This is a genomic window from Pseudomonas sp. NY8896 (assembly GCF_039634505.1).
This window is the reverse complement of sequence record NZ_CP132350.1, coordinates 2,233,187-2,288,645: the sequence shown is the minus strand read 5'-3', so window position 1 is coordinate 2,288,645 and position 55,459 is coordinate 2,233,187. Positions and strand designations below refer to the sequence as shown.

Below are 55,459 nucleotides of genomic sequence, written 5' to 3'. Positions count from 1 at the left end.
GGATCGAGCCGCGTTGCACGCCAATCTTCTTGCCTTTGAGTTCATCCAGGCTGTCGCTGACAGTGGTGCCGTCCTTCATGACCAGGCGCGCCGGGGTCAGGTAGTAGCGCTTGGTGAAGTCAACCGATTTCTTGCGGTCATCGGTGATCGACATGGACGACAGGATGGCGTCGATCTTGCGCACTTTCAGCGCCGGGATCAGGCCGTCGAACTCCTGCTCGACCCAGGTGCACTTGGCTTTCATCTCTTCGCACAGGGCGTTGCCGATGTCGTAGTCAAAACCTGCGATGCTGCCGTCAGGTTGCTTGAAGGCGAAGGGTGGGTAGGCGGCTTCGATGCCGATTTTCAGCGGTTTTTCATCGGCCTGCGACACCAGGGAAAACACAGACAGCGCCAGGGCGCCAAGCAGTGCGAGCTTCTTCATCAGGTAACTCCATCGGTACGGGGCAATACAAGGCAGGTAACGGCTGCCCGATATGCGAATGAGTACAACGCGAGCCGCGCAGGGTTCGACCAAGGCCGCATACCACGAGCGAGTGAGTGGCATTTTAACGACAGCCCGGTAGTCGATATTTCTTCAAAGCGACAACTACTTACAGAAGCGCCTGAAACCGCTGCGGGCGATGTTGACAGCCGTTGCAAATTATGCAAAAGCGCAAGAAATAGAACCTTTAGACCTAGCAATTCCTGGGCCTATTATTGGCAAAGCCTTGTACTACGGCAAGTGTAGCGTGCTGTGTTGCACAAAATGGCTACTGGAATGCACCGAAATGGCCCGGATTTGTTTCCTGGCGCCCCGAACCTGTGCGGAAACGGTGACAGAAGAGTTACCGATGAATGTCGGGTAACAGTAAAGCAAAAACCCCGCCGGTTGCCCGGGCGGGGTTCTCTGATGCGTGCACACCCCCTGCAGGAGTGGCCCGCGCTCTGCCTCGATATCAGGCAGAAGCCAGGTTCATCGCCTTATGAGTGTCGATCAGGTGCTGCACCACGCCAGGGTCGGCCAAGGTCGAGATATCGCCCAGGGCATCGTACTCACCGGTGGCGATCTTGCGCAGGATCCGACGCATGATCTTGCCCGAGCGAGTCTTCGGTAACCCAGGCGCCCACTGGATCACATCCGGCGAAGCGATCGGGCCGATTTCCTTGCGCACCCAGTTCTTCAGCTCCAGACGCAATTGCTCGCTGGCCTCGATACCGGCATTGAGGGTGACATAGACATAGATGCCCTGCCCCTTGATGTCGTGCGGCACGCCAACCACTGCGGCCTCGGCAACCTTCGTATGCGCGACCATCGCACTTTCGATCTCGGCAGTGCCCATGCGGTGGCCGGAGACGTTGAGCACGTCGTCCACACGGCCGGTGATCCAGTAGTAGCCATCCTCGTCACGGCGCGCACCGTCGCCGGTGAAGTACATGCCACGGAAGGTCTTGAAGTAGGTGTCGACGAAGCGGTCGTGGTCGCCGTACAGCGAACGCGACTGGCCCGGCCAGGAGTCCAGAATTACCAGGTTACCTTCGGTGGCACCTTCGATCAGGTTGCCCAGGTTATCGACCAATGCCGGCACCACACCAAAGAACGGACGGGTTGCCGACCCCGGTTTCAAGCCGGTGGCGCCAGGCAGCGGGCTGATCAAAATGCCGCCGGTTTCAGTCTGCCACCAGGTGTCGACGATCGGGCAACGCTCCTTGCCTACGGTCTTGTAGTACCAGTTCCAGGCTTCTGGGTTGATCGGCTCACCCACCGAACCCAGAAGGCGCAGGCTGGAGCCGTCTGCTCCCTCTACAGCCGCTTGCCCTTCGGCCATCATGGCGCGGATGGCAGTTGGCGCGGTGTAGAGGATGTTGACCTTGTGTTTGTCGACGATCTTCGACACGCGGGTGATGTCCGGGTAGTTAGGCACGCCCTCGAACAGCAAGGTAGTGGCGCCGTTGGCCAGCGGGCCGTAGACGATGTAGCTGTGGCCGGTGACCCAACCGACGTCGGCGGTGCACCAGTACACCTCGCCCGGGCGGTAGTCGAAAACGCGCTCATGGGTCAGTGCCGCGTACACCAGGTAACCGCCGGTGGTGTGCAGCACGCCCTTCGGTTTGCCGGTGGAGCCGGAGGTATAAAGGATGAACAGCGCTTCTTCGGCACCCATCTCTTTCGGCGCGCAGTGGCTGGAGGCCACTTTCATCAGGTCTTCGTACCAGATGTCGCGGTGTTGGTGCCAGGCAATGTCGCCACCGGTGCGCTTGCACACGATGATTTTCTGCACACTGCTGGTTTCAGGGTTGGTCAGTGCCAGGTCGACGTTAGCCTTGAGCGGGGTACGACGGCCGCCACGCACGCCTTCATCGGCGGTGATCACCACCTTGGACTTGCAGTCGATGATACGGCCGGCCAGCGCCTCGGGCGAGAAACCGCCAAACACCACCGAATGAATCGCACCGATACGGGCACAGGCCAGCATGGCAACCACAGCCTCGGGGATCATTGGCATATAGATGGTGACTACGTCACCCCGGTGCACGTCCTGGCCGCGCAGGGCGTTGGCGAACTTGCAGACCTGCTCGTGCAGTTCGCGGTAGGTGATGTTGCGGTGTTCGGAAGGGTCGTCGCCTTCCCAGATGATGGCCAACTGGTCGCCGCGCTCTTCAAGGTGGCGGTCCAGGCAGTTGGAGGAAACGTTCAGAGTGCCGTCGGCGAACCATTTGATATCGACATGGTGGTCGTCGAAGGAGGTCTGCTTGACCTTGGTGAACGGCTTGATCCAGTCGATGCGCTGGGCCTGCTCGCGCCAGAAGCCGTCCGGGTTGATCACCGACTGCTGGTACATGGCCTTGTAGGTGGCCTCGTCGGTCAGGGTAGTGGCCGCAACCTCGGGACGAACGGGATACAGTGGAGCCGCACTCATCTGTGTTACCTCGGTGTAATAGTTGTTTTTGTATGGAACCGTTTGTAACTGTACCAGAGCGACAAAAGCCATTCGACGTTGGTAGTAATTTGGTACGCCCGTTCCGGCAGAGCGCTCTGGCGCGGGCATTACAGCCCAGGCAGAGAGGAAAAGAGGGGCTTTGCCACAGGATTGTTACAGATTCTGTCAAAACACTTTATCAAAAGACCCACTGTTTCAGCTTTGGCCACAGCCATAAAATTCACCTCGCCAGCAACGGCAAGGCGATTAACAACTGGTAACAGCCCCCACGAAGGCAAGCGTTGATCTCCATCTCATCCCGATAGTTAAAACTAGCAGTACTCGCGGCGCCATAAGCGCCGCGTGCCCCCTCACGACCTTAGACAGGTAAATAGAAAATGAAAGCTTTACTGGTATTGGTACTTGGCAGTCTTTGCGGCGCGGCGATGGCCGGCGAAGCTAAAGATGCCGAGCAGATTCCGGTCGAACAGTACAGTTACTCGCAACACCTGGACATTGCCCGTGTCATCTCCATGAGCGAAGTGCCCAATGTGTGCGAAGTCGTGCCAGCCCGTATGACCTACGAGGACTCCAAGGGCCAGAAGCACATTCTCGAATACCGCGTGATGGGGAACGGCTGCTCTAACGGCTGATACCTTCCGAATCAGGGGCCCTGCGGGCCCCTTTCGCGGCACAAGGCCGCTCCCACAGGTATTGTGCTCTACCGAAGAGCAGCACATTACCTGTGGGAGCGGCCTTGTGTCGCGAAAGGACTGCGAAGCAGTCCCAGGTTCTTTGGCCAATAACTAATCCGTCGACTTGTTAAGCGCGTAATCTCTCAACTTGTTGGCAATTGTCGTGTGCGAAACACCCAATCTTTTCCCTAACGCCCGACTACTCGAAAATTCCCCCATCAAACTTTCCAGTACCGCTTTCTCAAAGCGCCCGACAATCTGCGAAAGATCCCCTTCCAATGAAAACTCGCCCAACGGCTGCCGCGCGCCATAATCCGGCAGGCGTATATGCTCGCTTTTGACCACGCCGCCTTCGCATAAAGAAACCGCTTGGAACAATACGTTTTCCAATTGCCTTACATTGCCCGGCCAATGGTATTGCCCAAGTTTTTCCATTGCCGCCGGCGCCAGGCGCGGCATGGCGCAGCCGATCTGTCGGCTGGCCTGATCGAGAAAGTGCTGCACCAGCCCCTCCAGCCCATCCATGCATTCACGCAAAGGCGGAATGTGCAGCGACAATACGTTAAGGCGGTGATAAAGGTCCTGGCGAAACTCGCCACGGGCACACAGTTCGGACAAATCCACTTGGGTCGCGCAAATCACCCGCACATCCAGGTACACCTCTTCATCGCTGCCGACCCGGCGAAAACAGCCGTCCTGCAGAAAGCGCAGCAGCTTCACCTGCAAGCGCGGGCTCATCTCCCCTACCCCATCAAGGAACAGCGTGCCACCTGCGGTCAGCTCCAACAGCCCAAGCTTGCCTTCGGCCCGCGCTCCTTCGAATGCTCCAGGGCCGTAACCGAACAGCTCGGTCTCGGCCATCGACTCGGGCAACCCAGCGCAGTTGAGCGCCATCAGCGGCGACTGCCCACGCGGGCTGGCCAGATGGCAGGCGCGCGCCAGCAGCTCCTTGCCAGTACCGGTTTCGCCCTCGATCAGCAACGGCGCATCCAGCGGCGCCATGCGCCGCGCTTCACGCACCACCGCAGCCATCACCCGTGAGCTCTGGAAGATGCTGTCGAAACCGCGTAGCTCCTGCTTGCGCACATTGTAGATACGCTCGCCGATGCGATCAGCCCGATGCAGGGTAAGTACCGCGCCAGCCAGCGCCTCGCTCTCGTCGTGCTCGGACTGCAGCGGTGCGATATCGGCCAGGAACACATCACCCTTGACCTTGATACGCAGGCCATTGATGCGTGACTTGTTGGCCCTTACCAGCTCCGGCAGGTCGAAGTCTTCTACATAGCGCGCCAGCGGCATGCCCGGCACTTCGTCTACCCGCACCCCTAGCAACTGTGCGGCGGAACGGTTGGCGGCAACGATGCTGCCTCCCATGTCGATCGATAGCACCGGGAAATCCAGCGCCCCGAGCAGCGCATTCAGCTCCATGTGCCGGCGCTCACTGGGCATCAGGCCCACGCGCTTCACGCCAAATACCCCGGCTATGGCCTCGAACTTCGGTCGCAAGGCTTGGAACTGCAGATTGATCAGGTTCGGGCAGTGCAGGTAGATGGCGTTGCCATGGTCACCGCCCACCTCGCCGCGCAGTACGTTGATGCCGTACTCGACCAGCAGGTTGAGGATGTCGCGCAGGATGCCAATGCGGTTCTGGCAATGCACTTTGATACGCATGAGGGCTCTCGAAGCGCCAATGTTTTTCAACACCGCGCGGAAAAGTCGTAAAGATAAGCTGACAAAAACTGCGTAAACATCAGCCAGATGCCTCGGATTTTCCGACACCCGCGCAACTTTGTAAAATTATCGTTACGAAAAACCCGTTTGCGACGCTTCGCGGCAGCGGTCAGCCCCCGTGCAAAATCGCCGGTGAAGGGATATTTCTTGGGTATGTCCTGCACATAACAAGAAAAGCCCTCACCAGGAGAGCCTCATGAAACAGACGCAATACGTGGCACGCGAGCCCGATGCGCATGGTTTTATCGATTACCCGCAGCAAGAGCATGCGGTGTGGAACACCTTGATCACCCGCCAGCTGAAAGTGATCGAAGGCCGCGCATGCCAGGAATACCTGGACGGCATCGACCAGCTCAAGCTGCCCCATGACCGCATTCCGCAGTTGGGCGAGGTCAACAAGGTGCTGGGCGCCACCACCGGTTGGCAGGTTGCCCGGGTGCCGGCGCTGATCCCCTTCCAAACCTTCTTCGAGCTGCTGGCCAGCAAGCGCTTCCCGGTCGCCACGTTCATCCGCACCCCGGAAGAGCTGGACTACCTGCAAGAGCCCGATATCTTCCACGAGATCTTCGGCCACTGCCCGCTGCTGACCAACCCCTGGTTCGCCGAATTCACTCACACCTACGGCAAGCTCGGCCTGGCTGCGACCAAGGAACAACGCGTGTACCTGGCGCGCCTGTACTGGATGACCATCGAGTTTGGCCTGATGGAAACCCCGCAGGGCCGCAAGATCTATGGCGGCGGCATCCTCTCGTCGCCTAAAGAGACCGTCTACAGTCTGTCTGGCGAGCCCGAGCACCAGGCCTTCGACCCGATCGAGGCCATGCGTACGCCGTACCGCATCGACATCCTGCAGCCGCTGTATTTCGTGCTGCCGAACATGAAGCGCCTGTTCGACCTGGCCCATGAAGACATCATGGGCATGGTCCACGAAGCCATGAAGCTGGGCCTGCACGCACCGAAATTTCCACCCAAGGTCGCTGCCTGAGCGACCTTGCCGATAACAACTCGAACCGGAAAACACCTCATGAATGCCTTGAACCAAGCCCATTGCGAAGCCTGCCGCGCCGATGCGCCGAAAGTCACCGACGAAGAGCTGGCAGAGCTGATTCGCGAAATCCCGGACTGGAATATCGAAGTACGCGACGGCCATATGGAGCTGGAGCGCGTGTTCCTGTTCAAGAACTTCAAGCACGCCCTGGCATTCACCAATGCCGTGGGCGAAATCGCCGAAGCCGAAGGCCACCACCCAGGGCTGCTGACCGAGTGGGGCAAAGTTACCGTGACCTGGTGGAGCCACTCGATCAAAGGCCTGCACCGCAACGACTTCATCATGTGTGCACGCACTGACAAGGTCGCCGAGGTGGCCGAAGGCCGCAAGTGACACCCTTACCCCGTAAGCCTGACTACGACGCACGCGCCGTGGTCAGGTTCACACACGCTGGCTCCCCACATCTGTCAAACCCAATCGCCCCATACCCTATCCCTCTCGGAATCAGCTGCTGAAACGATTGCCGCACTTCTTTGAAACTAGGCGCTCTTCAAATCCCAGAGACAGAGAAGATGCTCCTATCATCGTACAGCTCCGAATTGAAAACCGCGCTTGGCGCTTCGCAGAAAGCCTGCGCCAGCCCAGGTATTACCAGGCTTGATACACCGCGCTTGCCCAGCATGGACAACTTCCGTGATGTAGCGGGAACCGTCACGGCATACTCCACCTGCTACGGAACCCTGCGCAGCAACGCGTTCTACCGAAGCAACGCCGTGATTCCCTCCGCTGCCGACATGCTCGTGCTGGAGCAACTGGGCATTCGCGCCATCTTCGACCTGCGAGCCGACCAAGAGATCGAAGCAGAACCAGACGTGCTTCCCACCGGCGCCACCTACCGGCAGTTCAACGTCTTGCGTGAGCGCTTCGAAAGGTTCGACCGCAACGCACTTCGCCTTGAAAGCGCGGAACAGACCGCCGCATTCATGCAGGATCTAAATCGCGACTTTGTCCTGAGTGCTGCAATTCGAGAGGTGTTAAACGAAGTCCTGACCACAATGGCCGAAACCCAAGGCCCGGTATTGTTTCACTGCTCCGCGGGCAAAGACCGAACCGGCTGGGTATCGGCACTGCTGTTAAGCATTGCAGGTGCCGATGAGGCCACGCTCAGGCACGATTACCTGGCAACCAACACCTACACTGCACAACGCGTCAACGCTGCGCTGGCAGCCATGCCAGAAGCAACAAGGGCCATCTACACGCCGGTCATGGGCGTCGATGCGCGCTACCTGAACGCCGCACTCGAACAAGTGGCCATCGCTTACGGCGACATGGACAACTACCTACATAATGGCCTGAACCTCTCCCGGCAGACATCAAGCGATCTACGCAGCAAACTGCTCGCGTGACCTGAAAGGCCGCAGCAGTCAGCGGCCTCCCCAGATCCGATATTCGCCCGCAAAACCGACAAACGAACGGGAAAAAATCCAAACTGTCATCCAGACTTGTGTATCCTGCCCCAGCTTTGCGAAGCTCCAAACGCGCCTGGCGCAGACTTTTCACTCACACTTGCGAGGAACGACGAGATGCATGAGATCCCGAATCTTCCCTTCCCAAGCCTGAACCCAGAAGAGCCAACCGTGACCGTTCACGCCGAACCGGCAGCTGCCGTCGAGCAGGATGGTGACGATCAATCCAGCGCTGACCAGGACTAACCGCGCATCCCCGACTGTGTGAAAACGGCTGACCTGCGGGCCACCCCCGTCATCACGTTTTCACACCGTCCTGAACACATGTAGGCCCCCATGCCCGACTCACCGCGCCCCCTTGCGGTCACCCTGCAAGTCGTTTCCATCGTTCTCTTCACCTTCATCGGCTACCTGAACATCGGCATTCCACTGGCCGTGCTACCTGGCTATGTGCATAACGACCTGGGCTTCAGCGCCGTGGTCGCTGGCCTGGTGATCAGCGTGCAATACCTGGCCACCCTGCTCAGCCGCCCTACCGCCAGCCGCATCATCGACAACCACGGCAGCAAGAAAGCCGTGATGTACGGCCTTGCCGGCTGCGGCCTCAGCGGGGTGTTCATGCTGGCGTGCGCCTTCCTCACCCACCTGCCCTGGCTGAGCCTGGCTTGCCTGCTGGTCGGCCGCCTGGTACTGGGCAGCGCTGAAAGCTTGGTGGGGTCGGGTGCGATCGGCTGGGGTATCGGCCGGGTAGGCGCCGCCAACACAGCCAAGGTCATTTCCTGGAACGGCATCGCCAGCTATGGCGCACTGGCCATCGGCGCTCCACTGGGCGTGCTGATGGTCAAGGGGCTGGGGTTGTGGAGCATGGGTGTGAGCATCATCCTGCTGTGCATCATCGGCCTGCTGCTGGCCTGGCCCAAGCAGGCCGCCCCCATCGTCAGCGGCGTACGCCTGCCATTCCTGCGGGTGCTGGGCAAGGTGTTCCCGCATGGTTCGGGCCTGGCCCTGGGCTCGATCGGCTTCGGCACCATCGCCACCTTCATCACCCTGTACTACGCCAGCCGAGGCTGGTCCGATGCGGCGTTGACCCTGAGCCTGTTCGGCGCCAGCTTCATCAGCGCGCGGCTGCTGTTCGGCAACCTGATAAACCGTATCGGCGGCTTCAGGGTGGCAATCGCCTGCCTGTCGGTGGAAACACTCGGGCTGCTGATGCTGTGGCTGGCCCCCAGTGCCGAAATGGCCTTGGCGGGTGCAGCACTGAGCGGGTTTGGTTTCTCGCTGGTGTTCCCGGCGCTGGGCGTGGAGGCAGTGAACCAGGTGTCGGCGGCCAACCGTGGGGCCGCGGTTGGGGCGTATTCACTGTTCATCGATTTGTCGCTGGGGGTGACCGGACCACTGGTGGGCGCGGTGGCGGCGGGGTTCGGGTTTGCTTCGATGTTTCTGTTTGCGGCGACTGCCGCAGCTTGCGGGCTGGTGTTGAGCTTGTATCTGTACAGACAAGCGCGGCGGCATCGAGATCATTGAAAGCAGGGGGCGCTTTGCGCCCCCGAGGCCCTGAAGGTTAACGCTGGGCGTACTGCAACACCACTTCCAGCGGGTGGCGCATCTTGCGTTCGGTCATGCGCTTGACCTGGCTACGGCACGAATAACCGGTCGCCAGCGGCTCTCCTTCCTTGTCCAGCTTGGTCGCCCAGCTCTGCTCGAAGATGGTCCGCGAGGTTTCCTGATTGCGCGCTTCGTGCCCATAAGTGCCGGACATGCCGCAGCACCCCGTGGCCTCGGTCACCAGCTTCAGCCCCAAACGGGCAAACACCTGCTCCCACTGCTTGGTACTGGCCGGCACGTTGGTCTTCTCGGTGCAGTGTGCCATCAAGCGGAAGTTACCCGGTGCGGTCGGCGCCTGCTCAGGCAGCACATTCATCAGCCACTCCTGCGGCAACAGCACCTGCGGGCAGCCTTCCAGGCCCGGCACCTTCTGGTACTCCTGGCGATACACCAGGGTCATCGCCGGGTCCAGCCCTACCAGCGGCACGCCGCATTCGGCCAGGGCCTTGAGCTGGGTGGCGTTGCGGAGCGCCGCCTTGGCAAACGCACCCAGGAAGCCCTGTACGTGCAGCGGCTTGCCGTTGGCGCTGTAAGGCGCCAGGAACACCCGGTGGCCCAGGCGATGGGCCAGGTCGATGAAGGCCGACAGCAGCGGCGTTTCAAAGTAGCGAGTGAAGGCATCCTGCACCAGCACGATGCTGCGCTCGCGCTGGGCCGGGGTCAGCTCGCGCAGTGTCGGCACCGTGGCCACGCCAACGCGGCAGCGGGTCAGGGTGGCCTGGAAGTTGAAGCGGCTGATCAGCGGGCTGTCGACCATCCCCACCTTGTCGGCCAGCAGCTTGCTCACCCACTTCGAGCCCATCACGGCGTTGTACAGCCCCGGCGCATGGGCCAGGTACGGGATGGTGAACTCCAGCGAGCCAATCAGGTAGTCACGCAGCGGGCGCTGGTAGCGACCGTGATACAGCTCGAGGAAGCGCGAGCGGAAGTCCGGCACGTTGACCTTGATCGGGCACTGCCCGGCGCACGACTTGCACGCCAGGCAGCCGGCCATGGCGTCGTATACCTCATGGGAAAAGTCTTCCTGGCCCTGGCTGCGTGCGCGGTTATTGCGCAGGCGCACCGGCAGGCCCTTGAGCCACGACACCTTGCTACGCGCCGCCGCCAGCACGTCGATGTTCGCCTCGCCCTGCAGGCGCAGCCACTCGCGCATCAGCGAGGCGCGACCCTTGGGCGAATGCTGACGCTCGCGGGTAGCCTTCCACGACGGGCACATGGCGTCGTTGGGGTCGTAGTTGTAGCAGGCGCCATTGCCGTTGCAGTGCACGGCACTGGGGAAGTCCTGCCACACGCGCTCGTCGATGGTACGGTCGAGGTCGCCGCGCAGGGTCACGCCATCGACCGGAGTCAGGCCCTCTGAGCTGCCCAGTGGGGTGCAGATCTTGCCGGGATTGAGCTGGTTGTGCGGGTCGAACGCACCCTTCAGACGCTGCAGCGCCGGGTACAGCTCGCCGAAGTACTCCGGCACGTATTCCGAGCGCAGGCCCTTGCCGTGCTCGCCCCACAGCAGGCCGCCGTAGCTTTTGGTCAGAGCGGCAACGGCGTCGGAAATCGGCTTGACCAATGCGGCCTGCGCCGGGTCTTTCATGTCCAGTGCCGGGCGCACGTGCAGCACGCCGGCATCGACATGGCCGAACATGCCGTAGGCCAGGCCGTAGCCATCGAGCAGCGCGCGGAAATCGGCGATGTAGTCGGCCAACTGCTCCGGCGGTACGGCGGTGTCTTCAACGAACGGCTGCGGGCGTACCTCGCCTTCGACGTTGCCCAGCAGCCCTACCGAACGTTTACGCATGGTGTACACGCGAGTGACTGCCTCCGCCCCCTCGGCAAGGGTGTGGCCCAGGCGCTCGACGCTGGTATCGCTTTGCAGGTGCTGGATGAACGCCTGCACCTTGGCGTTGACCTCAGCCGGCTCGTCGCCACAGAACTCCACCAGGTTGATACCCAGGGTCGGGCGCTCGGGGTCGGCCGGGAAGTACTCGGCAACGCTGTGCCAGACGATGTCTTTCATCGCCAGCATCAGCACCTTGGAATCAACCGTCTCGATCGACAGCGGCTTGTGCGCCATCAGCGCATTAGCGTCGCGCAGCGCGTCCATGAAGCTGGTGTAGCGTACGTTGACCAGCACCGCGTACTTGGGGATCGGCAAAACGTTGAGCTTGGCTTCGACCACGTAGCCCAGCGAGCCCTCGGCGCCACACAACACGCTGTTGAGGTTGAAGCGCCCCTGCTCGTCGCGCAGGTGCGCGAGGTCGTAGCCGGTCAGGCAACGGTTGAGCTTGGGGAAGGTGGTTTCGATCAATTCGCCCTGGGTTTGCTGAATGTCCCGGGCCATGCGGTACACCTCGCCGACCCGGCCGGGCGCGGCACAGGCTTGCTCCAGCGCGGCATCGCCGATCGGCAGGCTGTGCAGGCGCTCACCACCGAGCAGCACGCTGTGCAGCTCCAGTACGTGATCGCGGGTTTTGCCGTAGGTGCAACTGCCCTGGCCACTGGCGTCGGTGTTGATCATGCCGCCAACCGTGGCGCGGTTGGAGGTGGACAGCTCAGGGGCGAAGAACAGCCCGTGCGGCTTGAGCGCAGCATTGAGCTGGTCCTTGACCGTACCGGCCTGCACCCGTACCCAACGCTCCTCGACGTTGATTTCGAGGATCTTGTTCATGTGCCGCGACAAGTCGACGACGATACCGTCGGTCAGCGACTGCCCGTTGGTGCCAGTGCCACCGCCGCGCGGGGTCAGCTTGACCTGCTGGAAGCGCGGCTCGCCCATCAGCGTGGCGACCCGCGCCACATCGTCGGCATCCAGCGGAAACACCGCCGCTTGCGGCAAGCGCTGGTAGATCGAGTTGTCGGTGGCCAGCACGGTGCGGGTAGCGTAGTCGGCACTGATCTGGCCACGGAAGCCGCTGTTGCGCAGGGCTTCGAGGAATTCGGGGTAATTGGCGCTCGGTGCAACGGTCGACAGCTGGGCGATCATCGAAGGATGGCCTCTTGATATTGGCTTATTCACGGGATTCCTGTCGCTCCGGCATGGGTTGATGCATGCAGGGATGACGTATAGGCCAATGTTCCTGTAGTTTCGCTTCAGGGGCAAATGGATAATCCTGCCGCTATCAATGACTTTTATGAATGAATTACCGCCACCTGACCCCATCCATGTCGTTGCTGCTGGCTTTCGAGGCCGCCGCCCGGCATGAAAGCTACACCCGCGCCGCTGCCGAACTGTCACTGACCCAGAGCGCGGTCAGCCGCCAGGTGCAGGCGCTGGAGCAGCAGCTGGGCCTGACCTTGTTCCGCCGTGAGGGGCGCCAAGTACAGCTGACCGATGTCGGCCGCCTGTACCAGCGTGAGCTCAGCGAGGCGCTGGGGCGCATCCGCAGCGCCACCCTGCAGGCGCTGGCCTACCAGTCGGGGGTGGGCACCTTGCGCCTGGCCACCCTGCCTACCTTCGGTTCGAAATGGCTATTGCCGAGGCTGCATGCGTTCTACAGTGCCCATCCGGGCATGCTGGTACACATTCATTCACGCATCGAAGCCATCAACTTCGACACCAGCGAAATCGACGCTGCCATCGGCGTGGCCAGCCACGACCTGCCGGGGCTGATCTGCCATCGCCTGCATGCCGAGGAACTGGTGGTGATCCTGCCGCCCGAGGCTGGCGCGGCCAGCCAGAACTGGAGCCCGACAAGGATCAGTGAAGAGGTGTTGTTGAATGTGGCCAACAACCCACACGCCTGGGGCGAGTGGTTTTCGCACCATGGCCTGCCGCACCGGTCGATGCGCCTGGGCCCGAGTTTCGAACTGACCTCGCACCTGATCCAGGCGGTGCGCGCCGGGATTGGTATCGGCCTGGTGCCGCGCATTCTGGTGGAGGAAGAGTTGGCCAAAGGTGAGCTGTACAGCCCGGGGGTGGCGTTTGCCAGCCAGCGCAGTTATTACCTGATCTACCCGCCCAGGAATGAGGCCTTGCCTTCGCTACGGGCATTCAGGAGCTGGTTGCTGGAGCAAATCTGAAGCACAGGCAACGAAAAACCCCAAGCCGGTCACCAGACTTGGGGTTTCTGCATGCTGCCGCAGCTACGTTACTTGGCCACGTGACCCGCAGCACCACCGGCATTGAGCTTGCGGCGCGGCTTGACCATGTAGATCACAAACATCCCGAACAGCCAGAACGGAATGGCATACACCGACACCTGAATACCCGGGATCATCAGCATGATGCCAAGGATCAGCACCACGAAGGCCAGCACCAGGTAGTTGCCGTAGGGGTACCACAGCGCCTTGAACAGCGGCTTCTGGCCGGTACGGTCGAGGTGCTGACGGAACTTCAGGTGCGAATAGCTGATCATCGCCCAGTTGATCACCAGGGTCGCCACTACCAGCGACATCAGCAGCTCCAAGGCGTTCTGAGGCATCAGGTAGTTGAGCAGCACGGCGACGAAGGTAAAGGCAGCCGACACCAGGATCGAACGCACTGGCACGCCACGCTTGTCGACTTTGGCCAGCGACGCCGGGGCATCGCCCTGCTCGGCCATGCCCAACAGCATGCGGGCATTGCAGTAGGTGCCGCTGTTGTACACAGACAGCGCAGCGGTCAGTACCACGAAGTTCAACAGGTGGGCGGCCACGTCACTGCCCAGCAGCGAGAACACCTGCACGAACGGGCTGCTGCCGTAGCTGCCACCCGAGGCATCGATGCTGGCGACCAGGTTGTCCCACGGGGTCAGCGACAGCAGCACCACCAAGGCACCCACATAGAAGATCAGGATGCGGTAGATGACCTGGTTGATCGCTTTGGGGATCACGGACTTCGGCTTGTCGGCCTCGGCGGCGGTAAAGCCGAGCATTTCCAGGCCACCAAAGGAGAACATGATGAACGCCAGGGCCATCACCAGCCCGCTGACACCGTTCGGGAAGAAGCCGCCATGGGACCACAGGTTGGCGACAGTGGCGTCCGGGCCGCCGCTGCCGCTGGTGAGCAGGTAGGCACCCAGGCCGATCATGCTGACGATGGCGACCACCTTGATGATGGCAAACCAGAATTCAGCTTCACCGAAGAACTTCACGTTCATCAGGTTGATGGCGTTGATCAGCACGAAGAACGCCGCCGCCGTGACCCAGGTAGGGATTTCCGGCCACCAGTAGTGAACATACTTGCCGACCGCCGAAAGCTCCGACATGCCCACCAGGATGTACAGCACCCAGCAGTTCCAGCCCGACAGGAAGCCGGCGAAACCACCCCAGTAGGTATGGGCGAAATGGCTGAACGAGCCGGCCACCGGCTCTTCGACGATCATTTCGCCAAGCTGGCGCATGATCATGAAGGCGATGAAGCCGCAAATGGCGTAGCCAAGAATCATTGACGGGCCGGCGGATTTCATCACGCCTGCCGAGCCGAGGAACAGGCCAGTACCAATCGCACCACCCAGGGCGATCAATTGGATATGGCGGTTCTTCAGGCCCCGCTTTAGCTCGCCTGAATGCATGTTTTGTCCACTCATGAACGAAGTCACCTGCATTGTTTTTATCTGTGACGGAATCGGACCCACCGCGCTCGTGGCGCAGCGGAATGGGCAAGGTGGTTACCTTGGGTTTCTTGACCTCAGGTGCCGCCGGGGCGGGTCAACCAGGCGTGATCAAGAGTGCGCGGTACGCAAAAGGGTCACAGGTAAAACGCGGCGCACTGTATACCCCTGCAAGCGCGCAGGCGTCAACGCGTTGCGTCCTTCCATCCGGAAAAAACGCAGCGATCCTGTGGTGTGGGCCTTGAAAGGCGGAGTGATCGGCGTACATGGCGCCTCCATTTGTTGTTTTGTCAGCCCGGCTCTGTGGATGGGCTCTTGCACACGGCAATGGCGGCTATAACACCGTGGGGACGGGGGTTTGGGCAAGGGCGAGCAGTGCCGCTACGGCTGCTTTGGCCTGCGGGCGCCGGCAAGGTTTGTTTACAGGATCGGATGCGATCTGAAATGCAGACTGAAAACGGCTGCATTCGTAAAAATTTCTTTACAGGCCGGTTCAAGAACTTGCCAGTCGTCAGAAAAATTCTTTTTGTTCAATATCTTGGGGCTGCTGCGCAGCCTCAGGTTTCCACAGACATAAAAAAACCAGCCCGAAGGCTGGTTTCTTGGTTACCACACCGGCTTGTCAGCCACGCGGCTTGCCGCGGCCACGGCCTGCCGGCTTGTCACCCTCCGGCTTGGCCGGACGCTTGCGCATTTCGCTCGGACGCTCGGCCACCGTGCTGCCACGGGTGTTCTTACGCGGGGCCTCTTCACGCGGTTGGCGCGCCGGGCGCTCGCCGGTGGCTGCACCTTCGTGAGCCGGGCGCAGGTTGCGCACGCGCTCACCACGGCCCAGCGGGCGGGTCGACTTGCGCTGCAGGCGCTCCATCTTGTCCTTGGCCTTGAGCTTCATGGCAGGCAGCGCGACTGGCTGCAGGCCCACTTCGGCGGCGAGGATGTCGATTTCACCCTGGGTCATTTCACGCCAGCGGCCCATCGGCAGGTCGGAGTTGAGGAACACCGGACCGAAACGCACACGCTTCAGGCGGCTGACCACCATGCCCTGGGATTCCCACAGGCGACGCACTTCACGGTTACGGCCTTCCATCACCACGCAGTGGTACCAGTGGTTGAAGCCTTCACCACCCGGTGCCTTCTGGATGTCGGTGAACTTCGCCGGGCCGTCTTCCAGCATCACCCCGGCTTTCAGGCGTTCGATCATCTCGTCGTCGACTTCACCACGCACACGCACCGCGTACTCACGGTCCATCTCGTAGGACGGGTGCATCAGGCGGTTGGCCAGCTCACCGTCGGTGGTGAACAGCAGCAACCCGGTGGTGTTGATGTCGAGGCGGCCGATGTTGATCCAGCGGCCTTCTTTTGGCCGTGGCAGGCGGTCGAACACGGTCGGGCGGCCTTCCGGGTCGTCACGGGTGCAGATTTCGCCATCGGGCTTGTTGTACATGATCACCCGACGGGTGGCCTCGGCGGCTTCCTCGCGCTTGATCAGCTTGCCGTCAACGGCAATGGCATCGTGCAGGTCGACGCGCTGGCCGAGGGTGGCCTCGACGCCGTTGACCTTGATGCGGCCCTGGCTGATCCAGGCCTCGACGTCACGGCGCGAGCCCACGCCAATGCGCGCCAGCACTTTCTGCAGCTTTTCGCCGGATGGAGGGGTGATTTCGGTATCTTGCAGGTCTTGCTCACTCATCTGGGCACCTCCCGGTGTAGGAATGAAAACAGGTTCTTGGCGACGAACGCGCCAAAAGGTCGCGCATCATACGCGGTTCAGGGGGATAACGCACTGGAGGGTAGAGGGTTTTATGGGCTTTGGCAGGGGTTTCTGCCTAATGGTGGTGCATTGGCAGTGCCGGCCTTTTCGCGGGTAAACCCGCCCCCACAGGTACTGCATCACTTTCAAGGCCTGTGGTATCCCTGTGGGAGCGGGTTTACCCGCGAAGAGGCCGTCACAGGCAGCAGCAGGTCAGGGCTGCAACTTGCCCTCTTCTTCCGCGGAAGCCTCAGGCTCATCCTCGCGCAAGTCATCAAAATCGGTCTTCAGCCCCTCTTCCATGGCATCCAGCTCCACCAACAGGCTACGGAAGCTGGTCTCTTCCTTCGGCTCGCCAGCCTCTTCCTCCTCGCCCAGGCTGGCATCCGCCAACGCCTGCAAGTGCGCCGGCACTGGCGCATCGTCCGGGTCGAGCAGCGGCTCGGGCTCCATTTCGCGCAACTCGGCCAAAGCCGGCAGCTCCTCTAGGCTCTTGAGGTTGAAATGGTCGAGAAACGCCTTGGTGGTGGCGAACATCGCCGGCCGACCCGGTACTTCCCGATAGCCCACCACGCGGATCCACTCGCGCTCCATCATGGTCTTGATGATGTTGCTGTTCACTGCAACACCCCGCACGTCTTCAATCTCGCCACGGGTGATCGGTTGGCGGTAGGCGATCAAGGCCAAGGTTTCGAGCAACGCACGCGAATAGCGTTGCGGGCGTTCTTCCCACAGGCGCCCGACCCAGGGCGCATAGTCCTCGCGGATCTGCAGGCGGTAACCGCTGGCCACTTCCTTGAGCTCGAAGGCACGGCCGCTGCACGACTTGCCCAGTACCTCCAGGGCCTGCTTGAACACGTGCGGCTCGGGGCGCTCGGCCTCATCGAGCAGCTCGTACAGGCGCTCCAGGGATTGCGGCTTGCCCGATGCCAGCAAAAAAGCTTCGATCAGCGACGCCAGGTCGCGGGGGTCATTCAAATTCATCAGGTTCTTCAACAAGCGCCGGGCGAAGCCGCACATGGATGGCGGCGAAGGGTTCATTCTGCACCAGTTCGATCAGCGATTCCTTCACCAGTTCGAGCACCGCCATGAAGGTGACCACCACCCCCAGCTTGCCCTCTTCGGCGGCGAACAGCTCGACGAATGGCACGAACGCACCGCCCTTGAGGCGCTCCAGTACCTGGCTCATGCGCTCGCGGGTGGACAGCGTCTCACGACTGATCTGATGGCTTTCAAACAGGTCGTTGCGTCGCATCACCTCGGCCATGGACATCAGCAACTCTTCCAGGCTGACCTGCGGCAACAGCTTGCGCACCTTGGCCTGCGGTGCTTCCAGGCGCGGCACCACGACATCGCGCCCCACCCGTGGCAGTTCATCGATGCCCTCGGCCGCGGCCTTGAAACGCTCGTACTCCTGCAGGCGGCGAATCAGTTCGGCACGCGGGTCGCCCTCTTCCTCCTCGACGTCGGCAGAGCGCGGCAGCAGCATGCGCGACTTGATCTCGGCGAGCATGGCGGCCATCACCAGGTACTCGGCGGCCAGCTCCAGACGCACGCTTTTCATCAATTCCACGTAGCCCATGTACTGCCGGGTGATCTCGGCCACGGGGATGTCGAGGATGTCGATGTTCTGCTTGCGGATCAGGTACAGCAACAGGTCCAGCGGGCCTTCGAAGGCTTCGAGGATGACTTCCAGGGCGTCTGGTGGGATGTACAGGTCCAGCGGCAGTTCGGTCAGGGCTTCGCCGTAGACCAAAGCCAGTTGCAGTTGCCGAGGCAACTCGGCCTGTTCGGCCGGTGCCTCAGGCGCTTCCACCTGGCTCACGCGTTGACCAGGAACGGCGTGGGGTCGCCGCAACCTTCGCGGATCAGTTCCGGCTCGTCACCGGACAGGTCGATGATGGTCGACGCCTTGAGGTCGCCGAAGCCGCCGTCGATCACCAGGTCGACATGGTGCTCCAGCCGCTCACGGATCTCGTAAGGGTCGGTCATCGGCTCGCTGTCGCCCGGCAGGATCAGGCTCACGCTCATCAGTGGCTCGCCCAACTCGGCCAGCAAGGCCAGGGTAATGACGTGGTTCGGTACACGCAGCCCGATGGTGCGGCGCTTGTCGTGCAACAGCAGGCGCGGCACTTCACGCGTGCCGTTGAGAATGAACGTGTAAGGCCCCGGTACATGCGCCTTGAGCAGGCGAAAAGTGCCGGTATCGACCTTGGCGTACAAGCCCAGTTGCGACATGTCGCAGCACATCAGGGTGAAGTTGTGCGTCTTGTCCAGCCCGCGCAGGCGCCGCACCCGCTCGATGGCGTTCTTGTCGCCCATCTGGCAACCCAGGGCATAGGCCGAATCCGTCGGATACACCACCACCCCCCCCTTGCGGATGATCTCGACGGCCTGTTTTATCAAGCGCGCCTGTGGGTTCTCCGGATGAATCTGGAAAAATTGGCTCACGTAGTCGTCCTGTTCATAGCGCCAAAGGCTGTTCATGGCTGAATCGACGCCACAAAGGTGGCAGGTCCTCGGGCAAAGGCCGATAGGCACCAATCTCGCCCCAGGTGCCGGGGCCGTGGAAGTCACTGCCAGCGCTTGCCAGCAGGCCGAACTCACGGGTAAGGATGGACATGGTGCCCACTTGCTCGGCAGGCATCATCCCATTGACCACCTCAAGCGCCTGCCCTCCTGCCTGAATATAGTCGGCAATCAGCCGTCTGCGCTTGCTGCGGGTCAGATCGTAATGCATGGGATGCGCCAGGCTTACCCAAGCGTTGGACTGCCTTAGCGTGGCAACGGTTTCGTCAAGGGACGGCCAGTGCTGCTTGACGTCGCCCAGCTTACCGGCGCCCAGCCACTTGCGAAACGCTTCGCCCCGGTCCTTGACGTGCCCGGCACGCACCAGGTGCTCGGCAAAATGCGGGCGCGCCGGTGCGTTGCCGCTGTCACCCAGTTCTTGCTGAACGGCGCGCGCACCTTCAAGGGTGCCGGGCATGCCTTTGCCCGCCAGCCGTTTGTCTATTTCTTCGGCGCGCAACCAGCGGCCGCGGTGCAATGCCTCGATCGCAGCCAGCAACGGCGGTGCGTCGAGCGGGAAGTCATAGCCCAGCACATGGATGGTCGCACCACCCCAGGTGCAGGACAACTCTACCCCGCTGACCCAGCGCATACCCAGGTCAACGCAGGCCTGGCGCGCTTCAGGCAGGCCTTCGATGGTGTCATGGTCAGTCAGTGCCAGCGTTTGCACCCCGTGCTCATGGGCCCGGGCAACCAGTACCGTAGGCGACAGGGCGCCGTCGGAGGCCGTGCTGTGACAGTGCAGATCAACATTCATGGGGGAGCGCTTTCGCTGGATTCGATGTTTGTTATTATGCCGTCACATCCCGATTCTGGCTGCCATTGTGAAACAATTCATCGATTTCATCCCGCTGCTGCTGTTCTTCATCGTCTACAAGCTCGACCCGCGCCCCATGGAGGTCGCCGGCCACAGCTTCGAATTCGGCGGTATCTACAGCGCCACGGCCATGCTGATCATCAGCTCGCTGGTGGTGTACGGTGCGCTGTTCCTGCGCCAGCGCAAGCTGGAAAAGGGCCAGTGGCTGACCCTGATCGCCTGCCTGGTGTTTGGCGGCCTGACCCTGACCTTCCACAGCGAAACCTTCCTCAAGTGGAAAGCACCCGTGGTGAACTGGTTGTTCGCCCTGGGCTTTGCCGGCAGCCACTTCATCGGCGACCGGGTGCTGATCAAGCGCATCATGGGCCATGCCCTGACCCTGCCGGATGCCATCTGGTCGCGCTTGAACCTGGCGTGGATCGCTTTCTTCCTGTTCTGCGGCGCGGCCAACCTGTTCGTCGCCTTCACCTTCCAGGACTTCTGGGTGGACTTCAAGGTGTTCGGCAGCCTGGGCATGACCGTGATCTTCCTGGTGGCGCAAGGCGTGTACCTGTCGCGCCACCTGCACGACGACCCTTCTACCTCCAAACCCAAGGATTGACATGCTCTACGCCATTATCGCCAGCGACGTCGCAAACTCCCTGGAAAAGCGCCTGGCTGCCCGCCCGGCGCACATCGAACGCCTGCAGCAGCTCAAGGCCGAAGGCCGCGTAGTGCTGGCCGGCCCACACCCGGCCATCGACAGCAACGACCCGGGCGAAGCAGGGTTCAGCGGTAGCCTGATCGTTGCCGAATTCGAATCGCTGGCGGCGGCGCAGGCCTGGGCCGATGCCGATCCGTACATTGCCGCAGGCGTCTACGACAAGGTAGTGGTCAAGCCGTTCAAGCAAGTACTGCCCTGATCTGAAGCCGCACAGCTTTTTTGCGCTCAAGCCCGCGAAGAAGCTGATGCGGTATTGGCAGTTATACGGTTGCCATCAGTCTGCGGTATCTTTGCCACTGGCGGGCCGAATAGCCGCCGTCAATGGTTGAATTGAGTGAGTCATGAGCGAGCTGTTACTGATTGATGATGACCAGGAACTGTGCGAGCTGCTCGGCAGCTGGCTGACCCAGGAAGGGTTCACGGTGCGTGCCTGCCACGATGGCCAGAGCGCACGCCGGGCCCTGGCCGAGCATGCCCCTGCTGCCGTGGTGCTGGATGTGATGTTGCCCGACGGCAGCGGCCTGGAGCTGCTCAAACAGCTGCGAAGCGAGCATGCCGAGCTGCCGGTGCTGATGCTGTCAGCCCGTGGCGAGCCGCTGGACCGCATCCTCGGCCTGGAACTGGGCGCCGACGACTACCTGGCCAAACCTTGCGACCCGCGTGAGCTCACCGCTCGCCTGCGCGCGGTACTTCGCCGCAGCCACCCCACCGCCACCACCAGTCAAGTGGAGCTGGGTGACCTGGTGTACAGCCCTGCACGTGGCGTGGCCAGTATCGATGGCCGCGAAATGACCCTGACCCTGTCCGAAAGCCGCATCCTCGAAGCCCTGCTGCGCCAGCCCGGCGAGCCACTGGACAAACAGGAACTCGCGCAGATCGGCCTGGGCCGCAAATTGACCCTGTATGACCGCAGCCTGGACATGCATGTCAGCAACCTGCGCAAGAAGATCGGCCCGCATGCCGATGGCCGGCCACGCATCGTGGCATTGCGTAGCCGTGGTTATTACTACTGCCTCTGAGCATCTTTACCGAGCCTTTACCATCCCCTGACTGCGCTTGACGGTGATCTCCCTAGACTGTGCTCATCCGGTAACCACCGGCCTATGAAAGGAGAGACACCATGCGCAAGACCCTTATCGCCCTGATGTTCGCCGCCGCTCTGCCGACCGTGGCCATGGCCATGCCTGACGGCGGCCCGCACCACGACGGCCCGCATCATCGCGGTGATGCGCCTTTCCACCAACTGGACCTGAGCCGCGACCAGCGCCAGCAGATCGGCAAGCTGATGGGCGAGCAGATGCAACAGCGCCGCGACATCACGGAGCGCTACCTGGCCAAACTGCCGGCCGCCGACCAGAAAGCCATGAAGGACGAACTGCAGGCCAACCGCGACAAGACCGACAGCGCGGTACGCAACCTGCTCAAGCCTGACCAGCAGAAGAAGTTCGACGAACTGCAAAAGGAACGCGCCGCCAAGAAAGCCGAGTGGCAGGAGTTCCAGGCCTGGAAAGCTGAAAAAGGCACCAAGGCCCAGTAAGCTGTCCACCCCATGCCCGGCCCGCGTCACTGCGGGCCGGGCTTTTCCCGTTTAGGAGGTGCACTTGCGTTCACTGTTCTGGCGCATCCTGGCCAGCTTCTGGCTCGCCATCACCCTGGTCGCCGGGCTGTCGATCCTGCTGGGCCACATGCTCAACCAGGACGCCTGGATCCTTAGCCGCCATCCGGGCCTGAATACCCTGGCCAGCAAGTGGGCCAAGCATTACGAGCAGGAAGGCCTGGATTCGGCTCAGCACTTCCTGGAAAGGCGCAAAGATCGCTACAAGATCGACGTGCAGGTGCTCGACGACAGTGGCGAGGCCGTGGTGCCCGGGACCTTCCCGCGCCGTGCGGCCGCCTTCGAGGCGCGTCAGCACAATGACCAGCGACGCCTGCCATGGCGTCGGCTGACCGAGGAATACACCAGCCCCGAGACCGGCGATACCTACTTGCTGATCTACCGCATCCCTCACCCGGCGCTGGATGCCTGGCACCGCGAGAGCCTGATGTGGCCGCTCAGTGCACTGGGCATTGCCCTGGTCGTGCTGACCCTGTTCAGCCTGCTCGTAACCCTGTCCATCACCCGCCCGTTAAGCCGCCTGCGCAGCGCTGTACACGACCTGGGCCAGACCACCTACCAGCAGAACAGCCTGGCGCGTCTGGCTGCGCGGCGTGACGAGTTCGGTGTGCTGGCCAAGGACTTCAACAAGATGGGGGCGCGCCTGCAAAGCACCATCGGCAGCCAGCGCCAGCTGCTGCGCGACGTGTCTCACGAGCTACGCTCGCCCCTGGCCAGGCTGCGCATCGCCCTGGCCTTGGCCGAGCGCGCAGGGCCCGAGCAGCGGGAGACCCTGTGGCCGCGCCTGACCCGCGAATGCGACCGCCTGGAAGACCTGATCAGCGAAATTCTCGCCCTGGCCCGAGTGGATGCCGAACAGGCTCATGCCGAACCGGTCGACCTCAACGCCCTGCTCGGCAGCGTGCGCAAGGACGCCCTGCTCAGTGCGCCAGACCAGGATGTGCGCCTGGAGGCGCAACCGGGGTTGACCTTGCAGGGTTGGCCAACGCTGATCGAGCGGGCCGTGGACAACCTGCTGCGCAATGCCCTGCGCTTCAACCCGGTAGGGCAGCCGGTCGAAGTCAGCGCCGTGCGTGAACAGGACCGTATTGTGATCAGCGTGCGTGACCATGGCCCCGGGGCGGCAGCGGAGCACCTGGCACAACTGGGCGAACCGTTCTTCCGCGCACCGGGGCAGGACGCGCCGGGGCATGGGCTGGGGCTGGCGATTGCGCGCAAGGCGGCGGAGCGCCATGGCGGGAGCCTGGTGCTGGACAATCACCCACAGGAAGGATTTGTAGCTCGGCTGGAGTTGCCCCTGGCTGATGCGGCTGGCAGTTGATGTGATGTAAAGGCCACTGACCTCTTCGCGGGTAAACCCGCGAAGAGGCCGGAAGCCTCAATAAATCAATCTGCCTGAAGGCGGTTTATTCGCCCCAGGCACTGACAAAATCAGCAGTTTCCAGCACCGGCGCAGTGCGTGGCTCGGTCAACGGCGTACCGACATACAGGTAACCGATCAACTCTTCATTCTCGGCCAACCCCAGCCCCTTGTGCACATGGGCATCAAAAGCCATGTCCCCGGTGCGCCACACCGCCCCGACGCCTTGCGCATGCGCGGCGATCAGAATGCCGTGCGCCGCACAGCCCGCAGCCAGGCGCTGCTCGGACTTGGGCACCTTGAAGTGGTCCTGCAACTTGGCGATGACCACGATCAGCAACGGTGCCCGCAGGGGCATGGCACGAGCCTTGTCCAGTGCCGCCTGGCTGGCATCACCTTTGTGCTGCACGGCTTCGGCGAACAGCTCGCCGAGTTTCTCGCGGCCCTGGCCTTCGATGGTAAGGAAACGCCATGGCCGCAGCTGGCCATGGTCCGGGGCACGCAGGGCGGCCTGGAACAGCGCCTCGCGTTGAGCGGCATTGGGCGCCGGGTCGGTCAGGCGTGGCACGGAAACACGGTTGAGCAATGCGTCGAGAGCCTCCATCGGCTACCCTCCTGGCAGTTGAATGTGCGGCCATTCTAGCGTTTACATCACCAGACCCATAGGTAGAATGGCGCCCTTCCGTTTCGAGTCAGAGCAGATCACATGGCGTTGCCGACCTTAAGGATCATTGGTTTCATCATCGGCATCTTCCTGATTACCCTGGCCGTGGGCATGGCCGTGCCCATGGCTACCCTGGTGATCTTCGAGCGTACCGGTGACATGCCGTCGTTCCTCTGGTCGAGCCTGATCACCTTCATCGCAGGCCTTGCCCTGGTAATACCGGGGCGCCCGGAGCATGTACACCTGCGCCCGCGCGACATGTACCTGCTGACGGTCAGCAGTTGGCTGGTGGTGTGCGTGTTCGCCGCGCTGCCGTTCCTGCTGACTCAGCACATCAGTTACACCGACGCCTTCTTCGAAAGCATGTCAGGCATTACCGCCACAGGCGCCACCGTGCTCAGCGGGCTCGATAGCATGTCACCGGGTATCCTGATGTGGCGCTCGATGCTGCACTGGCTCGGCGGTATCGGCTTCATCGCCATGGCGGTGGCAATCCTGCCACTGCTGCGTATCGGTGGCATGCGCCTGTTCCAGACCGAATCGTCCGACCGCTCGGAAAAGGTCATGCCGCGCTCGCACATGGTCGCCAAATCGATCGTGGGGGTTTACGTCGGTTTCTCCATCCTGGGTTCGCTGGCCTTCTGGTGGGCGGGCATGAGCCCGTTCGATGCGATCAACCATGCCATGTCGGCGATCTCCACCGGCGGTTTCTCCACCTCCGACCAATCCTTGGCGAAATGGGATATCCCCGCCGTGCACTGGGTTGCGGTGGTGGTGATGATCATGGGCAGCCTGCCGTTCACCCTTTACGTGGCCACCCTGCGCGGCAACCGCAAGGCGCTGATCCGCGACCAGCAGGTGCAAGGGTTGCTGGGCATGTTGGTGGTCACCTGGCTGGTGTTGGGCACCTGGTACTGGTACAGCACCAACCTGCACTGGCTCGACGCCCTGCGCCACGTCGCACTGAACGTGACCTCGGTGGTCACCACCACCGGTTTCGCCCTGGGTGACTACAGCCTGTGGGGCAATTTTTCGCTGATGCTGTTCTTCTACCTGGGCTTCGTTGGCGGCTGCTCCGGCTCGACCGCGGGCGGCATCAAGATTTTCCGCTTCCAGGTGGCCTATATCCTGCTCAAGGCCAGCCTCAACCAGCTGATTCACCCGCGTGCGGTGATCAAGCAGAAATACAACGGCCATCGCCTCGACGAAGACATCGTGCGTTCGATCCTGACGTTCTCGTTCTTCTTCGCCATCACCATCTGCGTCATGGCCTTGCTGCTGTCGTTGCTGGGCGTGGACTGGATGACTGCACTGACCGGCGCCGCTGGCACGGTTTCGGGTGTGGGGCCGGGCCTGGGTGAAGTGATCGGCCCTTCGGGTAACTACGCCACGCTGCCTGACGCGGCCAAGTGGATCTTGGCGGCCGGCATGCTGCTTGGCCGCCTGGAAATCATCACGGTGCTAGTGTTGTGCATGCCGGCGTTCTGGCGTCATTGACCACTTCGGCTTCGGTGCCCAGGCGGGCGCGGTACTCGCTGGGTGTGGCGTCGAACCAGCGGCGGAACGCCCGATAGAAGTTGCTGGGGTCGGCGAAGCCGAGCAGGTAGGCGGCCTCAAGCAAAGTCATGCCCGGCTGCGCCAGGTACTGTTCGGCCAGCTCGCGGCGGGTATCGTCAAGCAGGGTCTGGAAGCTGGTGCCCTCCTCCTGCAGCCGCCGCTGCAAGGTCCGCTGCGACAGGTGCAGGGCCTGGGCCAGGGTTTCACGCTTCGGTTCACCCTGCGGCAGAATGCGGCACAACACCTGGCGCACCCGGTGGGTTACCCGGCTTTCGGAGAAACGTGCCAGGTACTCCCCGGCAAACCGGTCGTGCAGCACCGCCATGGCCTCGTTGGCGGTAGGCAGCGGGGCTTCCATGTCGGCCCGCTCGAACACCAGGGCATCGTGTGGCGCGCCGAAAACCAGCGGCGAATGGAACGCCACCTTGTACGGCTCGACGTTCTTTGGCTGCGGCCCTTGCACCAATACCCGCCGCGGCTGCACCGGCCGGCCACTGAGCCATTTGCACAGCGCCAATGCGCAGGCCAGCGACGCTTCGGCACTGTGCCGGGTCGGCGGCAGGTGGTCACCGTGGACGGTCAGGATCAGCGAGTAGCCCTCGGCGCCAAGGACAAAACTGAGGTCGGAGCTTTCGGCAATGATGCGCTGGTAGCGCACCAGGCGTTCGAAGCCCTCGGCCAAGGTGCGGCTGGACATCAACGCATAGCCCACCACATGGAACGACGCCGGGCGCACCACCCGCGCCATGTTCAGACCGATGGCCTCGTTGCCTGACAGTTCCACTGCCAGCTGCCATAGCCGGGTCATGGAGTCTTGCGGAAAACGTGCATCCGGGTCGTCGAGTGCGGCAAAGTCCAGCCCTAGCTGCTTGAACATGGCCCGGCAATCCAGCCCCTCCAGTTCAAGTGCCTTCACAATCCCTGATGCCCAACTGGCTGACGTGGTTCTTTCGCTCATGACAGGCTTCTTTTACCGACCGCTCCTGCGGTGAACCCCAAGGATACTCATTTGGCGCCTATTGTCACTGGTAGGCCCCGTCAGTCACTCTAGACTCGAATCAGGCTCCACGCCGTGCATCTTGTCCAGAAGTATTAATCCCGGAGCACCGCCATGAACAGCAAAGCGCAGTTTCGCAGTTTTGCCGAGTTCTATCCTTACTACCTGGGGGAGCACAGCAACCCCACCTGCCGCCGCCTGCACTTCGTCGGCACCAGCCTGGTGATCGCGCTGCTGGCCTACACCATTGGCAGTGGCAAATGGTTGCTGCTGCTGGCCGTGCCGGTGTTCGGCTATGGCTTTGCCTGGGTCGGGCACTTTTTTTTCGAAAAGAACCGGCCAGCGACCTTTACCTATCCGCTGTACAGCCTGGCCGGTGATTTCGTGATGTTCCGGGATATCCTGCTGGGCAAGATCCGGCTGTAGGCGCGGCCTTGTGCCGCGAAAGGGCTGCAAAGCAGCCCCATGGCCCTCACGCCCTACACCGGCTCGCGCACCACCGCAGCCGCCTGCGCCTCGCGCGCCTGAGCCTCAGCCAGCCGGTACAGTTCGATACTGCCATCCCAATGTTCGATCAGCGCCGTGCATGACTCCACCCAATCCCCGCAATTGAGGTAGTCCACCTCCCCCACCTTGCGGATCTCGGCATGGTGGATGTGCCCACACACCACCCCATGAAAACCGCGCCGTGTGCACTCGTGGGCAATGGCATCCTCGAAGTCGCTGATGAAATTCACCGCACCTTTCACCTTGTGCTTGAGGTACGCCGACAGCGACCAGTACCCATAGCCGTACCGCGCCCGCCAGTGGTTGAGCCAACGGTTGAGCACCAGGGTGAACTCGTAGGCACGGTCGCCCAGAAACGCCAACCAGCGGTGGTAACGGGTAATCACGTCGAACTGGTCGCCATGGATCACCAGCAGTCGACGGCCATCGGCGGTCAAGTGTTCGGCCTCGTCCACCAGCTGAATGTTGCCCAGAATCAGCTTTGAATAGCGGCGCAGGAACTCGTCATGGTTGCCCGTGACGTAGATCACCTCGGTGCCGCGCTTGCTCATGGTCAGCAGCCGGCGGATCACGTTGGTGTGGGCCTGCGGCCAGTAGATCCCACCACGCAGCTTCCAGCCATCGATGATATCGCCCACCAGATAGACGCGGTCGGCCTGGTAGCCCTTGAGGAACCGCGACAGGTGTCCGGCCTGGCAGTCGCGGGTGCCCAGGTGCACGTCGGAGATCCACAGGGTACGCACGCGTTGCTTGCGCGAGGGACGAGACAGTTCGGCATGGGTCATGGGCAGGCTCCGGCGCAGTTTGCTGGAGACTGGCAGGCAGGCATGACAGCGCCATGGCAAAACGGTGACGAGTGATGGCGTGCGGGGTTTGAGGCACAATGAGCGCCTGCCCTGCGAGGAAGCCCCCATGACCGCCGGCCCGATCCTCTCGCTGCGCCATTACCGCGACAGCCTGATCGCCCACAGCCACGAACACCCGCAACTGGTGTTCGGCCTGCGCGGCCGCCTGGAGTTCGAGGTCCAGGGGCAAGGCGCCGGGATCGACCGGCAGGGGCTGATCGTGGTACCGGCGGGCGCGCATCACACCTGCGCCAGCGATGGCGGCAGCCACTGCCTGGTGTTGGATGTGCCTGGGGAGCGCTGGCTGCACGAGCAACTGGGCGAGCATGCCGATGCCAGCCGCCGCCTGCTCGACCGCCCTGCCGCGCTGGGCCTGGACGACCGTCAGCAGCAGTTGGTGGACTGGCTGGCGGCCAGCCCCATGGACGACCCGTTGATCGCCCGGCAAGGCGCAGCGCTGTTACTGGCCAGCCTGAATCCAACGGCGGCTGCCAACGTTCGGGCCAGCCAGCGCTTACCTTATGCCGCGTTCGATACCCATATCGAGCAACAGGCTGCCTACCCGTTGCAGGTCGCCGACCTGGCGCGCATTGCCGGGCTGTCCAGTGCCCGGCTGCATGCGCGCTTTACCGCCGAGTGCGGGATGACACCGATGGACTACATTCGCCAGCGACGCTTGCTCAAGGCACGGCGGCTGGTGGTGCAGACTTCGTTACCCATGGGTGAGATTGCAGCGCAGGTGGGGTATAGCTCACAGAGTGCGTTTTCGGCAGCGATGTTGCGGGCGTTCGGTTGTACGCCTTTGGCGTTGCGGCGAGAGCCCGGCGACAATTGACAGCAGTCTTGCGACAGAAATCGTTGGCCTGTGGTTTTACACTTTGCCTGTGCTGCGAAGAGGCCGGCACAGCCAATAGAGATTTTGAGCAAGGACTACCATGAACCACCGCACAGCCCTAGGCGCCCTGCACATTGGCGCGCTGTTTTTCGGCCTTACCGGCGTCTTCGGCAAGCTGGCCGCCAGCGCCAGCCCGGCAATCATCGTCTTTGGCCGCGCCGCCTTCGCCGTGCTCGCCCTGGCTCTGTTCGCCAGCCTGGCCGGCCCGGGCTGGCAACGCCTCAGCGGCCAGGACGCACGCCGCCTGCTGCTCGGCGGTGTGCTGCTGGCCGGCCACTGGGTCAGTTTCTTCATCGCCGTCAAAGTCGGCGGCGTGGCCATCGCCACCCTCGGTTTCGCCAGTTTCCCGGCCTTCACCGTGATCCTCGAAGGCCTGCTGTTCCGCGAGCGTATCCGCCGCAACGAAACCGTATTGGTCGTGCTGGTCAGCCTCGGCCTGGTACTGGTCACGCCGGCATTCGACCTGGCCAGCGAAGCCACTGGCGGCCTGCTCTGGGCACTGCTCTCGGGCCTGCTGTTCTCGCTGCTGTCACTCACCAACCGGGCCGGCTCCGGCCGTTTGCCTGCGGTACAGGCAGCGCTGTGGCAGAACCTGGTAGTGGGCCTGTGCCTGCTGCCGTTCGCGGCCCCTGGCCTGGGCGGCGTAGCCCCCGTGGACTGGCTGTGGATCGCCCTGCTCGGCGTCTTCTGCACCGGCGTTGCGCACAGCCTGTTCGTCGCCAGCCTGGCAGTGATCAAGGCGCGCACGGCCGCCGTGGTGTTCGGCATGGAGCCGGTCTACGGGATTGCCGTGGCGTGGGCGGTGTTCGCCGAAACCCCCACCGTGCGCATGCTGCTGGGCGGCGCACTGATCATCTTCGCCATCGTGCTGTCCAGCCGCCTGGCTGCCGAGCAACCGCCCAGGCAGCGGCCACTGCCCGAGGGGGCTTGATCAGCGGTCGTTGTGGCCAAGGTCACGCTGTGGGTCGATCTGGTCGCGCACCCGCTGCTTCAATACCTTGGCCTCGGGGAAACCACCGTCGGCCTTGCGCTCCCAGATCTGCACGCCATTGCAGGTGATGCGGAAGATGCCGCCGGTGCCCGGCTCCAGCGCTACCCGGCCCAGGTCGTCGGCAAAGGTGCTGAGCAGTTCCTGGGCCAGCCAGGCAGCACGCAGCAGCCACTGGCACTGGGTGCAATAGGTGATAACGATTTCCGGCTTGCTGTCGGCCATGGTGAAACATCTCCAGGTAAGGGGCCGCTTATACTAGCGGTCTTTAGCCCACGGTTTGAGACTCACGATGCGCCGTTTGCTGTTCTGTTTTCTGCTTGCCCTCACCACGCTTGCGGCAACCGCCGCCGAACCTGCCAGGCCCAAGGTCGGCCTGGTACTGTCGGGTGGTGCGGCCCGTGGCCTGGCTCACATCGGCGTGCTCAAGGCGCTGGAAGAACAGGGTGTGCGCATCGACGCCATCGCCGGCACCAGCATGGGCGCAGTGGTCGGCGGGTTGTACGCCTCGGGCTACAGTGTCGAAGAGCTGGAAAAGCTCGCCACCACCCTGGACTGGCAACAGGCGCTGTCCGATGCCCCGCCACGCAAGGACGTGCCGTTTAGGCGCAAGCAGGATGACCGCGACTTCCTGGTCAAACAGAAGCTCAGCTTTCGTGACGACGGCAGCCTGGGCCTGCCACTGGGGGTAATCCAGGGCCAGAACTTGTCACTGCTGCTGGAAAGCAAACTGGCGCACACCGCCGACACCCGCGACTTCGACAAGCTGCCTATCCCCTTCCGCGCCGTGGCCACCGACATCGCCAGTGGCGAAAAAGTAGTGTTTCGCCGCGGCCACCTGCCACAGGTCATTCGCGCCAGCATGTCGATCCCTGCCGTGTTCGCCCCGGTCGAGCTGGACGGCCGACTGCTGGTGGACGGTGGCATGGTCGACAACATTCCGGTCGACGTGGCCCGCGAAATGGGCGTGGACCTGGCCATCGTGGTCGACATCGGCACCCCACTGAAGGATCGCAAGCAATTACTGACCGTGGTCGACGTGCTCAACCAGTCGATCACCCTGATGACCCGGCGCAACTCGGAAGAACAACTGGCCAGCCTGCACCGCGACGACATCCTCATCCAACCATCGCTGACCGCCTTCGGCGTGACCGATTTTGGCCGCGCCAGGGACATGATCGACGCCGGTTACCGCGCCACCCGCCTGCTCGACCCTCGCCTGGCTGCCCTGCGCCAGCCCGAAGGCGACAGCAGCCTGGCCGTGGCCCGCTCGCCGCGCCAGCGCACACCGGTGATCACCGCGATCCGAATCGAGAACGACTCCAAGGTCAGCGACGACGTGATTCGCTCGTACATCCGCCAACCGATCGACGCGCCGTTGGAGCTGGACCGCCTGCAGACCGACATGGGTACGCTGTACGGCCTGGATTACTTCGACCGGGTGCAGTACCGCGTGGTGCACAAGGGCGACGACAACACCCTGGTGATCAACGCCCGTGGCCGGCGCGGCGGCACCGACTACCTGCGTCTGGGCCTTAACCTGTCCGATGACCTGCGTGGCGACAGCGCCTTCAACCTGGGTGCCAGCTACCGGGTCAACGGCATCAACAGCCTCGGCGCAGAATGGCTGACCCGTGGCCAGATCGGCGACCAGCAAGAGCTGTACAGCGAGTTCTACCAACCGCTGGACGTGGGCTCGCGCTACTTTGTCGCGCCTTACCTGGATTTCAGCTCGCAGAACATCGAAGCCACCCTGGACAACGACCCGGTCGCCGAATACCGCCTGGAGCGCTACGGCTTTGGCCTGAACGTGGGCCGGCAGATCGGCACCAGCGGTGAAGTGCGCCTGGGCGTGGGCAAGGCCTGGGGCGAGGCCGAGGTGCGCATCGGCGACCAGGACCTGCCCAAAGTCAGTTTCAACGAAGGCTTCTACGAGCTGAAGTACTCGTTCGACACCCTCGACAACGTGTACTTCCCGCACCGAGGCGAGGACATCGGCCTGACCTTGCGCAAATACGACAAGTCGCTGGACTCCGACCAGGATTACCGGCAGTGGCTGTTCAACCTGGACAAGGCGATCAGCAGTGGGCCGAACACCTTCGTGCTGGGCGGTCGCTATGGGCGCACGCTGGATGACACCGAAGTGGTGACGTCGAGCTTCGTGATGGGCGGAGCGCGAGAGCTGTCAGGCTTTCGCCAGGACTCGGTGTCGGGGCAGAACGTGAGCCTGCTGCGCATGGTCTACTACCGCCGCTTGACGCCAAGGGCCTATGTGCCGCTGGACTTCCCGTTGTACATCGGCGGGTCGCTGGAGCGTGGGCGGGCATGGAACAACGACAACGAGTTCGACAGTGGGTACATCAATGCGGCGAGCATCTTCCTGGGGCTGGAGACGCCGTTGGGGCCGTTGAACTTCACCTACGGCACCAACAGTGCGCATGAGCATGCGGTGTATCTGAACCTGGGGCATACCTTCTGATTTTTTGGGGCTGCGTTGCAGCCCCAAGGGCCTTCAGGACTTCTCGAGGTTGGCCAGAATCTTCGCATGCACCCGCATGCAAACTTGCAATTCTGCCTCATCCACGCCGGTAAACAGTTCCACCCGCAGTTGATTGGCGATGGTCTCGATCTGGTCGATCAGTGGCTTGGCCGGGGGGCACAGCAAGATCTTCTTGGCCCGCCGGTCTTCTACCACTGCTTGCCGGCGCACCAACCCTTGCGCCTCCAGGCTGTCGAGCAGACGCGCCAGGGTCGGGCCTTCAACGCCCACGCTCTGGGCCAACTCACGCTGGGTCGGGGCTTCTTCGAAACGGGCCAGGTGCAGCAACACCAGCCAGCGCGCCTGGGACAGGTTGAGCCCGGCCAGGCGGCGGTCCAGTTCGGCGCGCCAACCCCGGGACATCTGGGCCAGCTGCATGCCGAAGCGGTGTTGGTTGTCGGTCAGGGGCATAAGTAACTCATTGAGTAGATCTAATTATTAGGCAGCTAACCATGCCCTGCCCCACGAGGCAAGGCTCGGTCCTGCTTACTTGTTCGATAATCGTCAAAAAGCATGACAAAGGTCAGCAGATGGCGCTTCTGCCTTCGATCCTGCCTGCGTTTACAGTTCGAATTCCGCCGCCAGCGCCGCGCGCACGCAATACAGCACGCCCTCCGGCACCCGGGCCCCGAACTGCGGCGCAATGGCCGACACCGGCGGCAACTCGCCCTCGCCATCCAGGAACGCGTCCTGCACTTCCATCATCAGGTCTTCCGGCAGGTCGATGGCTTGCTCCAGGCTCAGCTCCTGGCGGCCCAGTGCCTCGGCCAGCAGGCTATAGACGTTCTTCTCGCTGCAGTTGAGCTGCCCGGCGATCTGCGCCGGGGTCATGCCGGCTCGGGCCAGGCTGACCAGTTCGTGGCGCAGGTCGAGCACCACTTTCGGTGCCTCTTCGGTGCCGCCACTGTTGTTCAGTACTTCGAGGAACGCCTGGCCATAGCGCTCCAGCTTGCGCGCGCCCACACCGCTTACCTGGGCCATGTCGCTGAGGCTGACCGGCTGGCTGCGCAGCATTTCCAGCAGCGTCGAATCGGGGAAGATGACATACGGCGGCACGCTGTGCTCCTCGGCCAACTTGCGCCGCAACGTGCGCAACGCTTCCCACAGTTCGCGCTCTTCGGCACGCACCAGCTGGCTGGCCGGGCTGCCGCCGCTGGACGACGAGGCCTTGGCCGTGGTCTGCGGCTTGAGGTCACGGCGCAGTTGCAAGGTCACCTCGCCGCGCAGCAGTGGCCGGCAGCTGTCGGACAGGCGCAGGCCGCCGTAACCTTCCAGGTCGATGTCGACCAGGCCGCGCGCCACCAACTGACGGAACAGCGAACGCCATTCGACCTCGGCCAGGCCCTTGCCAACGCCGAATACCGACAGCTTCTCGTGGCCGAAATTGCGCACCTTCTCGTTGTCCTTGCCCAGCAGTACATCGACCAGATGGCCGACACCATAGCGCTGGCCGGTGCGGAACACCGCCGACAGCGCCTGGCGCGCCGGCTCGGTAGCGTCCCAAGTCTGGATGTTGTCGACACAGTTGTCGCAGTGGCCGCACGGTTGTTCGAGGGTTTCATCGAAGTAGGCCAGCAGCGACTGGCGGCGGCAGCGGGTTTCTTCGCACAGCGCCAGCATGGCGTCGAGCTTGTGCTGTTCGATGCGCTTGTGGCGCTCATCGCCTTCGGAGTTCTGCAGCATCTGCTTGAGCATCACCATGTCCTGCAGGCCATAGGCCATCCAGGCATCGGACGGCAGGCCGTCACGGCCGGCGCGGCCGGTTTCCTGGTAATAGGCCTCAAGCGATTTAGGCAGGTCGAGGTGGGCAACGAAGCGCACGTTGGGCTTGTCGATACCCATGCCGAAGGCAATGGTCGCGACCATGATCAGCCCCTCCTCGTTGAGAAAGCGGTGCTGGTTGGCCGCGCGTGTCTCGGCAGCCAGGCCGGCGTGATACGGCAGCGCCGGGAAGCCCTGCTGGCAGAGGAATGCGGCGGTTTCGTCGACCTTCTTGCGCGACAGGCAGTAAACGATACCGGCGTTGCCGCGGCGCTCGCCGAGAAAAGCCATCAACTGCTTGCGCGGCGCTTCCTTGGGCACGATGCGGTAGAAGATGTTGGGTCGGTCGAAGCTCGAGAGGAAGCGTTCGGCGCCTTGCAGGTGTAGGCGCTGGACGATTTCTTCGCGGGTGCGCATATCGGCAGTGGCAGTAAGCGCAATGCGCGGCACATGCGGGAACAGTTCGGCCAGTTGGCCCAGTTGCAGGTACTCGGGGCGGAAATCGTGGCCCCATTGCGAAACGCAGTGGGCCTCGTCGATGGCGAACAGCGAGATGTCCAGGTCACGCAGAAAATCCAGCATGCGCGGCTGCACCAGGCGCTCCGGCGCCAGGTAGAGCATTTTTACCTCGCCACGGCGCAGGCGCCCGGCCAGTTCACGCTGCTGTTCCGCGCTCAGGGTGGAATTCAGCGCGGCCGCCGAAACGCCCAGTTCGTCAAGCGTGGCGACCTGGTCGTCCATCAACGCGATCAGTGGCGAGACCACCACCGTCAGGCCCGGACGCAGCAGCCCCGGCACCTGAAAGCACAACGACTTGCCGCCGCCGGTGGGCATCAGCACCAGGGCATCGCCGCCATTGGCCACGCATTCGATGATCGCTGCCTGGCGCCCACGGAAACTGTCGTAGCCGAAGATGTCCTTGAGAACGCGCTGAGCCTGTTCGAGCATGTGCAACTCCAAATCGCCGTACCACCCTGAATACAACAGGCTGGACGAAAAACCCGCCCCGCACACGCCAAATGCGTAAGCGGTTTTTGCCAGGCGACCGGTAAAACCTGCCCCTGGATGAAAAATCGCGGAGTATACCGCAGCGCCGTCCTGCACAGGCACCACGGCGATAGACGTTCCCTTTGCCCCGCTGCCGCTGCAAGGTGCTAGAATTCGTTATCGTTTATTCCCCAAGGTAGCCCTGTAATGTCCTTCGCCGAGCAACTGACCCGCCTGCAAGCCTTCCTCGACGCCGACGAGCTGCACGAAGAAGCGCTGGACTATGTCGCCGCACACGGCTACCTCACCGCCCTGTCGATCAACGCCGAGGACGTGCCCGAGCGCGAATGGATCGACGCCCTGTTCGCCGAAGAGCCGCACTACGCCAGCGACGCCCAGCGCACCGAAATCGAAGCCACCCTGGTGGCATTGAAAGCGCACATTGCCCGCCAGCTGGCCAGCGACGAAGAATTCGACCTGCCATGCGAACTCGACCTGACCGACGAGCCGGACGATTCCGACCTGCGCGGCTGGTGCATCGGCTTCATGGAAGGCGTGTTCCTGCGTGAAGAGGCCTGGTTCGAGAACGCCGAGGAAGAAGTCAGCGAGATGCTGCTGCCGATCATGGTTGGCTCGGGCCTGTTCGATGAACAACCAGAGTTCGCCGACATTGCCAGCAACGCCAACCTGCAGGACGACATGATCGTACAGATCCCCGAGGCGCTGAGTGCATTGTTCCTGCTGCTGCACGCCCCTGACGAAAAACCGGCGCTGCTCAAGCCACGCCACCACTAAGCTGCCTATGCGCTACCTGCTGCTGGCCACCGGCTGGCTCAGCGTTGCGCTGGGGGTGTTGGGGATTTTTCTCCCGGTACTGCCCACCACCCCGTTCCTGCTATTGGCGGCGGCCTGCTTTGCCCGCAGCTCACCGCGCTTTCACCACTGGTTGGTCCATCACCCCAAGCTCGGGCCATGGATCCGTGACTACCTCAGTGGTGAAGGCATCCCCCTCAAGGGCAAGGTTTACGCCATCGGCCTGATGTGGGCCAGCATTGGCCTGTCGTGCTACCTGGTGCCGCTGTTCTGGGCGCGTACCTTCATGTTGACCAGCGCTGTACTCGTCAGTCTGTATATCCTCAAGCAAAAAACACTTCAGAAGCCAAGGTGACAATATTTTGTCGCCAAATATCACTTTCGCCTAACTGCCACCTTCTTTATCGGAAATAGTTCTGGAACCGTGTGCAAGCCTTGTAAACATTGGTTTTCAGGGCGACTAACAGCATCGTTCCGAGGGCTGTAAGTGAAATTGATTAGACAATAAAAGTCTTATATGGCAATTTGATATGAATAAATCTTCTTATCTATCGCGTTGAATGTACTTAGCTGTCTTGTTAAAAACCTGCAACACTATACGCGATAACTTTATCGTCATTTTTTTGGCGAACAGCAGGATAAATTCCAGGATCAGGGAGATGTACCATGCGCGTTTTGAACCCCATCACCAGTGCATTACTGTTGGCCCTGGCGAGTGCCAACGTACAGGCGATGTCGATCACCGAGGCCGTCCAAAGCGCCGTGGACTACCACCCACAAGTCAGCTCCAACCGTAACAGCAAGCTGTCGGCCGATGAAGACGTGAAGTTTGCGCGTGGTGGCTACTACCCTTCCGTGGACCTGGTCGCCGGCTACGGCCGCCAGCGTTCGGACAATACCACCACCCGTGCCGAGGGTAACCACAACAAGGAAACCCTCAGCTACACCCAGTCCGAGCTGCGCCTGCGGCAGATGATCTTCGACGGCTTCAACACCTCGAATGAAGTGGGCCGCACCGAGGCTGTCTCTACCTCCCGCGCCTACTACACCCAGGCTGTTGCCCAGGATGTCGCCCTGCGTGCGGTCGAGGTGTACCTGGAAGTGCTCAAGCGCCGCGAGCTGGTGACCCTGGCCAAGAACAACCTGCAAGCCCACCTGCGCGTCAACGACCAGATCGGCCTGCGTAACGAGCGCGGCGTTGGCAGCACCGCCGACCTTGACCAGTCCCGCGCCCGTCGCGCCCTGGCGGAAAACAACCTGGACACCGCCGAAGTCGACCTGGCCGATGCCGAGGCCAACTTCTTCAGCGTGATCGGCCGCGCGCCGGACGAGCTGGAAAGCCCGCAAACCATCAAGGGCGAGGTGCCTGAGAGCCTCGAGGGGGCACGCGACAGCATGCGCCAGAACAACCCTTACATCAAATCTGCACAGGCTGACGTCAATGCGGCCGAGCAGCAGTACGAAGTGGGCAAGTCGACCTTCTACCCGCGCTTCGACGCCATTCTGGCAACCGGTGCCAACAACAACACCGGCGGCGAAAAAGGCCACAACAACAACGACTGGCAAGCTGGCGTGGAGATGAACTACAACCTGTTCCGCGGCGGTAGTGACAAGGCGCGCCTGCAGTCCGACGCGCACAAGATCAACCAGGCCCTGGACATCCGCAACAACGCCCTGCGTGAGTTGACCGAGAACCTGAGCCTGGCGTGGAACGCCATGAACAATGCCAGCAAACAGCTGCCGACCGCGCGTGAATACGCCGAGACCACCAAGCGCGTACGTGCGGCCTACCAGGACCAGTTCGGCCTGGGCCAGCGTACCTTGCTGGACGTGCTGGACAGTGAGAACGAGCTGTACAACGCAGACCGCCGCTATACCGAGGTGCGTTATACCGAGGAGTTCTCGCGCTACCGCGTGCTGGCGACCATGGGTGAGTTGCTGACCAAGCAGCGTATTTCGCTGCCACCAGAGGCGCTGGCGACTACCGAAGTGCGCACTGAGGCGCGTCTGCCTGAGATGCGCTGATCGGGCTTGAATCAGCCGGGGCTGCTTTGCAGCCCCCAGCCCTCACTCGGTGCCATGGTTACGCTGGAACGTCTCCTCGCCCATGGCCCTGATCTGCCCCTCGATCAACGCTTCGAACGGCGCCAGCAGTGCATCAAAGCAAACGGGTTGCTCCAACGCGTTCAATGCTCCCACCACCGCTTCGATAGTCGACAGTGCCCCCGCCTCAGGCGCCTTGCGCAGCCGGTAACGTGAAGGCGCGACAGCCCCCAGCGTGACCCGCGGCAACCCTTCCAATAGCGGGTTCATGTACAACAACTTGCGCGCCTTGCGCCAGGTGCCGTCGGGCACGATAAGCAGCAACGGTTTGTCTTCGGCCTCACCATAAGCCGTCAGCACCCGAGCATCGTCGCCCGGAAATAGCAGGGCCGGCCGGTAACCAGGCGTCGCGAGCAAATCGCCCAAGTCGTTGAAAACCTCACCCACCCGCAACTCGGCATTGTTCAAGCCAAGGGCCGCGAGGCGCGCGGTATTCAGGGCATGGGCAGTTTCACTGGGGTGCTGCAGCAGAATCACGCGGGTATTGCTGTCGAGTGCGGGGATCAGTGGGCATAGGCAGTGGTCGAGCGGGCGCTGACAGCGCTCGCAGCGGGGTCTGGGCATGGGGTTCTCCTTGGCGGAGACAGTTTGCCACAGAACCGGGGCCCGCTTGGCGGGCCCGGCCTTCTCAGCGGTTGAACCGCTCCGCCAGGCTATGCAGGTACTCCGCCATGCGCTCCAGGTCCTGGCTGATCTGCGCGCCCTGCCTGGCCTGCCCGGCACTCTGGTCACACAGTTGGGCAATCCTCACGATCTGCTGGTTGATGTCCTCGGCCACATGGCTTTGCTGCTCCGATGCCGTCGCCATCTGCTGGCTCATGCCGGTGATGCGACTGACCGCCTGGGCAATCCCGCTCAGCGCCGCCTGCACTGCCTCGACACTGTGCACGCTGTCCCGAGAGATCTGCTCGCCCCGGCTGGCGGTGCTCACTGCCCGCTCTGCCCCGGCCCGCAAGGAGGCGATAATGTGATGAATCTCGCTGGTCGAAGCGCGGGTGCGCTGGGCCAACGAACGCACCTCATCAGCCACCACGGCAAACCCGCGCCCCTGTTCGCCGGCACGCGCCGCTTCAATGGCGGCATTAAGCGCCAGCAGGTTGGTCTGCTCGGCAATCGAGGTGATCACGTCGACCACGCTGCCTATCGACTGGGTTTGCTCTGCCAGGGCATTCACTGCCTGGCCAATGTCATTGACCGCATCGCTCATGCTGCCCATGGCTTTCAGGCTCTGCAGCGCCAGCTCGCTACCCTGCTGCGCCAATTGATCGGCATCACCCGCCGCATGCGCCGTGCTCTGCACGTTGTGGGTAACCTGCTGGATGGTGGCCGCCATTTGCGCAATGGCCGTGGCCGACTGATCGGTTTCGCTGCGCTGGCGGTCGAGCATCTGCGCCTGGGCATCGGACAGATCGGAAGATTGCGCCGCCCGCGACTTCACCCCGACCCCGGCATCCACAAGCCGGGTGAGGGCCGTTTGCAGGCGTGCTTCCTCGCTGATGATGGCCAGGTCAAGCTGGCCTTGCAGGCCTGGATTGTCGCTGTAGGTCAACGCCACCAACGGGCTGGTAAAGGCCTTGGGGTGCTCAGCCAGCGTGCGGCGGATGACCTGGTTCTGCCGGTGCTCGATCAGGTACCAGGCCAGCAGCAAGCTGGCCATCAGTACACCAAGCGCCGCATAGGGCGGTAGCCATAGGTAACCCGCCGCCGACACCAGGCCTGCGCCGATCAGTGGCCAGCCATGGCCCAGACCGTGCCCCAGGCGAGCCGCCCACGGCACCGGCCCGCGCCCATCGCGCAAGCGCGCGTACAGCGCTTCGGCACGGCGAATCTGGTCCCTTGTGGGCACCGAGCGTACTGACTCGTAGCCACTGATGCGGCCTTGTTCGTAAATCGCCGTGACGTAGGCGCTGACCCAGTAGTAATCGCCATTCTTCGCCCGGTTCTTGACCACCCCCATCCACGGCTTGCCCTGCTTGATCGTCTCCCACATATGGCCGAACACCGCCGGTGGCATATCTGGGTGGCGCACCAGGTTGTGCGGTTGGCCGACCAGCTCGTCGTAGGTAAAACCGCTGATCGCCACAAAGGCGTCATTGCAGTAGGTGATGCGGCTGTTGAGGTCCGTGGTGGAAATCAGGCGTTGATCGCTAGAGAAGGTTCTTTCGTGCTCAGTGACGGGCAAATTCATGCGCATCTTGGGCGATCCTTGCAGGATGAAATGAAGGGAAAATCATCAGCGCAAGTTGATATGTAGCAGAGCGCTATCAGGATAGCGGTCAGCTTTTGCCAGAATTTAACGCCTCCCGACGGAATGCATGAATACGTCGCATCTCAGCCCACGTTGAGTTGGCTTTTCAGCAGGTCACGGAAGGTCTGGATCAACGGTTCACGGCTACGCCCACGGCGAATGATCAGCGAGAACGGGGCCTGGTAACCGAAGGTCGACGGCGACAGCACGCGCAAGTCGCCCTTGTCGACCCAGGCCTGGGCGTAGTGCTCGGGCAAGTAGCCGATGTAGGCGCCGGAAAGGATCAGGATCAACTGCGCCTCCATACTTTCCACTGTTGCCGCGCTGTGCTTGAAGCCATGCCGGGCCAGTTCGGCCTGGCTCCAGTAGCCGCGCCCGACCATGCGCTGCTGGGTCACCACCTGCTCGGGAATGCGCCGCTCGGTGTACAGCGGATGGCGGCTGCTGCAGTACAACCAATGCTGTTCACGGTACAGCGGCTGGTAAAGCAGCCCGCTCATGCGCGAAGAAAACGCGCCGATGGCCAGGTCCAGGCGGTTGTCCTGCACACCCAGTTGCAGCTCGTAAGGGCTGGACACCGACAGATGCAGGTGCACCGCCGGGTGTTCCTGGCTATAGGCCCCGATGGCCTCGGCCAGCGGCAAGGCACGGTCGCCGACCGTGGAGTCGATCACCCCAAGATTGAGGGTGCCGCGCAACTCGCCTTTGAGGGCGGCGGCATACTGCTCGAAGCCGTCCAGCTCGGCCAGCAGGCGCAGGGTTTCCTGATGGAACAGCTCGCCCTTGCTGGTCAGGCTGAAGCCCCCACGCCCACGGTGGCACAGCACGATACCCAAAGCACCCTCCAGCTGGCTCATGTAGGTGCTGATGGCCGAGGTGGACAGGTTCAGTTCGCGCTGGGCGTTGGCAAAGCCCTGGTGGCGCACCACGCTGATGAAGATGCGCAGCAGTTTCAGGTCGGGCAGGGTCGAGGCCATGGTGCAACGGTTCCACGAGGGTATTTGCGCGCAGTCTAACCGCTCCGCCAGCCTTTAGTTCAGAAAATCCTGAACTAAGTATTTGTCGGTAGCGATTCTTCCCGGGCACTACCTTGAGCAGACTTGGCCGAAATGTCCCTGCCCGCCGGCAAAACCACACTTGAAAGGCGCGCGGCGGCACAGGTTCGAACAAACAGAACAATCGACCGACTGATGAGGCCCACCGTGGACAAGACTCTCCACCAACCACTGGGCGGCAACGAAATGCCGCGTTTCGGCGGCATCGCCACCATGCTCCGTCTCCCCCACCTGCAAAGCGCCAAAGGCCTGGATGCCGCCTTCATCGGCGTACCGTTGGACATCGGAACCTCGCTGCGCTCCGGCACCCGCTTCGGCCCACGGCAGATCCGCGCCGAGTCGGTGATGATCCGCCCCTACAACATGGCCACCGGTGCCGCCCCGTTCGACTCGCTGTCGGTAGCCGACATCGGTGACGTGGCAATCAACACCTTCAACCTGCTGGACGCCGTGCGCATCATCGAAGAGGCGTATGACGAGATCGTCGAGCACAACGTCATCCCCATGACCCTGGGTGGCGACCACACCATCACCCTGCCAATCCTGCGTGCGCTGCACAAGAAGCACGGCAAGATCGGCCTGGTACACATCGACGCCCACGCCGACGTCAACGACCACATGTTCGGCGAGAAGATCGCCCACGGCACCACCTTCCGCCGCGCCGTGGAAGAAGGCCTGCTCGATTGCGACCGCGTGGTACAGATCGGCCTGCGCGCCCAGGGCTATACCGCCGACGACTTCAACTGGAGCCGCCGCCAGGGTTTCCGTGTGGTCCAGGCCGAAGAATGCTGGCACAAGTCGCTGGAACCTTTGATGGCCGAAGTGCGGGAAAAAGTCGGCGGCGGCCCAGTGTACCTGTCGTTCGACATCGACGGCATCGACCCGGCCTGGGCACCCGGCACCGGTACCCCGGAAATCGGCGGCTTGACCACCATCCAGGCGATGGAGATCATTCGCGGCTGCCACGGCCTGGACCTGATCGGCTGTGACCTCGTCGAAGTCTCCCCGCCTTACGACACCACCGGCAACACCTCGCTGCTCGGTGCCAACCTGTTGTTCGAGATGCTCTGCGTGCTACCAGGCGTCGTGCGCCGCTGACCGACGGCCCTTTGTAGGAGCGGCCTTGTGTCGCGATCGGGCCGCAAAGCGGCCCCCGGTTTGTGGCCGTGATGCATAGATTGCCGGGGCCGCTCTGCGGCCCAATCGCGACACAAGGCCGCTCCTACAAAAGAGCTGGCAGTACTTGCAATACCCCGGCAGGAGCCATGAGGGAGGGCCACAGAGGCCCGCCAACAACACGACAAGACCGCCGGGCGCCGTGAACCCGCCCGCGTGATCGATCTCGCCATAATAAAGATAATCGGGAGACCCCCAATGGCCTTGGACATCATTGTTGTAATGATCTACACCGCCGGCATGCTCGGGCTGGGCTGGTACGGCATGCGACGCGCGAAAACCCATGAAGACTACCTGGTAGCCGGGCGCAACCTCGGCCCGGTGCTGTACATGGGTACCATGGCCACCACCGTGCTCGGTGGCGCTTCTACCGTTGGCACTGTGCGCCTGGGCTACGTTCACGGCATTTCCGGTTTCTGGCTGTGCGCAGCCCTGGGCCTGGGCATCATCGCCATCAACCTGTTCCTGGCCAAACCGTTGCTGCGCCTGCGCATCTTCACCGTGACCCAGGTGCTTGAGCAACGCTACAACCCTACCGCACGTCAGGCCAGCGCCGTGATCATGCTGGCTTACGCGCTGATGATCGGCGTCACCTCGACCCTGGCCATGGCCACCGTATTGCAAGTGCTGCTGGACTTGCCGTTCTGGGCTTCGCTGCTGCTCGGCGGCGGTGTGGTGGTGCTGTATTCGACCATTGGCGGCATGTGGTCGCTGACCCTGACCGACATCGTCCAGTTCGTGATCAAGACCGTCGGCCTGATGTTCATCCTGCTGCCGGTGTGCCTGTACAAGGCCGGTGGTTGGGACACCCTGGTGGCCAAATTGCCAGCGGCCAGCTTCCAGCTGACCACCATTGGCTGGGACACCATCGTTACCTACTTCCTGATCTACTTCTTCGGCATTCTCATCGGCCAGGACATCTGGCAGCGTGTATTCACTGCTCGCGATGAAAAGGTCTGCCAGCGTGCCGGCACCGTCGCCGGTGTGTACTGTGTGGTGTACGGCCTGGCTTGCGCTGCCATCGGCATGGCGGCACATGTGCTGATGCCCGACCTGGCCAACCCGAACAACGCCTTTGCCGAGATGATCAAGAGCACCCTGCCCGATGGCATCCGTGGCCTGCTGATGGCCGCAGCACTGGCAGCCATGATGTCCACCGCCAGTGCCGGCCTGCTGGCCGCTTCGACCACTGTGACCGAAGACCTGCTGCCCAAGCTGCGTGGCGGCAAGCAATCGAGCCTGGGGCTCAGCCGCCTGTTCACCCTGCTCACCGGCCTGGTGGTGCTGGGCATCGCGCTGATGGTGAACGATGTGATCAACGCCCTGACCCTGGCCTACAACCTGCTGGTCGGCGGCATGCTGATCCCGCTGATCGGGGCAATCTTCTGGAAACGTGCGACCACTGCCGGTGCGATTGCCAGCATGTCGCTGGGCTTTGCCACTGCGCTGCTGTTCATGTTCAAGGACGGGCTGGAGGCCAATACACCGATCTACTACAGCCTGGCGATTGGCTTGGTGAGTTTTGTGGTGGTTAGCCTGATGTCGCGCAAACCAGTCGGTGCAGTGAATCTGGCCTGATAGATATCGCCTGCACTGGCAATAGACAATCAGCAGACACTAAAAGGCCGCTGCACCCACCCAGGTGCAGCGGCCTTTGTCTTTAATCAGCGACGACGCGGTTGGCGCTTGCGCTGCTCTTCATCAGTCGGGATCGGCACCGGCTGCAAGGGTGGTGGAATCAGCCCCAAGGCGACCGCCAGGTCGTGGAGCCAGTTTGACAGTGGTTTATTCATAATGCCCCCTTGACGGGTCAACCTCACGGCGAATCAATCCTGCGATGCTTCATACAGATCATAGCCCGATGTCCTGTATTACGCATGCCTCTGCTCCTACAGATAAGGGCCATTTTGACGCGGATCAAGCCGTGGCGGCGCATTCCGACGACTGGCTAATCGTTTCGCTTTGTTGCAGGTCGATCCATGCCTGCAGATTAGCCCCGCGCATCCCTTGACGCCACATAAGCCAGGTAACCGCCTGGTCGAACGGCGCCTGCAGCGGGTGTACCCTCACCCGGTCGCGCCCGGGCAGGCTGTCGAGCATCGACTGGGCCATCATCGCCACACCCGCACCGGCGATTACACAGGCCAGCATGCTCTGGTACGACTCGATCTCCATCACCCGGCCCATCGGCGTATGGGCATGGGCATACCACGCCTCCAGACGCATGCGGTACGAGCAGCCCTGACGGAAGGTGAACACCGCCTTGCCTGCCACGTCCTTGGCAGTATGCACCGCCGGGTGCTCGGGGCTGGTGATCAGCACCAGTTGCTCATCGCACAGCGGCACGCCATCCAGCCCGGCCAGGTTCAGCGGCCCATCCACCAGAGCGGCATCCAGGCGGTGGCTGAGCAGGCCTTCGAGCAGCTCGCCGCTGGGTGCGGCGCGCACTTGCAGGTTCACTGCCGGGTATGCCTGGTGATAACGCGCCAGCAATGCCGGCAGATGGGTCGCCGCCGTGCTGTACATGGTCCCAAGCACGAAGTCCCCGGCCGGCTCACCGCCTCGCACGGCAGCCAGCGCCTCGTCGCGCAGGGCCGACATGCGGTGGGCATAGTCCAGAAGCACCTTGCCCGCAGGCGACAGCTGCAAACGCTGGCGTTCGCGCAGGAACAGCTCGACACCCAGTTGCTCCTCAAGCTGGCGCAAACGTGTCGAGAGGTTCGATGGCACCCGGTGCAAGCGTTCGGCGGCACGGGTGACCGAGCCTTCCTCGGCTACGGCTTGAAAGATACGCAGTTGGCTGAACTCCACAGCATTCTCCAAAACAGAACAACTTGATCATCATTATTCAATTTTATTGAAAATAAAATCGCCCTAACCTGCCAACCATCGCTTACATCCGTGCAGGAGACCTGTCATGTCGCCACTCATTCAACTGCTGGCCAGCGCCGTGGCGCTGATGATGGCCATGGGCATCGGCCGTTTCGCCCTCACCCCGCAATTGCCACAACTGATTGCCGAAGGCCAGTTCGACCTGACAGTCGCAGGGCTGGTGGCGGCGGCCAACTACCTGGGCTATTTCATAGGCGCGGTGGACGCCATGTTCGCTCGCTCGCCAGGCCAGGTGCGTCTGCGCCTGCATGGCGGGCTGTGGTTGTGCGTGCTGTTGACACTGGCCTCCTGGGCTGCCGAAGGCTTCTGGGGCCACCTGCTGCTGCGCTTTGGCACCGGCGTGGCCAGTGCCTGGGTGCTGGTGATGATCACCAGCCTCAGCCAACAGGTGGCCAATGCCCACAACCGCCAACGGCTAGGTGCCCTGGTGTTTGCAGGGCCCGGCCTGGGCATCGCCGTGACGGGGCTGTTGGCACTGGTGGCGCATCTGTTGGGGCTGGGCTCGGCAGCACTGTGGCTGATCTATGCCGTGGCTGCACTGGTGATGCTGCTGGCCGTGCGGCCTTGGCTGCCACGGTCGCTGCAAGCCGCGCCAGCTCCGTTGCCAGAGCAGCAAGGCCCGACCCGCAGCGGCGGCATTGGCCGCCTGGGGCTGGTGTATGCACTGTATGGCGTGGGTTACATCCTGCCGGCCACCTTCCTGTCACAGATGGCCAATCAGCAATTTCGCGGGCAGTGGCTGGCCGACCTGTTCTGGCCGGCGTTCGGCCTGGCGGCGGCGCTGGGTGTGCTGTTGGTGAGCCTGCGCCGTGGCAGTAGCACCGCGCGCTGGCTCGCGGCCACCCTGTGGTTGCAAGGGCTGGGCGTGCTGGCCTGCCTGATGGGCGGAGGCATCGGGTTGGCGCTGGGTGTAGTGCTGTGCGGCGGGCCATTCCTGGCCTGCATGCAATTGGTGATGCAGCGCTCGCGGGAGCTGGCACCACATGCCACCCAGCGCAATGCCGGGCTGCTGACCGCGTGCTTTGCCCTGGGGCAGTTGAGCGGGCCGTTGCTTGCGGCGCTCAGCAGCCATTACAGCGGCGGGCTGCAGCCGGCGCTGATGCTGGCTGCAGGCGGGTTGGTAGTGGCCGGGGGGCTAGTGCGAATGGCCCGTACTACCCTACAAACCGCCGCAACTGCTGCTTAACCCAAGGCTCGGCACTCACCAGAATCACCCCCAGCAGCACCATCAACGCCCCAACCACAAAATTCACGCTCAGTGGCTCATCGAGCAGCAATACACCAAACGTCACCCCGAACAGCGGGGTAATGAACGAAAACACCGCCAAGTTCGACGCCAGGTATTTGCGCAGCAACCAGAACCAGGTGAGATAGCTGATGAACGACACCACAATCCCTTGGAACAGCACGCTGCCCATCGCCAGCGGCGTCAGCGACACCGCGCCGATCTGCCCGCTGAGCAGGGCAATCAACAGCAGCCCGGCAAAACCGACCGCCAACTGATAGAACAGGGTCAAGGTGGCTGGCGCCTCCGAAAGCCGTGAACAGCGCACCACCACCGTGGTCGCGCCCCAGGCCAGCCCGGCGATCACGCCAAACGCATCACCCAACAGGGTACGGCCATCCATGTGTTCGAACGACATGCCACCGGCAAAGGCCATGGCGATACCACCGAAGGCCAGCAAAATGCCCACCCACTGCAGCAGCCGCAGGCGTTCGCTGGGTAGCCGAAAATGCAGGCCCAATGCGGTAAATACGGGCGCGGTATAGAGGAACACCGACATATGCGCCGCCGAAGTCAGTTTCAGGCCCTCGGCAATGAACAGGAACTCCACGCCGAACAGCCCGCCTGCCACCAGCCCGGCGCGCCAGGTGCTGCCGACCTGCTCCCAACCGCCACGCCAGCACAGCATCAGGCCCACCAGCACGGCAGCGATACCGTTGCGCAGCGCAGCCTGCATCACCGGGGCGATGTCGACAGCAGCGGTCTTGATCAGCACCTGCTGGCAACCCCAGATCAGGCACAGCCCCAGCATCACCTGGAATGCAAAGGCGTCTGGGTTCTTGCGGACCGCGCTCATAAGCGGGCCTCTGGGATCGTCGTGGGCATGGGCAAGGCTCGGCAGCGTTCAGAAGCTACCGATTATCGGGTTTCCAGCGCCGCACTTGCCAGCCTTAAAACGACATCAAGCAATCTGTGCCTTCGCAGATACCCGTTCGAACGTCGCTTCGTCCAAGGCATCTTCCTGCTCATCCAGCACTTGGCGCGGGTGCTCGAAGCCGGGGATGCTGCTGTCGATCAGGCTCATCAAGCGCGAACCGCGTTCGGTCAGCACGAAGTTTTCTCCATTGCCGCCGTCGTCTTCGTGCCGGCTCTCGATAAAGCCACGCTCGAACAGCAGCTTTTCATACTCGCAGGCGCGGGTTTTCAGGTGGTCCAAGTCGCCCAGTGGCTCACCCTTGGCGGCCAATGCGGCGGCGTGCTGCTCGGCATAGGGGCGGGGCGTGAAGCTGTGACCGGCGCCATTCTGCACTTCGTGCAGCAAGCGTTCGATCAGGTCCCAGTCGTAGGCGATGCTCATGGTGATGGGCTCCTGCTGTGGACGGAAGGGGTACACATTTTGGGACCTGCCGGTGAGGACGGTGTTCCGAAAAATGAACGCTGGAAGAAATGCCATTGCTAGAAGCCGCTTAGGCGGCAACAGGCAGAAACCATTTGCTGACTTGCCGCCTGTAGTTTATAAACTACATTCACTCGATGAAGAAAATCGAATCCAGCAGTTTCAGACATTGGGTGACCGGCCTGCGGGACAGCAGCGCCAGAGCCCGCATCATTTCTCGGATCAACCGGTTAATGGAGGGTTTACCTGGCGACGTATCTCCGGTTGGCCATGGCGTCAGTGAACTCAGGATTTACTACGGGCCTGGCTACCGGGTGTACTTCCATCAGACGGGCAACACTTTCGTCATTCTGTTATGTGGCGGCGACAAAAGCAGCCAACAGCGTGACATCAAGGCAGCCCACCAGATTCTGCGTTCGTGGAGGATGCAAAATGACTGAAACCTTTTCCGAATTCGACCCCGCCGAGTACCTCACAACGCCCGAAGCAATCGCGCAGTTCATGACCGACGCACTTGAGACTGGCGATGCCGGCTATGTTGCCAAAGCGGTTGGCGTGGTGGCCCGTGCAAAGGGCATGAGCGAACTGGCCAAAGAAACTGGCCTGTCTCGCGAACAGCTCTACCGCTCTTTCAGCGAGCACGGCAACCCGACCCTGAAGTCGTTCCTGACCGTAATGAAGGCATTAGGCATAGACATGACGGCGCGCCCCCACCTTGCTGGCTGAGTGACTGTTTCCGCCATCGGTCGTTAACGCTGAACTACCACGCCCCTTTAGCCCTCCACCGCGCATAGCCACCGCTGGAGGTAGAAAGGATGAAACCGCTACTGCCCATTGCCTGCGCCACAGCCCTGCTCTGCGCCCTGCCCGCCTGGGCCTGCACACCGGAAGAAGCAACGCAAAAACGTGAAGAGCTTGCCGGGTTGGTCACGCAATTGACCGAACAAAACCCGCAGAAGGCCAAGGAGATCAATGACGAGCTTCAGGGGATGGATTTGGAGACGGCGAGCAAGGACTTGCCCGACAAGTGTCAGCTGATAGACCAGCGGATCAAGGAATTGAAAACGGCGGAAAAGAAGGCTGACTAGTTGTCACCTGTGCCAAGGTTTTCGCGGGCAAGCCCGTCCCCACAGTTACAACACAGCCTTTAAGATCTGTGATGACCCTGTGGGAGCGGGTGTGCCCGCGAAGAAGACAACACTGTTTGAGAATGTTACTCGGCAGCAGGCTTGCGCTTCTTCAGCGGCGCCAGGCCGTCAGCGCTGGCCAGCGGTGCGTTGGCCCTCGGCTTGGCGGTTGGCTTGCGCTTGGCGGCAGCCTTCTTGTCACCGGTCTTCTTGTCAACTTTCTTCTTCTTGGCCCCAACAGCCTTGCCCGAAGCCTTGACCTTCTTCGGCCCGCTGTAAGTGCCCTTCACTTCCTTGATCACCCGGCGCTCGAACTGCTGCTTGAGGTAGCGCTCGATGCTCGACATCAGGTTCCAGTCGTTGTGGGTGATCAGCGAGATCGCCAGGCCTTCACCACCGGCACGGCCGGTGCGGCCCACACGGTGTACGTACTCGTCGCCGCTGCGTGGCATGTCGAAGTTGATCACCAGGTCCAGGCCGTCGATATCCAGGCCACGGGCTGCCACGTCGGTGGCGACCAGTACCTTGGAGCTACCCTGCTTGAAGCGCTCGATGGCCAGCTTGCGGTCCTTCTGGTCTTTCTCGCCATGCAGCACGAAGGCTTTCACGTCCTTGGCCACCAGGTGACCGTAGATGCGGTCGGCCATGGCGCGGGTGTTGGTGAAGATAATCGCCTTGTCGAAGGTTTCGTTGGCCAGCAGCCACTGCGCGATCTGCTCCTTGTGCTGGTCGTGGTCGGCGGTGATGATCTGCTGGCGGGTGCCTTCGGCCAGTTGCGAAACACTGTTGAGCATCAGGTGCTCAGGGTCTTTCAGCACTTTGCCGATGATGTCGCGCAGGGCCGCGCCACCGGTAGTGGCGGAGAACAGCAGGGTCTGCTCGCGGTTCTCGCATTCCTTGCACAGGCGCTCCATGTCTTCGGCGAAGCCCATGTCGAGCATGCGGTCGGCTTCGTCGAGGATCAGCACCTTCACATGGGACAGGTCGAGGTTGCCGGCATTCAGTTGCTCAAGCAGGCGGCCCGGGGTGCCGATCAGCACGTCCGGCACTTTGCGCAGCATGGCGGCCTGTTCCTTGAAGTCTTCACCGCCGGTGACCAGGCCTGCCTTGACGTAAGTGAACTGCGAGAACAGCTGCACTTGCTTGAGGGTCTGCTGGGCCAGCTCGCGAGTTGGCAGCAGGATCAGCGAGCGGATTTCTACCCGTCCACCTTTCAGGTCGACCAGGCGGTTGAGCAGCGGCAGCACGAAAGCTGCCGTTTTGCCGCTACCAGTCTGCGCGGTCACGCGCAGGTCACGCCCTTGCAGGGCCAGGGGGATGGCCGCAGCCTGCACCGGGGTTGGCTCGACAAATTTAAGCTCGGCCACGGCTTTAAGCAGGCGTTCATGCAGGGCGAATTGGGAGAACACGGAGGTAACCTCAGGCAAGTGCGGGAAATTCAGTTGCATAGGGTAACGTTTTCTGCCGGCTTAGCCGAATTTCTTTTGGCAACTTTGCCGCCATCCGCGCTCTAATGGCACTTCGTTTCGCAACAAGACTGTACGCAAGCCCATGGATATACAAAGAATCTGGCGTGACTCCCTCGACCTGTGGGGCACCCTCGACCAACATCCCATGTTGCACGCTGCCATCGGCTTGGCGGTGTTGCTGCTGATTTCTCTGGTGGTCGGCCGCCTGGCGCGCTTCCTCATGCTGCACGGCGCGCGCCTGCTGGCCCGCCAGCCAGCGCTGAAGTGGCTGGACGACCTGCGCCACAACAAGGTGTTCCACCGCCTGGCGCAAACCACCCCGTCGCTGGTACTGCAGTTCGGCCTGAAGCTGGTGCCGGAGCTGTCAGATACCGCCCAGCACTTCCTCGGCAATGTCGCCCTGGCGTTTACCCTGCTGTTCATGACCATGGCGCTGTCGTGCCTGCTGGATGCCCTGCTCGACATCTATGCTCGCACCGAACACGCCCGCACCCGCTCGATCAAGGGCTACGTGCAACTGGCCAAGATGATGTTGTGGATCTTCGCCTCGATCGTCATCGTCGCCACCCTGATCGACCGTTCGCCGTTGCTGCTGCTGTCGGGTCTGGGTGCCATGTCGGCGGTGCTGCTGTTGGTGTACAAGGACACCCTGCTGTCGTTCGTCGCCAGCGTGCAGTTGACCAGCAACGACATGCTGCATGTGGGTGACTGGATCGAAATGCCGCAGGTGGGTGCCGATGGTGACGTGGTGGATATCACCCTGCACACGGTGAAGGTGCAGAACTTCGACAAGACCATCGTTTCCATCCCCACCTGGCGCCTGATGAGCGAGTCGTTCCGCAACTATCGCGGCATGCAGCAATCCGGGGGCCGGCGAATCAAACGCAGCCTGTTCATCGATGCCGCCGGCGTGCGCTTCCTTACCCGCGAAGAGGAACAGCGCCTGAGCCAGGTTCAGTTGCTTGGCGATTACCTGGCAGGCAAGCGCCAGGAGCTGCAGAACTGGAACGAAGCCCTGGGGCCTGTCGCCGAGCTGTCGGCCAATCGCCGCAAGCTGACCAACATCGGCACCTTCCGCGCGTTTGCCCTGGCTTACCTGAAGAACCACCCCAACGTTCACCCGAACATGACCTGCATGGTGCGGCAGATGCAGACCACCGCCGAAGGCGTGCCGCTGGAAATCTACTGCTTCACCACCACCACGGCATGGGCTGAGTATGAGCGGATCCAGGGGGATATCTTCGACTACCTGCTGGCGGTGTTGCCAGAGTTTGGCTTGAGCCTGTATCAGCAGCCGAGCGGCAATGACATGCGGGTGGGGTTGAGCGGGCGTTTGGCGCAAGAGCCTGTCCAGCATCGCCTGGAACAGCTGAGCGAAGCTTGAGATTACCGGGGCTGCACTAGAAGTCCACCTTGCCCCTGCCCGCCTTGACAGTGCTCCGCCTGGCTTTCCCTTCAAGGCGGCGGGTCTTCGAGCCGAGGGTGGGCTTGGTGGGGCGGCGTTTCTTCTCGGTCTTGGCGGCCGCGATGATCAACTCGGCAAGACGCGCCAGGGCGTCAGCGCGGTTTTGGTCCTGGGTGCGGTACTGTTGGGCCTTGATGATCAACACGCCGTCGCCGGTGATGCGATTGTCACGCAGCGCCAACAGCCGTTCCTTGTAGAACTCGGGCAGTGACGAGGCCGGAATGTCGAAGCGCAGGTGCACGGCGCTGGACACCTTGTTGACATTCTGCCCACCCGCGCCTTGCGCACGGATGTAGGTCAGTTCGATGTCGGCATCCGGCAGATGCACATTGTTGGAGATGGTCAGCATGATAAGGCCCCTGTGATTGCCCCCATTATCACAGCCTGCGCCGCGCGGCCATAGTACAGCAGCCGCTACCCCGCATACCCCAGCAGGTACAGCAACCCGGTCAAGGTCACCAGCGACGCCACCGTCGACAGCAGGATCGTGCGCGAAATCAGCCCCGCCTCACGGTTGTAATACTCCGCCAGCATGAACGGGCCGGTCCCGGTCGGCAGCGCTGCCAGCAGCACCGCCGAAGCCGCCCACATGCTCGGCAGGCTGAACACCTTGTACGCCAGCACCCAGGTCAGCGCCGGCTGCCCCACCAGTTTCATGACCACCAGCGGCCATGGGCTGGCCTGCGCACCTGGGCGCTTTTCGGCCAGGAAGGCGCCCAACGACACCAGCGCGCACGGCGTGGTCGCCAACGCCAGCATGTCGAGAAAATGCATCACCGGCTCTGCCAATCCCCAGCCAGACACCGCCCAGGCCGCCCCCGCCAATGGCGAGATCACCAACGGATTCTTCGCCAGCGCCTTGCCAACCACCACGATGGCGCGGCCGATTTGCCGTTCTTCCTGCAGCCCGACCTCGATCAGCGTCAGGGAAATGGCAAACACCAGGCACACCACGATCAAAGAGGAGATCAGCGCCGGCTGCAAGCCCGCCTGGCCGAACAGCAGCAGGCACAACGGGATGCCTATATAGCCGGTGTTGGCATACCCGGCACTGAGCCCGTCGATGCTCGACGCCACCAGGCCATGGCCACTGGTCAAGCGCCACAGCAAGGTGATTACGAACATGGCCAGGGCCCCCGCGCCGAAGGCTGCGATGAACCCCGGGTGCCAGATCTCGCTCCAGGTGGCAGTGGCCGTCACCTTGAACAGCAACGCCGGCAGGCACAGCCAGACCACCATCTTGTTGATTTCGGCGGCGGCCTTGTCGCCCAGCTTGTTGGTTTTGCGGCACAAGTAGCCGACCAGAATCAAGGCGAAAATCGGTGCGACGATGACGAAGATGGTGTGCATGTCAGGCCTTGCCGGCCATCGGCGCCTGCGCACGGCCACCCAGGCGGCTCAGCCACACCGACGCCAGGATGATCCCGCCGCCGATGAACAGCCGCCCCAGCGGCTCGTGCTGGTTCCAGATCAGCAGGTTCAGCAGCAGCCCGACCGGCACATGCAGGTTGTTCATCACCGCCAGTGTGCCGCCAGAAACCAGGCATGCGCCCTTGTTCCACCAGTACAGCCCCAGCGCGGTCGGGCACAGGCCCAGGAACAGCAGCACCAGCCATTGCACATCGGTACTCGGCAGGTGTTGCGTGTTGCCGAACAACAAAAAGGCCGGTAGCACCACCAGCAAGGCGCCGAGGTAGAAATAGCCAAAGCGGGCGTAATGCGGTAGGTCGCTGGGGTAGCGCGCAACCAGGTGGCGGTACAGCACCTGGCCGGCGGCATAGGTGAAGTTGGCCAGCTGCAGCAACAGGAAGCCGATGAAGAACTCGCCGCTGATGCTGTCGAAGCGGATCACCCCGGCGCCCGCCACCGCAACCAGCGCGGCCAGCAGCGCCCAAGGGTTGAAGCGCCGGTTCATGGCGTCTTCGATCAGGGTCACATGCAACGGCGTGAGAATGGTGAACAGCAGCACCTCTGGCACCGTGAGCACGCGGAAACTCAGGTACAGGCAGACGTAGGTGATGCCGTACTGCAGCGCGCCGATCAGCAGCATCGAGCGCATGAAGCGCGGCTCGACCTGGCGCCAGCGGGTCAGCGGCAGGAACACGAGGCCCGCCAACAGTACCCGTGCGAGCACAGCAAAGTAGCTGTCGACGTGCCCGGCCAGGTACTCGCCGATCAGGCTGAAGGAAAACGCCTGGATCAGCGCGACGATTATCAGGTAGCCCATGGTTGCCTCTCGTGAGTCAAGGCCGCGACCTTAGCGGGTTGCGGCAAATGAGTTCAACCATGAGGAATGTAGGGGCTGCACTGGCCTGCACAAAATGCCGGGCAAAAAAAACCCGGCCATGCAGGCCGGGCAGATACACCCAAAGGAGCAACAACAGGTGTCAGGGTTGGGAATTCAGTGAATCTCAGGCTACTGCCGCCAGCTTGGCCTTGGCCTGGTTGAGGCCCTTCTCGTGGAATTCGCCGCTCATGTTCAGGCCTTCGGCATGGATGAAGTCGACATCATGAATACCGATGAAGGCCATCACCTGGCGCAGGTACGGTTCCTGGTGGTCGCTGCTGGCACCGGCATGGATACCGCCGCGGGCAGTCAGGACGATGGCGCGCTTGCCGGTCAGCAGGCCTTGTGGGCCAGTAGGCGTGTACTTGAAGGTGATGCCGGCGCGCAGCACATGGTCCAACCAGGCCTTGAGGGTGCTGGGGATGGTGAAGTTGTACATCGGTGCGGCCATCACCAGCACGTCGGCTGCCAGCAACTCATCAGTCAATTCGTTGGATCGGGCCAGGGCATCCAATTCGGCGGCGCTGCGCTGTTCTTCGGGTTTCATCCAGCCACCCAGCAGGTTGGCATCCAGATGCGGCACCGGGTTGACCGCCAGGTCGCGCACCGTGATCTGATCGGCCGGGTGAACAGCCTGCCATTGCTGGATGAAATCAGCGGTCAGCTGACGGGAAACGGAATCCTGCTGGCGGGCGCTGCTTTCGATGATCAGTACGCGGGACATGGGGTGCCTCCATCGG

The 55,459-nt window shown here is 62.3% G+C and carries 55 protein-coding genes (1 of these 55 only partly in view); 27 read left to right on the top strand and 28 right to left on the bottom strand.

Translation table 11 applies throughout. The annotated features are described in order from the left end of the window. Positions 1 to 424 carry the 5' portion of an ABC transporter substrate-binding protein gene (locus tag Q9451_RS10220; RefSeq protein WP_012273569.1) on the bottom strand. Its footprint begins 362 nt before the window's first position, so 424 of the gene's 786 nt are visible here — the first part of the coding sequence; it begins with the start codon at positions 422 to 424; its stop codon lies off the left edge, out of view. Positions 425 to 938: 514 nt separating this feature from the next. Next, entirely contained in the window at positions 939 to 2,900 is a 1,962-nt protein-coding gene (acs, locus tag Q9451_RS10215; RefSeq protein WP_012273570.1) for an acetate--CoA ligase, read from the bottom strand. Positions 2,901 to 3,298: 398 nt separating this feature from the next. On the opposite strand from acs, the gene Q9451_RS10210 reads away from it, so the two are divergent. Next, a complete protein-coding gene (locus Q9451_RS10210) occupies positions 3,299 to 3,553 on the top strand; it encodes a DUF2790 domain-containing protein (protein WP_003260110.1) in 255 nt (84 codons plus the stop codon). Positions 3,554 to 3,706: 153 nt separating this feature from the next. Here the strand turns inward: Q9451_RS10210 and Q9451_RS10205 are convergent, their stop codons facing one another. Next, positions 3,707 to 5,266 (bottom strand): sigma-54-dependent phenylalanine hydroxylase transcriptional regulator PhhR, encoded by a 1,560-nt coding sequence (locus tag Q9451_RS10205; protein ID WP_012273571.1) that lies wholly within the window; start codon positions 5,264 to 5,266, stop codon positions 3,707 to 3,709. 256 nt (positions 5,267 to 5,522) lie between these two features. Here Q9451_RS10205 and phhA point away from each other — a divergent pair, with 256 nt between their 5' ends. The 5 genes from phhA (at position 5,523) to Q9451_RS10180 (ending at position 9,304) form a co-directional block, all read left to right on the top strand. After that, positions 5,523 to 6,311 (top strand): phenylalanine 4-monooxygenase, encoded by a 789-nt coding sequence (phhA, locus tag Q9451_RS10200; RefSeq protein WP_012273572.1) that lies wholly within the window; start codon positions 5,523 to 5,525, stop codon positions 6,309 to 6,311. A 39-nt stretch (positions 6,312 to 6,350) separates the two neighbouring features. Beyond that, a complete protein-coding gene (locus Q9451_RS10195; RefSeq protein ID WP_012273573.1) occupies positions 6,351 to 6,707 on the top strand; it encodes a 4a-hydroxytetrahydrobiopterin dehydratase in 357 nt (118 codons plus the stop codon). A gap of 179 nt (positions 6,708 to 6,886) precedes the next feature. After that, a complete protein-coding gene (locus Q9451_RS10190) occupies positions 6,887 to 7,720 on the top strand; it encodes a tyrosine-protein phosphatase (RefSeq protein WP_012273574.1) in 834 nt (277 codons plus the stop codon). Positions 7,721 to 7,897: 177 nt separating this feature from the next. Next, positions 7,898 to 8,026, top strand: coding sequence for a hypothetical protein (locus Q9451_RS10185; RefSeq protein WP_256098753.1), 129 nt, complete (start codon positions 7,898 to 7,900; stop codon positions 8,024 to 8,026). A 90-nt stretch (positions 8,027 to 8,116) separates the two neighbouring features. Then, complete coding sequence (locus tag Q9451_RS10180) at positions 8,117 to 9,304, top strand: MFS transporter (protein WP_012273575.1); 1,188 nt, start codon at positions 8,117 to 8,119, stop codon at positions 9,302 to 9,304. A 37-nt stretch (positions 9,305 to 9,341) separates the two neighbouring features. On the opposite strand, the gene Q9451_RS10175 is transcribed toward Q9451_RS10180, so the two are convergent. Then, positions 9,342 to 12,362, bottom strand: a complete 3,021-nt coding sequence (locus Q9451_RS10175) for an FAD-binding and (Fe-S)-binding domain-containing protein (RefSeq protein ID WP_012273576.1) — start codon at positions 12,360 to 12,362, stop codon at positions 9,342 to 9,344. A 152-nt stretch (positions 12,363 to 12,514) separates the two neighbouring features. Between Q9451_RS10175 and Q9451_RS10170 the strand changes: the two genes are divergently transcribed. Then, the gene (locus tag Q9451_RS10170; RefSeq protein WP_012273577.1) at positions 12,515 to 13,399 is read left to right on the top strand and encodes a LysR substrate-binding domain-containing protein; all 885 of its coding nucleotides are present in this window, start codon (positions 12,515 to 12,517) and stop codon (positions 13,397 to 13,399) included. A gap of 68 nt (positions 13,400 to 13,467) precedes the next feature. Here Q9451_RS10170 and Q9451_RS10165 read toward each other — a convergent pair whose 3' ends face one another. The 6 genes from Q9451_RS10165 to Q9451_RS10140 all read right to left on the bottom strand — a co-directional run bounded on the left by Q9451_RS10165 (position 13,468) and on the right by Q9451_RS10140 (position 19,985). After that, complete coding sequence (locus Q9451_RS10165; protein WP_176729487.1) at positions 13,468 to 14,886, bottom strand: amino acid permease; 1,419 nt, start codon at positions 14,884 to 14,886, stop codon at positions 13,468 to 13,470. Between the two features lie 646 nt (positions 14,887 to 15,532). Then, complete coding sequence (gene rluB / locus Q9451_RS10160) at positions 15,533 to 16,600, bottom strand: 23S rRNA pseudouridine(2605) synthase RluB (protein ID WP_012273579.1); 1,068 nt, start codon at positions 16,598 to 16,600, stop codon at positions 15,533 to 15,535. A gap of 273 nt (positions 16,601 to 16,873) precedes the next feature. Continuing rightward, on the bottom strand, positions 16,874 to 17,644 hold the full coding sequence (gene scpB, locus Q9451_RS10155) for an SMC-Scp complex subunit ScpB (RefSeq protein WP_012273580.1): 771 nt from the start codon (positions 17,642 to 17,644) through the stop codon (positions 16,874 to 16,876). After that, a complete protein-coding gene (locus Q9451_RS10150) occupies positions 17,631 to 18,356 on the bottom strand; it encodes a ScpA family protein (protein WP_171577266.1) in 726 nt (241 codons plus the stop codon). Before Q9451_RS10150 ends, scpB begins: the two co-directional genes overlap by 14 nt. 125 nt (positions 18,357 to 18,481) lie before the next feature. Beyond that, positions 18,482 to 19,111 (bottom strand): L-threonylcarbamoyladenylate synthase, encoded by a 630-nt coding sequence (locus Q9451_RS10145; RefSeq protein WP_041166767.1) that lies wholly within the window; start codon positions 19,109 to 19,111, stop codon positions 18,482 to 18,484. 13 nt (positions 19,112 to 19,124) lie between these two features. Beyond that, positions 19,125 to 19,985 (bottom strand): PHP domain-containing protein, encoded by an 861-nt coding sequence (locus tag Q9451_RS10140; protein WP_012273583.1) that lies wholly within the window; start codon positions 19,983 to 19,985, stop codon positions 19,125 to 19,127. A 67-nt stretch (positions 19,986 to 20,052) separates the two neighbouring features. On the opposite strand from Q9451_RS10140, the gene Q9451_RS10135 reads away from it, so the two are divergent. From Q9451_RS10135 to Q9451_RS10115, 5 genes are all read left to right on the top strand, one after another. Beyond that, entirely contained in the window at positions 20,053 to 20,646 is a 594-nt protein-coding gene (locus Q9451_RS10135) for a septation protein A (RefSeq protein ID WP_060492935.1), read from the top strand. 1 nt (position 20,647) lies between these two features. Then, a complete protein-coding gene (locus Q9451_RS10130; RefSeq protein WP_012273585.1) occupies positions 20,648 to 20,947 on the top strand; it encodes a YciI family protein in 300 nt (99 codons plus the stop codon). Between the two features lie 142 nt (positions 20,948 to 21,089). Continuing rightward, a complete protein-coding gene (locus Q9451_RS10125; RefSeq protein ID WP_012273586.1) occupies positions 21,090 to 21,767 on the top strand; it encodes a response regulator transcription factor in 678 nt (225 codons plus the stop codon). A 101-nt stretch (positions 21,768 to 21,868) separates the two neighbouring features. Continuing rightward, on the top strand, positions 21,869 to 22,285 hold the full coding sequence (locus Q9451_RS10120; protein ID WP_012273587.1) for a hypothetical protein: 417 nt from the start codon (positions 21,869 to 21,871) through the stop codon (positions 22,283 to 22,285). Between the two features lie 58 nt (positions 22,286 to 22,343). Continuing rightward, positions 22,344 to 23,684, top strand: coding sequence for a HAMP domain-containing sensor histidine kinase (locus Q9451_RS10115; RefSeq protein WP_012273588.1), 1,341 nt, complete (start codon positions 22,344 to 22,346; stop codon positions 23,682 to 23,684). 85 nt (positions 23,685 to 23,769) lie between these two features. Here the strand turns inward: Q9451_RS10115 and Q9451_RS10110 are convergent, their stop codons facing one another. Then, positions 23,770 to 24,327: an NAD(P)H nitroreductase gene (locus tag Q9451_RS10110; RefSeq protein ID WP_012273589.1), complete on the bottom strand. Its 558-nt coding sequence runs from the start codon at positions 24,325 to 24,327 to the stop codon at positions 23,770 to 23,772. A 102-nt stretch (positions 24,328 to 24,429) separates the two neighbouring features. Between Q9451_RS10110 and Q9451_RS10105 the strand changes: the two genes are divergently transcribed. Continuing rightward, a complete protein-coding gene (locus Q9451_RS10105; protein WP_012273590.1) occupies positions 24,430 to 25,884 on the top strand; it encodes a TrkH family potassium uptake protein in 1,455 nt (484 codons plus the stop codon). Here the strand turns inward: Q9451_RS10105 and Q9451_RS10100 are convergent. Continuing rightward, the gene (locus Q9451_RS10100) at positions 25,841 to 26,902 is read right to left on the bottom strand and encodes an AraC family transcriptional regulator (RefSeq protein ID WP_060492938.1); all 1,062 of its coding nucleotides are present in this window, start codon (positions 26,900 to 26,902) and stop codon (positions 25,841 to 25,843) included. The genes Q9451_RS10105 and Q9451_RS10100 overlap by 44 nt on opposite strands. Positions 26,903 to 27,055: 153 nt before the next feature. Between Q9451_RS10100 and Q9451_RS10095 the strand changes: the two genes are divergently transcribed. Continuing rightward, positions 27,056 to 27,367, top strand: a complete 312-nt coding sequence (locus Q9451_RS10095) for a DUF962 domain-containing protein (RefSeq protein ID WP_012273592.1) — start codon at positions 27,056 to 27,058, stop codon at positions 27,365 to 27,367. Between the two features lie 53 nt (positions 27,368 to 27,420). Here Q9451_RS10095 and Q9451_RS10090 read toward each other — a convergent pair whose 3' ends face one another. Then, the gene (locus Q9451_RS10090) at positions 27,421 to 28,233 is read right to left on the bottom strand and encodes a UDP-2,3-diacylglucosamine diphosphatase (RefSeq protein WP_012273593.1); all 813 of its coding nucleotides are present in this window, start codon (positions 28,231 to 28,233) and stop codon (positions 27,421 to 27,423) included. Positions 28,234 to 28,360: 127 nt separating this feature from the next. Here Q9451_RS10090 and Q9451_RS10085 point away from each other — a divergent pair, with 127 nt between their 5' ends. Both Q9451_RS10085 and Q9451_RS10080 read left to right on the top strand, forming a co-directional pair. Further along, positions 28,361 to 29,128, top strand: coding sequence for an AraC family transcriptional regulator (locus Q9451_RS10085; RefSeq protein WP_012273594.1), 768 nt, complete (start codon positions 28,361 to 28,363; stop codon positions 29,126 to 29,128). Between the two features lie 100 nt (positions 29,129 to 29,228). Next, positions 29,229 to 30,119, top strand: coding sequence for a DMT family transporter (locus Q9451_RS10080; RefSeq protein WP_012273595.1), 891 nt, complete (start codon positions 29,229 to 29,231; stop codon positions 30,117 to 30,119). Here Q9451_RS10080 and Q9451_RS10075 read toward each other — a convergent pair whose 3' ends face one another. Then, positions 30,120 to 30,401, bottom strand: a complete 282-nt coding sequence (locus Q9451_RS10075; RefSeq protein ID WP_003259082.1) for a SelT/SelW/SelH family protein — start codon at positions 30,399 to 30,401, stop codon at positions 30,120 to 30,122. A 67-nt stretch (positions 30,402 to 30,468) separates the two neighbouring features. On the opposite strand from Q9451_RS10075, the gene Q9451_RS10070 reads away from it, so the two are divergent. Continuing rightward, entirely contained in the window at positions 30,469 to 32,655 is a 2,187-nt protein-coding gene (locus Q9451_RS10070; protein ID WP_012273596.1) for a patatin-like phospholipase family protein, read from the top strand. A gap of 33 nt (positions 32,656 to 32,688) precedes the next feature. On the opposite strand, the gene Q9451_RS10065 is transcribed toward Q9451_RS10070, so the two are convergent. Together Q9451_RS10065 and recQ are read right to left on the bottom strand one after the other, a co-directional pair. After that, positions 32,689 to 33,126 carry a MarR family transcriptional regulator gene (locus tag Q9451_RS10065; protein ID WP_012273597.1) on the bottom strand — a complete coding sequence of 146 codons (438 nt, stop codon included), beginning with the start codon at positions 33,124 to 33,126 and terminating at the stop codon, positions 32,689 to 32,691. Between the two features lie 150 nt (positions 33,127 to 33,276). Next, entirely contained in the window at positions 33,277 to 35,424 is a 2,148-nt protein-coding gene (gene recQ, locus Q9451_RS10060; RefSeq protein WP_012273598.1) for a DNA helicase RecQ, read from the bottom strand. A gap of 246 nt (positions 35,425 to 35,670) precedes the next feature. Between recQ and Q9451_RS10055 the strand changes: the two genes are divergently transcribed. The 3 genes from Q9451_RS10055 to Q9451_RS10045 all read left to right on the top strand — a co-directional run bounded on the left by Q9451_RS10055 (position 35,671) and on the right by Q9451_RS10045 (position 38,301). Next, entirely contained in the window at positions 35,671 to 36,258 is a 588-nt protein-coding gene (locus Q9451_RS10055; RefSeq protein ID WP_012273599.1) for a YecA family protein, read from the top strand. Between the two features lie 7 nt (positions 36,259 to 36,265). Then, positions 36,266 to 36,631, top strand: a complete 366-nt coding sequence (locus Q9451_RS10050; RefSeq protein WP_012273600.1) for a YbaN family protein — start codon at positions 36,266 to 36,268, stop codon at positions 36,629 to 36,631. Positions 36,632 to 36,942: 311 nt separating this feature from the next. Continuing rightward, complete coding sequence (locus Q9451_RS10045; protein ID WP_012273601.1) at positions 36,943 to 38,301, top strand: TolC family outer membrane protein; 1,359 nt, start codon at positions 36,943 to 36,945, stop codon at positions 38,299 to 38,301. A gap of 42 nt (positions 38,302 to 38,343) precedes the next feature. Here the strand turns inward: Q9451_RS10045 and Q9451_RS10040 are convergent, their stop codons facing one another. From Q9451_RS10040 to Q9451_RS10030, 3 genes are all read right to left on the bottom strand, one after another. Further along, complete coding sequence (locus Q9451_RS10040; protein WP_012273602.1) at positions 38,344 to 38,943, bottom strand: DTW domain-containing protein; 600 nt, start codon at positions 38,941 to 38,943, stop codon at positions 38,344 to 38,346. 64 nt (positions 38,944 to 39,007) lie between these two features. Continuing rightward, positions 39,008 to 40,573, bottom strand: a complete 1,566-nt coding sequence (locus Q9451_RS10035) for a PAS domain-containing methyl-accepting chemotaxis protein (protein WP_012273603.1) — start codon at positions 40,571 to 40,573, stop codon at positions 39,008 to 39,010. Between the two features lie 137 nt (positions 40,574 to 40,710). Further along, complete coding sequence (locus Q9451_RS10030) at positions 40,711 to 41,604, bottom strand: LysR family transcriptional regulator (RefSeq protein WP_012273604.1); 894 nt, start codon at positions 41,602 to 41,604, stop codon at positions 40,711 to 40,713. A 225-nt stretch (positions 41,605 to 41,829) separates the two neighbouring features. On the opposite strand from Q9451_RS10030, the gene speB reads away from it, so the two are divergent. Both speB and Q9451_RS10020 read left to right on the top strand, forming a co-directional pair. Continuing rightward, a complete protein-coding gene (speB, locus tag Q9451_RS10025) occupies positions 41,830 to 42,780 on the top strand; it encodes an agmatinase (RefSeq protein WP_041166556.1) in 951 nt (316 codons plus the stop codon). 276 nt (positions 42,781 to 43,056) lie between these two features. After that, on the top strand, positions 43,057 to 44,436 hold the full coding sequence (locus Q9451_RS10020) for a sodium:solute symporter (protein ID WP_012273605.1): 1,380 nt from the start codon (positions 43,057 to 43,059) through the stop codon (positions 44,434 to 44,436). Between the two features lie 86 nt (positions 44,437 to 44,522). Here the strand turns inward: Q9451_RS10020 and Q9451_RS10015 are convergent, their stop codons facing one another. Beyond that, positions 44,523 to 44,651, bottom strand: coding sequence for a PA1414 family protein (locus tag Q9451_RS10015; protein ID WP_009683677.1), 129 nt, complete (start codon positions 44,649 to 44,651; stop codon positions 44,523 to 44,525). A gap of 124 nt (positions 44,652 to 44,775) precedes the next feature. Continuing rightward, positions 44,776 to 45,669 (bottom strand): LysR family transcriptional regulator, encoded by an 894-nt coding sequence (locus tag Q9451_RS10010; RefSeq protein ID WP_012273606.1) that lies wholly within the window; start codon positions 45,667 to 45,669, stop codon positions 44,776 to 44,778. Positions 45,670 to 45,775: 106 nt separating this feature from the next. Between Q9451_RS10010 and Q9451_RS10005 the strand changes: the two genes are divergently transcribed. Next, a complete protein-coding gene (locus Q9451_RS10005) occupies positions 45,776 to 46,936 on the top strand; it encodes an MFS transporter (RefSeq protein ID WP_012273607.1) in 1,161 nt (386 codons plus the stop codon). Here Q9451_RS10005 and Q9451_RS10000 read toward each other — a convergent pair. Then, positions 46,905 to 47,831 (bottom strand): DMT family transporter, encoded by a 927-nt coding sequence (locus tag Q9451_RS10000; RefSeq protein WP_012273608.1) that lies wholly within the window; start codon positions 47,829 to 47,831, stop codon positions 46,905 to 46,907. The two genes, Q9451_RS10005 and Q9451_RS10000, sit on opposite strands and share 32 nt — an antisense overlap. Positions 47,832 to 47,936: 105 nt before the next feature. Further along, positions 47,937 to 48,332, bottom strand: a complete 396-nt coding sequence (locus tag Q9451_RS09995) for a hypothetical protein (RefSeq protein WP_012273609.1) — start codon at positions 48,330 to 48,332, stop codon at positions 47,937 to 47,939. A 176-nt stretch (positions 48,333 to 48,508) separates the two neighbouring features. Here Q9451_RS09995 and Q9451_RS09990 point away from each other — a divergent pair, with 176 nt between their 5' ends. From Q9451_RS09990 to Q9451_RS09980, 3 genes are all read left to right on the top strand, one after another. Next, complete coding sequence (locus Q9451_RS09990; RefSeq protein ID WP_012273610.1) at positions 48,509 to 48,811, top strand: type II toxin-antitoxin system RelE/ParE family toxin; 303 nt, start codon at positions 48,509 to 48,511, stop codon at positions 48,809 to 48,811. Continuing rightward, positions 48,804 to 49,097 (top strand): addiction module antidote protein, encoded by a 294-nt coding sequence (locus Q9451_RS09985; RefSeq protein WP_012273611.1) that lies wholly within the window; start codon positions 48,804 to 48,806, stop codon positions 49,095 to 49,097. The genes Q9451_RS09990 and Q9451_RS09985 overlap by 8 nt, the downstream gene beginning before the upstream one ends. Before the next feature lie 89 nt (positions 49,098 to 49,186). Then, the gene (locus Q9451_RS09980; RefSeq protein WP_012273612.1) at positions 49,187 to 49,459 is read left to right on the top strand and encodes a hypothetical protein; all 273 of its coding nucleotides are present in this window, start codon (positions 49,187 to 49,189) and stop codon (positions 49,457 to 49,459) included. Positions 49,460 to 49,584: 125 nt separating this feature from the next. On the opposite strand, the gene Q9451_RS09975 is transcribed toward Q9451_RS09980, so the two are convergent. After that, positions 49,585 to 50,946, bottom strand: a complete 1,362-nt coding sequence (locus Q9451_RS09975) for a DEAD/DEAH box helicase (protein WP_012273613.1) — start codon at positions 50,944 to 50,946, stop codon at positions 49,585 to 49,587. A gap of 103 nt (positions 50,947 to 51,049) precedes the next feature. Here Q9451_RS09975 and Q9451_RS09970 point away from each other — a divergent pair, with 103 nt between their 5' ends. Further along, the gene (locus Q9451_RS09970) at positions 51,050 to 52,351 is read left to right on the top strand and encodes a mechanosensitive ion channel family protein (protein ID WP_012273614.1); all 1,302 of its coding nucleotides are present in this window, start codon (positions 51,050 to 51,052) and stop codon (positions 52,349 to 52,351) included. Positions 52,352 to 52,367: 16 nt separating this feature from the next. Here Q9451_RS09970 and arfB read toward each other — a convergent pair whose 3' ends face one another. From arfB to Q9451_RS09950, 4 genes are all read right to left on the bottom strand, one after another. Further along, entirely contained in the window at positions 52,368 to 52,781 is a 414-nt protein-coding gene (arfB, locus tag Q9451_RS09965) for an alternative ribosome rescue aminoacyl-tRNA hydrolase ArfB (protein ID WP_012273615.1), read from the bottom strand. Between the two features lie 65 nt (positions 52,782 to 52,846). Beyond that, positions 52,847 to 53,782 carry an AEC family transporter gene (locus Q9451_RS09960; protein ID WP_012273616.1) on the bottom strand — a complete coding sequence of 312 codons (936 nt, stop codon included), beginning with the start codon at positions 53,780 to 53,782 and terminating at the stop codon, positions 52,847 to 52,849. A gap of 1 nt (position 53,783) precedes the next feature. Next, positions 53,784 to 54,659 carry a carboxylate/amino acid/amine transporter gene (locus Q9451_RS09955; RefSeq protein WP_012273617.1) on the bottom strand — a complete coding sequence of 292 codons (876 nt, stop codon included), beginning with the start codon at positions 54,657 to 54,659 and terminating at the stop codon, positions 53,784 to 53,786. 184 nt (positions 54,660 to 54,843) lie between these two features. Beyond that, positions 54,844 to 55,443, bottom strand: coding sequence for an FMN-dependent NADH-azoreductase (locus Q9451_RS09950; protein WP_012273618.1), 600 nt, complete (start codon positions 55,441 to 55,443; stop codon positions 54,844 to 54,846). Positions 55,444 to 55,459: the final 16 nt, after the last annotated feature.

What these genes read in the sequence shown, in the direction of transcription:
- acs (WP_012273570.1), bottom strand. Translation starts at nt 2,900, where the DNA reads ATGAGTGCGGCTCCACTGTATCCCGTTCGTCCCGAGGTTGCGGCCACT.
- Q9451_RS10210 (WP_003260110.1), top strand. Translation starts at nt 3,299, where the DNA reads ATGAAAGCTTTACTGGTATTGGTACTTGGCAGTCTTTGCGGCGCGGCG.
- Q9451_RS10205 (WP_012273571.1), bottom strand. Translation starts at nt 5,266, where the DNA reads ATGCGTATCAAAGTGCATTGCCAGAACCGCATTGGCATCCTGCGCGAC.
- phhA (WP_012273572.1), top strand. Translation starts at nt 5,523, where the DNA reads ATGAAACAGACGCAATACGTGGCACGCGAGCCCGATGCGCATGGTTTT.
- Q9451_RS10195 (WP_012273573.1), top strand. Translation starts at nt 6,351, where the DNA reads ATGAATGCCTTGAACCAAGCCCATTGCGAAGCCTGCCGCGCCGATGCG.
- Q9451_RS10190 (WP_012273574.1), top strand. Translation starts at nt 6,887, where the DNA reads ATGCTCCTATCATCGTACAGCTCCGAATTGAAAACCGCGCTTGGCGCT.
- Q9451_RS10185 (WP_256098753.1), top strand. Translation starts at nt 7,898, where the DNA reads ATGCATGAGATCCCGAATCTTCCCTTCCCAAGCCTGAACCCAGAAGAG.
- Q9451_RS10180 (WP_012273575.1), top strand. Translation starts at nt 8,117, where the DNA reads ATGCCCGACTCACCGCGCCCCCTTGCGGTCACCCTGCAAGTCGTTTCC.
- Q9451_RS10175 (WP_012273576.1), bottom strand. Translation starts at nt 12,362, where the DNA reads ATGATCGCCCAGCTGTCGACCGTTGCACCGAGCGCCAATTACCCCGAA.
- Q9451_RS10170 (WP_012273577.1), top strand. Translation starts at nt 12,515, where the DNA reads ATGAATTACCGCCACCTGACCCCATCCATGTCGTTGCTGCTGGCTTTC.
- Q9451_RS10165 (WP_176729487.1), bottom strand. Translation starts at nt 14,886, where the DNA reads ATGAGTGGACAAAACATGCATTCAGGCGAGCTAAAGCGGGGCCTGAAG.
- rluB (WP_012273579.1), bottom strand. Translation starts at nt 16,600, where the DNA reads ATGAGTGAGCAAGACCTGCAAGATACCGAAATCACCCCTCCATCCGGC.
- scpB (WP_012273580.1), bottom strand. Translation starts at nt 17,644, where the DNA reads ATGAATTTGAATGACCCCCGCGACCTGGCGTCGCTGATCGAAGCTTTT.
- Q9451_RS10140 (WP_012273583.1), bottom strand. Translation starts at nt 19,985, where the DNA reads ATGAATGTTGATCTGCACTGTCACAGCACGGCCTCCGACGGCGCCCTG.
- Q9451_RS10130 (WP_012273585.1), top strand. Translation starts at nt 20,648, where the DNA reads ATGCTCTACGCCATTATCGCCAGCGACGTCGCAAACTCCCTGGAAAAG.
- Q9451_RS10125 (WP_012273586.1), top strand. Translation starts at nt 21,090, where the DNA reads ATGAGCGAGCTGTTACTGATTGATGATGACCAGGAACTGTGCGAGCTG.
- Q9451_RS10120 (WP_012273587.1), top strand. Translation starts at nt 21,869, where the DNA reads ATGCGCAAGACCCTTATCGCCCTGATGTTCGCCGCCGCTCTGCCGACC.
- Q9451_RS10110 (WP_012273589.1), bottom strand. Translation starts at nt 24,327, where the DNA reads ATGGAGGCTCTCGACGCATTGCTCAACCGTGTTTCCGTGCCACGCCTG.
- Q9451_RS10105 (WP_012273590.1), top strand. Translation starts at nt 24,430, where the DNA reads ATGGCGTTGCCGACCTTAAGGATCATTGGTTTCATCATCGGCATCTTC.
- Q9451_RS10100 (WP_060492938.1), bottom strand. Translation starts at nt 26,902, where the DNA reads ATGAGCGAAAGAACCACGTCAGCCAGTTGGGCATCAGGGATTGTGAAG.
- Q9451_RS10095 (WP_012273592.1), top strand. Translation starts at nt 27,056, where the DNA reads ATGAACAGCAAAGCGCAGTTTCGCAGTTTTGCCGAGTTCTATCCTTAC.
- Q9451_RS10090 (WP_012273593.1), bottom strand. Translation starts at nt 28,233, where the DNA reads ATGACCCATGCCGAACTGTCTCGTCCCTCGCGCAAGCAACGCGTGCGT.
- Q9451_RS10085 (WP_012273594.1), top strand. Translation starts at nt 28,361, where the DNA reads ATGACCGCCGGCCCGATCCTCTCGCTGCGCCATTACCGCGACAGCCTG.
- Q9451_RS10080 (WP_012273595.1), top strand. Translation starts at nt 29,229, where the DNA reads ATGAACCACCGCACAGCCCTAGGCGCCCTGCACATTGGCGCGCTGTTT.
- Q9451_RS10075 (WP_003259082.1), bottom strand. Translation starts at nt 30,401, where the DNA reads ATGGCCGACAGCAAGCCGGAAATCGTTATCACCTATTGCACCCAGTGC.
- Q9451_RS10070 (WP_012273596.1), top strand. Translation starts at nt 30,469, where the DNA reads ATGCGCCGTTTGCTGTTCTGTTTTCTGCTTGCCCTCACCACGCTTGCG.
- Q9451_RS10065 (WP_012273597.1), bottom strand. Translation starts at nt 33,126, where the DNA reads ATGCCCCTGACCGACAACCAACACCGCTTCGGCATGCAGCTGGCCCAG.
- recQ (WP_012273598.1), bottom strand. Translation starts at nt 35,424, where the DNA reads ATGCTCGAACAGGCTCAGCGCGTTCTCAAGGACATCTTCGGCTACGAC.
- Q9451_RS10055 (WP_012273599.1), top strand. Translation starts at nt 35,671, where the DNA reads ATGTCCTTCGCCGAGCAACTGACCCGCCTGCAAGCCTTCCTCGACGCC.
- Q9451_RS10050 (WP_012273600.1), top strand. Translation starts at nt 36,266, where the DNA reads ATGCGCTACCTGCTGCTGGCCACCGGCTGGCTCAGCGTTGCGCTGGGG.
- Q9451_RS10045 (WP_012273601.1), top strand. Translation starts at nt 36,943, where the DNA reads ATGCGCGTTTTGAACCCCATCACCAGTGCATTACTGTTGGCCCTGGCG.
- Q9451_RS10040 (WP_012273602.1), bottom strand. Translation starts at nt 38,943, where the DNA reads ATGCCCAGACCCCGCTGCGAGCGCTGTCAGCGCCCGCTCGACCACTGC.
- Q9451_RS10035 (WP_012273603.1), bottom strand. Translation starts at nt 40,573, where the DNA reads ATGCGCATGAATTTGCCCGTCACTGAGCACGAAAGAACCTTCTCTAGC.
- Q9451_RS10030 (WP_012273604.1), bottom strand. Translation starts at nt 41,604, where the DNA reads ATGGCCTCGACCCTGCCCGACCTGAAACTGCTGCGCATCTTCATCAGC.
- Q9451_RS10020 (WP_012273605.1), top strand. Translation starts at nt 43,057, where the DNA reads ATGGCCTTGGACATCATTGTTGTAATGATCTACACCGCCGGCATGCTC.
- Q9451_RS10015 (WP_009683677.1), bottom strand. Translation starts at nt 44,651, where the DNA reads ATGAATAAACCACTGTCAAACTGGCTCCACGACCTGGCGGTCGCCTTG.
- Q9451_RS10005 (WP_012273607.1), top strand. Translation starts at nt 45,776, where the DNA reads ATGTCGCCACTCATTCAACTGCTGGCCAGCGCCGTGGCGCTGATGATG.
- Q9451_RS10000 (WP_012273608.1), bottom strand. Translation starts at nt 47,831, where the DNA reads ATGAGCGCGGTCCGCAAGAACCCAGACGCCTTTGCATTCCAGGTGATG.
- Q9451_RS09995 (WP_012273609.1), bottom strand. Translation starts at nt 48,332, where the DNA reads ATGAGCATCGCCTACGACTGGGACCTGATCGAACGCTTGCTGCACGAA.
- Q9451_RS09990 (WP_012273610.1), top strand. Translation starts at nt 48,509, where the DNA reads ATGAAGAAAATCGAATCCAGCAGTTTCAGACATTGGGTGACCGGCCTG.
- Q9451_RS09985 (WP_012273611.1), top strand. Translation starts at nt 48,804, where the DNA reads ATGACTGAAACCTTTTCCGAATTCGACCCCGCCGAGTACCTCACAACG.
- Q9451_RS09980 (WP_012273612.1), top strand. Translation starts at nt 49,187, where the DNA reads ATGAAACCGCTACTGCCCATTGCCTGCGCCACAGCCCTGCTCTGCGCC.
- Q9451_RS09975 (WP_012273613.1), bottom strand. Translation starts at nt 50,946, where the DNA reads ATGCAACTGAATTTCCCGCACTTGCCTGAGGTTACCTCCGTGTTCTCC.
- Q9451_RS09970 (WP_012273614.1), top strand. Translation starts at nt 51,050, where the DNA reads ATGGATATACAAAGAATCTGGCGTGACTCCCTCGACCTGTGGGGCACC.
- arfB (WP_012273615.1), bottom strand. Translation starts at nt 52,781, where the DNA reads ATGCTGACCATCTCCAACAATGTGCATCTGCCGGATGCCGACATCGAA.
- Q9451_RS09960 (WP_012273616.1), bottom strand. Translation starts at nt 53,782, where the DNA reads ATGCACACCATCTTCGTCATCGTCGCACCGATTTTCGCCTTGATTCTG.
- Q9451_RS09955 (WP_012273617.1), bottom strand. Translation starts at nt 54,659, where the DNA reads ATGGGCTACCTGATAATCGTCGCGCTGATCCAGGCGTTTTCCTTCAGC.
- Q9451_RS09950 (WP_012273618.1), bottom strand. Translation starts at nt 55,443, where the DNA reads ATGTCCCGCGTACTGATCATCGAAAGCAGCGCCCGCCAGCAGGATTCC.